The organism is Bacillus marasmi (genome assembly GCF_902168435.1).
GTDB lineage: Bacteria > Bacillota > Bacilli > Bacillales > Cytobacillaceae > Bacillus_BU > Bacillus_BU marasmi.
Genome location: NZ_LR656170.1, coordinates 1 through 57,671 on the forward strand (window position 1 = coordinate 1; position 57,671 = coordinate 57,671).

At 39.9% G+C, this 57,671-nt stretch carries 55 protein-coding genes, 1 pseudogene and 2 riboswitches (1 of these 58 running past the window's edge); of the genes and pseudogenes, 18 read left to right on the forward strand and 38 right to left on the reverse strand.

The window, feature by feature from the left end:
- Window positions 1–353: 353 nt before the first annotated feature.
- Window positions 354–1,121, reverse strand: coding sequence for a TIGR01457 family HAD-type hydrolase (locus FXW34_RS10585; RefSeq protein ID WP_147533965.1), 768 nt, complete (start codon window positions 1,119–1,121; stop codon window positions 354–356).
- 119 nt (window positions 1,122–1,240) lie between these two features.
- Window positions 1,241–1,678, reverse strand: coding sequence for a DUF86 domain-containing protein (locus FXW34_RS10590; RefSeq protein WP_147533966.1), 438 nt, complete (start codon window positions 1,676–1,678; stop codon window positions 1,241–1,243).
- 118 nt (window positions 1,679–1,796) lie between these two features.
- Here FXW34_RS10590 and FXW34_RS10595 point away from each other — a divergent pair, with 118 nt between their 5' ends.
- On the forward strand, window positions 1,797–2,063 hold the full coding sequence (locus tag FXW34_RS10595; RefSeq protein WP_147533967.1) for a DUF3055 domain-containing protein: 267 nt from the start codon (window positions 1,797–1,799) through the stop codon (window positions 2,061–2,063).
- 86 nt (window positions 2,064–2,149) lie between these two features.
- On the opposite strand, the gene FXW34_RS10600 is transcribed toward FXW34_RS10595, so the two are convergent.
- Entirely contained in the window at window positions 2,150–2,425 is a 276-nt protein-coding gene (locus FXW34_RS10600; protein WP_147533968.1) for a YutD family protein, read from the reverse strand.
- Window positions 2,426–2,562: 137 nt separating this feature from the next.
- Here FXW34_RS10600 and FXW34_RS10605 point away from each other — a divergent pair, with 137 nt between their 5' ends.
- Complete coding sequence (locus FXW34_RS10605) at window positions 2,563–3,174, forward strand: YhcN/YlaJ family sporulation lipoprotein (RefSeq protein WP_147533969.1); 612 nt, start codon at window positions 2,563–2,565, stop codon at window positions 3,172–3,174.
- 300 nt (window positions 3,175–3,474) lie between these two features.
- Here FXW34_RS10605 and lipA read toward each other — a convergent pair.
- Window positions 3,475–4,410 (reverse strand): annotated as a pseudogene (gene lipA / locus FXW34_RS10610) (lipoyl synthase); the annotation flags it as partial.
- Between the two features lie 246 nt (window positions 4,411–4,656).
- Between lipA and FXW34_RS10615 the strand changes: the two are divergent.
- The gene (locus FXW34_RS10615; protein ID WP_425457427.1) at window positions 4,657–5,610 is read left to right on the forward strand and encodes a M23 family metallopeptidase; all 954 of its coding nucleotides are present in this window, start codon (window positions 4,657–4,659) and stop codon (window positions 5,608–5,610) included.
- Between the two features lie 37 nt (window positions 5,611–5,647).
- Here FXW34_RS10615 and yunB read toward each other — a convergent pair whose 3' ends face one another.
- From yunB to FXW34_RS10720, 21 genes are all read right to left on the reverse strand, one after another.
- The gene (gene yunB, locus FXW34_RS10620) at window positions 5,648–6,394 is read right to left on the reverse strand and encodes a sporulation protein YunB (RefSeq protein ID WP_147533971.1); all 747 of its coding nucleotides are present in this window, start codon (window positions 6,392–6,394) and stop codon (window positions 5,648–5,650) included.
- A gap of 104 nt (window positions 6,395–6,498) precedes the next feature.
- A complete protein-coding gene (locus tag FXW34_RS10625) occupies window positions 6,499–6,801 on the reverse strand; it encodes a YunC family protein (protein ID WP_147533972.1) in 303 nt (100 codons plus the stop codon).
- 75 nt (window positions 6,802–6,876) lie between these two features.
- On the reverse strand, window positions 6,877–8,238 hold the full coding sequence (locus tag FXW34_RS10630; protein WP_147533973.1) for a bifunctional metallophosphatase/5'-nucleotidase: 1,362 nt from the start codon (window positions 8,236–8,238) through the stop codon (window positions 6,877–6,879).
- 474 nt (window positions 8,239–8,712) lie between these two features.
- On the reverse strand, window positions 8,713–9,552 hold the full coding sequence (locus FXW34_RS10635) for a DUF72 domain-containing protein (RefSeq protein ID WP_147533974.1): 840 nt from the start codon (window positions 9,550–9,552) through the stop codon (window positions 8,713–8,715).
- Window positions 9,553–9,937: 385 nt separating this feature from the next.
- Window positions 9,938–11,335, reverse strand: coding sequence for a Fe-S cluster assembly protein SufB (gene sufB / locus FXW34_RS10640; protein WP_147533975.1), 1,398 nt, complete (start codon window positions 11,333–11,335; stop codon window positions 9,938–9,940).
- Between the two features lie 228 nt (window positions 11,336–11,563).
- Entirely contained in the window at window positions 11,564–12,007 is a 444-nt protein-coding gene (gene sufU / locus FXW34_RS10645; RefSeq protein WP_147533976.1) for a Fe-S cluster assembly sulfur transfer protein SufU, read from the reverse strand.
- Entirely contained in the window at window positions 11,997–13,226 is a 1,230-nt protein-coding gene (locus FXW34_RS10650; RefSeq protein WP_147533977.1) for a cysteine desulfurase, read from the reverse strand. Before FXW34_RS10650 ends, sufU begins: the two co-directional genes overlap by 11 nt.
- Window positions 13,226–14,536, reverse strand: coding sequence for a Fe-S cluster assembly protein SufD (gene sufD, locus FXW34_RS10655; protein WP_147533978.1), 1,311 nt, complete (start codon window positions 14,534–14,536; stop codon window positions 13,226–13,228). The genes FXW34_RS10650 and sufD overlap by 1 nt, the downstream gene beginning before the upstream one ends.
- Window positions 14,537–14,553: 17 nt before the next feature.
- Window positions 14,554–15,339 (reverse strand): Fe-S cluster assembly ATPase SufC, encoded by a 786-nt coding sequence (gene sufC, locus FXW34_RS10660; RefSeq protein WP_147533979.1) that lies wholly within the window; start codon window positions 15,337–15,339, stop codon window positions 14,554–14,556.
- Between the two features lie 537 nt (window positions 15,340–15,876).
- Window positions 15,877–16,713 (reverse strand): MetQ/NlpA family ABC transporter substrate-binding protein, encoded by an 837-nt coding sequence (locus tag FXW34_RS10665; RefSeq protein WP_147533980.1) that lies wholly within the window; start codon window positions 16,711–16,713, stop codon window positions 15,877–15,879.
- A gap of 15 nt (window positions 16,714–16,728) precedes the next feature.
- On the reverse strand, window positions 16,729–17,400 hold the full coding sequence (locus FXW34_RS10670; RefSeq protein WP_147533981.1) for a methionine ABC transporter permease: 672 nt from the start codon (window positions 17,398–17,400) through the stop codon (window positions 16,729–16,731).
- Window positions 17,393–18,418, reverse strand: coding sequence for a methionine ABC transporter ATP-binding protein (locus FXW34_RS10675; RefSeq protein ID WP_147533982.1), 1,026 nt, complete (start codon window positions 18,416–18,418; stop codon window positions 17,393–17,395). The genes FXW34_RS10670 and FXW34_RS10675 overlap by 8 nt, the downstream gene beginning before the upstream one ends.
- A gap of 150 nt (window positions 18,419–18,568) precedes the next feature.
- Window positions 18,569–18,684, reverse strand: a riboswitch (SAM riboswitch).
- Between the two features lie 145 nt (window positions 18,685–18,829).
- Window positions 18,830–20,134 (reverse strand): O-acetylhomoserine aminocarboxypropyltransferase/cysteine synthase family protein, encoded by a 1,305-nt coding sequence (locus FXW34_RS10680; RefSeq protein ID WP_147533983.1) that lies wholly within the window; start codon window positions 20,132–20,134, stop codon window positions 18,830–18,832.
- A 119-nt stretch (window positions 20,135–20,253) separates the two neighbouring features.
- A riboswitch (SAM riboswitch) is annotated at window positions 20,254–20,357 on the reverse strand.
- A gap of 91 nt (window positions 20,358–20,448) precedes the next feature.
- Window positions 20,449–20,799, reverse strand: a complete 351-nt coding sequence (locus tag FXW34_RS10685; protein WP_147533984.1) for an SCP2 sterol-binding domain-containing protein — start codon at window positions 20,797–20,799, stop codon at window positions 20,449–20,451.
- A gap of 25 nt (window positions 20,800–20,824) precedes the next feature.
- The gene (locus tag FXW34_RS10690) at window positions 20,825–21,139 is read right to left on the reverse strand and encodes a thioredoxin family protein (RefSeq protein WP_147533985.1); all 315 of its coding nucleotides are present in this window, start codon (window positions 21,137–21,139) and stop codon (window positions 20,825–20,827) included.
- 9 nt (window positions 21,140–21,148) lie between these two features.
- Window positions 21,149–21,502 (reverse strand): toprim domain-containing protein, encoded by a 354-nt coding sequence (locus tag FXW34_RS10695; protein ID WP_147533986.1) that lies wholly within the window; start codon window positions 21,500–21,502, stop codon window positions 21,149–21,151.
- Between the two features lie 264 nt (window positions 21,503–21,766).
- Window positions 21,767–22,150: a glycine cleavage system protein GcvH gene (gcvH, locus tag FXW34_RS10700; protein ID WP_147533987.1), complete on the reverse strand. Its 384-nt coding sequence runs from the start codon at window positions 22,148–22,150 to the stop codon at window positions 21,767–21,769.
- A 27-nt stretch (window positions 22,151–22,177) separates the two neighbouring features.
- Window positions 22,178–22,534, reverse strand: coding sequence for an arsenate reductase family protein (locus tag FXW34_RS10705; RefSeq protein WP_147533988.1), 357 nt, complete (start codon window positions 22,532–22,534; stop codon window positions 22,178–22,180).
- A gap of 349 nt (window positions 22,535–22,883) precedes the next feature.
- Window positions 22,884–24,614 carry an acyl-CoA dehydrogenase family protein gene (locus FXW34_RS10710; protein ID WP_425457428.1) on the reverse strand — a complete coding sequence of 577 codons (1,731 nt, stop codon included), beginning with the start codon at window positions 24,612–24,614 and terminating at the stop codon, window positions 22,884–22,886.
- Between the two features lie 815 nt (window positions 24,615–25,429).
- Window positions 25,430–26,605: an acetyl-CoA C-acetyltransferase gene (locus FXW34_RS10715; RefSeq protein WP_147533990.1), complete on the reverse strand. Its 1,176-nt coding sequence runs from the start codon at window positions 26,603–26,605 to the stop codon at window positions 25,430–25,432.
- A gap of 63 nt (window positions 26,606–26,668) precedes the next feature.
- Window positions 26,669–29,056, reverse strand: a complete 2,388-nt coding sequence (locus tag FXW34_RS10720) for a 3-hydroxyacyl-CoA dehydrogenase/enoyl-CoA hydratase family protein (protein WP_147533991.1) — start codon at window positions 29,054–29,056, stop codon at window positions 26,669–26,671.
- Between the two features lie 223 nt (window positions 29,057–29,279).
- Between FXW34_RS10720 and FXW34_RS10725 the strand changes: the two genes are divergently transcribed.
- Window positions 29,280–29,411, forward strand: coding sequence for a YuzL family protein (locus FXW34_RS10725; RefSeq protein ID WP_147533992.1), 132 nt, complete (start codon window positions 29,280–29,282; stop codon window positions 29,409–29,411).
- A gap of 196 nt (window positions 29,412–29,607) precedes the next feature.
- On the opposite strand, the gene FXW34_RS10730 is transcribed toward FXW34_RS10725, so the two are convergent.
- Complete coding sequence (locus FXW34_RS10730) at window positions 29,608–30,525, reverse strand: proline dehydrogenase family protein (protein WP_147533993.1); 918 nt, start codon at window positions 30,523–30,525, stop codon at window positions 29,608–29,610.
- Between the two features lie 130 nt (window positions 30,526–30,655).
- On the opposite strand from FXW34_RS10730, the gene FXW34_RS10735 reads away from it, so the two are divergent.
- The 3 genes from FXW34_RS10735 to FXW34_RS10745 are packed head-to-tail and all read left to right on the forward strand — an operon-like array spanning window position 30,656 to window position 34,322.
- Window positions 30,656–32,137 carry a spore germination protein gene (locus tag FXW34_RS10735; protein WP_187118910.1) on the forward strand — a complete coding sequence of 494 codons (1,482 nt, stop codon included), beginning with the start codon at window positions 30,656–30,658 and terminating at the stop codon, window positions 32,135–32,137.
- 36 nt (window positions 32,138–32,173) lie between these two features.
- Window positions 32,174–33,268 carry a GerAB/ArcD/ProY family transporter gene (locus FXW34_RS10740; protein ID WP_147533994.1) on the forward strand — a complete coding sequence of 365 codons (1,095 nt, stop codon included), beginning with the start codon at window positions 32,174–32,176 and terminating at the stop codon, window positions 33,266–33,268.
- Window positions 33,258–34,322, forward strand: a complete 1,065-nt coding sequence (locus tag FXW34_RS10745) for a Ger(x)C family spore germination protein (protein ID WP_147533995.1) — start codon at window positions 33,258–33,260, stop codon at window positions 34,320–34,322. Before FXW34_RS10740 ends, FXW34_RS10745 begins: the two co-directional genes overlap by 11 nt.
- Window positions 34,323–34,693: 371 nt before the next feature.
- Here FXW34_RS10745 and FXW34_RS10750 read toward each other — a convergent pair whose 3' ends face one another.
- Window positions 34,694–35,860, reverse strand: coding sequence for an FtsW/RodA/SpoVE family cell cycle protein (locus FXW34_RS10750; RefSeq protein WP_147533996.1), 1,167 nt, complete (start codon window positions 35,858–35,860; stop codon window positions 34,694–34,696).
- A gap of 269 nt (window positions 35,861–36,129) precedes the next feature.
- Here FXW34_RS10750 and FXW34_RS10755 point away from each other — a divergent pair, with 269 nt between their 5' ends.
- From FXW34_RS10755 to FXW34_RS10770, 4 genes are read left to right on the forward strand one after another with little or no spacing between them, the layout of a single operon-like run.
- Window positions 36,130–37,056 carry a helix-turn-helix transcriptional regulator gene (locus tag FXW34_RS10755; RefSeq protein ID WP_147533997.1) on the forward strand — a complete coding sequence of 309 codons (927 nt, stop codon included), beginning with the start codon at window positions 36,130–36,132 and terminating at the stop codon, window positions 37,054–37,056.
- A 23-nt stretch (window positions 37,057–37,079) separates the two neighbouring features.
- Entirely contained in the window at window positions 37,080–37,955 is an 876-nt protein-coding gene (locus tag FXW34_RS10760; RefSeq protein ID WP_147533998.1) for an ABC transporter substrate-binding protein, read from the forward strand.
- Window positions 37,956–38,009: 54 nt separating this feature from the next.
- Window positions 38,010–38,708 (forward strand): ABC transporter permease, encoded by a 699-nt coding sequence (locus FXW34_RS10765; RefSeq protein ID WP_147533999.1) that lies wholly within the window; start codon window positions 38,010–38,012, stop codon window positions 38,706–38,708.
- Window positions 38,705–39,448 (forward strand): ABC transporter ATP-binding protein, encoded by a 744-nt coding sequence (locus FXW34_RS10770; RefSeq protein ID WP_147534000.1) that lies wholly within the window; start codon window positions 38,705–38,707, stop codon window positions 39,446–39,448. The genes FXW34_RS10765 and FXW34_RS10770 overlap by 4 nt, the downstream gene beginning before the upstream one ends.
- Here the strand turns inward: FXW34_RS10770 and FXW34_RS10775 are convergent.
- Window positions 39,445–40,107, reverse strand: coding sequence for an NAD-dependent epimerase/dehydratase family protein (locus FXW34_RS10775; protein WP_147534001.1), 663 nt, complete (start codon window positions 40,105–40,107; stop codon window positions 39,445–39,447). The two genes, FXW34_RS10770 and FXW34_RS10775, sit on opposite strands and share 4 nt — an antisense overlap.
- Window positions 40,108–40,251: 144 nt before the next feature.
- Between FXW34_RS10775 and FXW34_RS22900 the strand changes: the two genes are divergently transcribed.
- The gene (locus FXW34_RS22900; RefSeq protein ID WP_187118911.1) at window positions 40,252–40,392 is read left to right on the forward strand and encodes a hypothetical protein; all 141 of its coding nucleotides are present in this window, start codon (window positions 40,252–40,254) and stop codon (window positions 40,390–40,392) included.
- Between the two features lie 89 nt (window positions 40,393–40,481).
- Here the strand turns inward: FXW34_RS22900 and FXW34_RS10780 are convergent, their stop codons facing one another.
- Complete coding sequence (locus FXW34_RS10780) at window positions 40,482–41,684, reverse strand: membrane-associated sensor domain-containing protein (protein ID WP_147534002.1); 1,203 nt, start codon at window positions 41,682–41,684, stop codon at window positions 40,482–40,484.
- Between the two features lie 245 nt (window positions 41,685–41,929).
- Between FXW34_RS10780 and FXW34_RS10785 the strand changes: the two genes are divergently transcribed.
- On the forward strand, window positions 41,930–42,592 hold the full coding sequence (locus FXW34_RS10785) for an FMN-dependent NADH-azoreductase (protein ID WP_147534003.1): 663 nt from the start codon (window positions 41,930–41,932) through the stop codon (window positions 42,590–42,592).
- A 688-nt stretch (window positions 42,593–43,280) separates the two neighbouring features.
- Here FXW34_RS10785 and FXW34_RS10790 read toward each other — a convergent pair.
- Complete coding sequence (locus FXW34_RS10790) at window positions 43,281–44,285, reverse strand: Gfo/Idh/MocA family protein (protein ID WP_147534004.1); 1,005 nt, start codon at window positions 44,283–44,285, stop codon at window positions 43,281–43,283.
- A 33-nt stretch (window positions 44,286–44,318) separates the two neighbouring features.
- The gene (locus FXW34_RS10795) at window positions 44,319–44,999 is read right to left on the reverse strand and encodes a serine/threonine protein kinase (RefSeq protein WP_147534005.1); all 681 of its coding nucleotides are present in this window, start codon (window positions 44,997–44,999) and stop codon (window positions 44,319–44,321) included.
- Window positions 45,000–45,296: 297 nt separating this feature from the next.
- On the opposite strand from FXW34_RS10795, the gene FXW34_RS10800 reads away from it, so the two are divergent.
- From FXW34_RS10800 to FXW34_RS10810, 3 genes are all read left to right on the forward strand, one after another.
- A complete protein-coding gene (locus FXW34_RS10800; RefSeq protein WP_147534006.1) occupies window positions 45,297–46,178 on the forward strand; it encodes a cation diffusion facilitator family transporter in 882 nt (293 codons plus the stop codon).
- Window positions 46,179–46,180: 2 nt separating this feature from the next.
- Window positions 46,181–46,651: a hypothetical protein gene (locus FXW34_RS10805; protein ID WP_147534007.1), complete on the forward strand. Its 471-nt coding sequence runs from the start codon at window positions 46,181–46,183 to the stop codon at window positions 46,649–46,651.
- Between the two features lie 197 nt (window positions 46,652–46,848).
- Complete coding sequence (locus FXW34_RS10810; RefSeq protein ID WP_147534008.1) at window positions 46,849–47,643, forward strand: TIGR00266 family protein; 795 nt, start codon at window positions 46,849–46,851, stop codon at window positions 47,641–47,643.
- A gap of 221 nt (window positions 47,644–47,864) precedes the next feature.
- On the opposite strand, the gene FXW34_RS10815 is transcribed toward FXW34_RS10810, so the two are convergent.
- The 3 genes from FXW34_RS10815 to FXW34_RS10825 all read right to left on the reverse strand — a co-directional run bounded on the left by FXW34_RS10815 (window position 47,865) and on the right by FXW34_RS10825 (window position 51,710).
- Window positions 47,865–49,064 carry an alanyl-tRNA editing protein gene (locus FXW34_RS10815; RefSeq protein WP_147534009.1) on the reverse strand — a complete coding sequence of 400 codons (1,200 nt, stop codon included), beginning with the start codon at window positions 49,062–49,064 and terminating at the stop codon, window positions 47,865–47,867.
- 567 nt (window positions 49,065–49,631) lie between these two features.
- Complete coding sequence (locus FXW34_RS10820; protein ID WP_147534010.1) at window positions 49,632–50,567, reverse strand: manganese-dependent inorganic pyrophosphatase; 936 nt, start codon at window positions 50,565–50,567, stop codon at window positions 49,632–49,634.
- A 117-nt stretch (window positions 50,568–50,684) separates the two neighbouring features.
- Complete coding sequence (locus FXW34_RS10825; RefSeq protein WP_187118927.1) at window positions 50,685–51,710, reverse strand: ThiF family adenylyltransferase; 1,026 nt, start codon at window positions 51,708–51,710, stop codon at window positions 50,685–50,687.
- Window positions 51,711–51,867: 157 nt separating this feature from the next.
- On the opposite strand from FXW34_RS10825, the gene FXW34_RS10830 reads away from it, so the two are divergent.
- A complete protein-coding gene (locus FXW34_RS10830; protein ID WP_147534012.1) occupies window positions 51,868–53,703 on the forward strand; it encodes an aldehyde ferredoxin oxidoreductase family protein in 1,836 nt (611 codons plus the stop codon).
- Window positions 53,704–54,274: 571 nt separating this feature from the next.
- Window positions 54,275–55,243, forward strand: coding sequence for a nuclease-related domain-containing protein (locus tag FXW34_RS10835; RefSeq protein WP_147534013.1), 969 nt, complete (start codon window positions 54,275–54,277; stop codon window positions 55,241–55,243).
- An 81-nt stretch (window positions 55,244–55,324) separates the two neighbouring features.
- Here FXW34_RS10835 and FXW34_RS10840 read toward each other — a convergent pair whose 3' ends face one another.
- The 4 genes from FXW34_RS10840 to gabT all read right to left on the reverse strand — a co-directional run.
- Complete coding sequence (locus FXW34_RS10840; RefSeq protein WP_147534014.1) at window positions 55,325–55,609, reverse strand: MoaD-like domain-containing protein; 285 nt, start codon at window positions 55,607–55,609, stop codon at window positions 55,325–55,327.
- 39 nt (window positions 55,610–55,648) lie between these two features.
- On the reverse strand, window positions 55,649–55,921 hold the full coding sequence (locus FXW34_RS10845; protein WP_147534015.1) for a ubiquitin-like small modifier protein 1: 273 nt from the start codon (window positions 55,919–55,921) through the stop codon (window positions 55,649–55,651).
- 123 nt (window positions 55,922–56,044) lie between these two features.
- Window positions 56,045–57,469: an NAD-dependent succinate-semialdehyde dehydrogenase gene (locus FXW34_RS10850; protein ID WP_147534181.1), complete on the reverse strand. Its 1,425-nt coding sequence runs from the start codon at window positions 57,467–57,469 to the stop codon at window positions 56,045–56,047.
- Window positions 57,470–57,534: 65 nt separating this feature from the next.
- Window positions 57,535–57,671, reverse strand: partial view of a 4-aminobutyrate--2-oxoglutarate transaminase gene (gabT, locus tag FXW34_RS10855; protein WP_147534016.1) — the end only. 1,222 nt of this gene lie beyond the right edge of the window; only the last 137 of its 1,359 coding nucleotides appear in the window; the start codon falls outside the window, past its right edge; it ends in the stop codon at window positions 57,535–57,537.

Sequence of the window (57,671 nt, forward strand, 5' to 3'; positions counted from 1 at the left end):
CTAAATTTATAGTAATATTGATTTGGGTCATCATCATAACCTCCGTATTAGTTTTCTTGGTCGAAAACATTGTAACACGGGTCATGATGATGACCTTTCCTTTTTACACAATTATATGGACATAATCACGTAGCGCTTGTCTATGTGACCGTTTTTCAGGTTGAAGGCCTCGTTTGGGCACGTATAGCTTGTCTACGTGACCGTTTTTCAGGTTTGGGGCTTCTTTTGGGCACGTAGCGCCTGTCTATGTGACCTTTTTCCATTTTAGGGCTTTGTTTGGGCACATAAAGACTGCCTACGTGACCGTTTTTCGATTACAAAGCTTCGTTTGGGCACATAGAGCTATCCAATCGCTAAATATCAACCCACTCCGCTAACGAATCAATCACATAAGTTGGCTGCACACGATAGCCTCTTAAATGCTCCTTTGTGGTGACACCGGTATGAACTAACAAAGTATCTAGCCCAGCATTAATGCCGGCCATGATATCGGTATTATAATTATCGCCAACCATTAACGTTTCTTCCTTACTTGTTCCTAGCACCTGTAATGCCTGCTCCATAATGATCGATTCAGGTTTACCGATAAAAATCGGCTTGGTTTCGGTTGAAACTGATATTACTGACGTGATTGCGCCATTTCCAGGCATAAACCCTCTTTCCGTTGGCAGTGCAATATCACCGTTCGTCGACACGAATTTCGCACCATTACGAACTGCTAAGCAAGCAACGGTTAGCTTTTCATAATTAATGTCTCGGTCTATCCCAATCACCACATAATCAGCGTCCTCTTCGGCATGCTGAAATCCCTTCTCCTCTAAAGCAACACGAATTCCTTCTTCACCGATTATGTAGATGGATGCATCGTGCTTCTGCTCATAAATGTAGTTGGCGGTTGCTTGACTGGTAGTAAAGACCTGTTCATTTGTAACTGGAATATCGAAGGCTGCTAGCTTCTCTGCTACCTGCGCCGGTGTTCGCGATGAATTATTCGTGACAAACAGATAGGGCAGCCCTTTATCATGAAGTTTTTTAACAAAATCAACGGCCTCGATTATACGCTCAGTTCCGCGATACATCGTTCCATCTAAATCGATTAAATAGCCTCGGTATTTACTCATTGTACTCACTCCTAGTTGTAGCATATCCAATTTCGAAGGATTAGCATGATTTGAAACAAACTATTTCTTTATGTAAAAAACTAATGCTTCCAGTATAAGGAAGCATTAGTCTGTTTACATTAATTTTTAAAGGCAGATACTGGACCAAGCTCATTTTGCAGATAGCTGCGTACTAATGGAGCAAACTCTTTAAGTAACGTTAGGTTTTCTGTAAAATCTGCTTGCACTTGCTCGTGATTAATTTCTGTATAGTTTTGAACTAAAATTTTACGATAAGGAATCACTCTTTTTAGCGCTAAGCTCACTTCTTCAGTTACAACCTTTTCGTCCGTTAAAATATCAATGATATCTTCGTAGCTTCCTGGATCGCGCATAATAAAGCCATCGATGATATCATTGCCGACATCAAGGATCGCCTCAATCATAATATGAGGGATTCTTTCCAACGCAGCTTTTTCAATTGGAGTCGTCCATGACGTTGTTTGTTCAAATAGTTCAATTTGCTTTTCTAAATACGTTAAAATGATTTCAATTTTTTCTCTGTCCACAAAATACATCAGACCTCATCCTTCCAAGTTTGATTCTGAAATGCAATATAATTTAATTTTTCGTAAAATCTGATAAGATAAGCATATGTATGAAAAAATATTCTGCCGTAATTCCTAGGAGGTCAATATGACACAACGTTATTTTTTATATGATGAAAAAGAAGATACAAAAACTCGCTTCGTTAGCTTTGTAGGGGAAACGCAAAGATTTGACCTAGCGATTATTCAATCAAGCCGATTCTATGGCAAGCAATTGGTACTTAACCTGCAGGGCAGTCGCTTTGCAATCATTGGTCCAGATGACCTCGAAGAAGAAGGTTATCTAGAATATGCCTACCAGCTCTCAGAAGAAGAAGCAGCTGAACTTAGAGGCTTCTTACAAGAGACGCTTTAATACCAAAAAGTTAAGCTGAATCATTTTTGTAATTTCCTTAACAGTCAAAAAATAACGGGGTCAGATTTAGTATATCTGACCTTTTGTTATTTTTTAACTTTCTTCATGACAAAATACGCACAACCAAAATTACAGTATTCGTATAAATACTCTGTTAACGTGCTGATTTTTGTATCGAAGGTTGCTTTTTGGTTTTGATCATCAAAAAAACCTTTTAGCCTAAGCTGGCCATAGCCCCAGTCACCGACAATATAATCATATTTATTTAAAATATCGCTATACCTTCCTCGAAATGCTTCTTCGTTAAAACCTTCGCGTTCGTTCTCGATTACTTCATAACAAACATTGTTAATGCAAATCATTTATTGATCCACCTCTCTTTCATAGGAAATGATATCCCTTACAAAACAGCCTTATTTAAATTATAACTGATTCCCCATCAATTACTAAGTGAAAATAGCAGTTTCTTGGTCATTCTAATCATGAGGGGGTGGATTGAATGATAAAGAACCTTGCATTTGCTGGATTTTTTACACTTTTTGCCTTGACTGCCTGCGCCAATAATAATGCTAACGAGCTTGGGGCACGGGACATATACAAGGAAGATGGAAATACGATAAACGTTAACAATCAACGTGCTGAATTATATAACGAAGGAAATGGAAAAAAGAGCTTGCGTAGAAAGAGCGAGGATTTCGGCTATGTAAGACATCAGCGAAATCCAGTTATGGGGACAAATTCAGCCGGCGATCATTATGCTGCTGTCGACAGAGAACAATTGGCAAAAATCATCAGTCAGTTTGAAACCGATGTTCCAAATGTGAATGATGTTTCAACGCTTGTGACAGATGATGAAGTCATTGTTGTATATGAAACGGATTCAAAGGACCGTACCCTTACCGCTGATCAAGTTAAAAAAACGGCCGCTTCCGTCGTACCACGCTGGTTTGAGGTCTATGTGACCGATAATACGAAATTGAGGCAAGATGTCGAAAATTTTGCTACGCTCGATGCTGATAGTAAAAACATCAACACTTTATTGAGCGGTTTAATTGAGAGAGTAAAATCCTCAACTCAAGGGTACTCAAAAAGTATTGAAGCGACCGAGTAAGAAAAGCGGAAGGCGCCCGCTTATCGGCGACAAGCATAAGGCGAGCAGGCCGAAAGGTTGGTCTTTACCTTTTGGACTGATTGACTTATGACCTCGAGCCGATGGCGCCTGAAGCTAGACAGCAGAAAAGCGGAAGGCGCCCGCTTTTCGGCGACAAGCATAAGGCGAGCAGGCCGAAAGGTTGGTCTTTACCTTTTGGACTGATTGACTTATGACCTCGAGCCGATGGCGCCTGAAGCTAGACACTAAATTAATTTCAGTCCTAAAAGAGTTCAGCAAACCATAGCTGAACTCTTTTCATTAATTTGCTTCTTTTTCGTCTTTTGCGATATCCCCAAGTCGCTGTTTTTCTCTTGAGGCAGCACCGACTTGTTCGTCAGCATGATAGGAAGACCGGACTAGCGGACCCGCCTCACAATGGCTAAAGCCCTTCTCCAAGGCAACTTCCCTTAACTCTGCGAACTCCTCAGGGCTATAATATTTTTCAACATATAAATGCTTTTTAGAAGGCTGTAAATATTGGCCAATTGTTAAAATATCTACATCTTGGGCACGTAAATCATCCATCGCTTCAATTATTTCCTCGGTTGTTTCACCGACCCCAATCATGATGCTCGATTTTGTCGGAATATTCGGTTGCAGCTCCTTTGCTCGCTTTAAAAGCTCGAGCGAACGCTCATAGGTCGCTTTAGAACGGACTCTTGGGGTAAGGCGTCTGACCGTTTCAATGTTATGGTTCAGAATATCCGGTTTTGCCTCCATAATGATCTCTATATTTTCTCTCATTCCGCCCATATCAGATGGTAATACTTCAATTGTCGTAAATGGATTTTTGCGACGAATCGCGCGAATCGTTTCTGCGAACACGGCCGCACCGCCATCATTTAGGTCATCACGAGCAACTGCGGTCACTACAACATGCTTTAAGTTCATAAGCTGAACCGAATCAGCGACGCGCTCTGGCTCTTGCCAATCTAATTCTGTTGGAACACCTGTTTTAACTGCACAGAAACGACAAGCCCTAGTACAAATATCTCCAAGGATCATGAAGGTTGCTGTTCGGCGCACTGCCCAGCACTCATGAATATTTGGACATTTTGCCTCCTCACAAACAGTATGCAGGCTTTTTTGTCTCATCATTTTTTTCAACCCGATATAGCTTTCATTTGTATTAAGCTTTATTTTTAACCAATCCGGTTTACGTTTTATTTCTTCTCTGTTGCGCATGCCTTCACACCTTTCATGATGCTTACATTTGTCACTTTATCATATTGGAAAAAGGAGAACAAGCATCGCCACTCTCTATTACCATTTATTGATATAAATGATTTTTTCATCAAAATCACACAATATATATGTCAACAAGAAAAGCGGAAGCGACTTGTTTTGAGACACAGGCACTAGACAGGCAAATCAGATTTTGAAGAAAGGAGGATTCTTGTGCGGCTCAGTCTTATATTCATATTGCTCATCACCTGTTTAATTTTTCCAGAAAACATTACAAAGGCAGCCAATCAGCCAACTCCTGATCTTTATGCACGGAGAATGGAATTATATAAAAAAGTTGAAGCAGCCACGAATATTCCATGGTATTATCTTGCAGCAATCGATCAGTATGAACGAAATGTTCGGTTAGCACGCAGGGATATACCAAAAGCTGAAGGTGTCACCGGAATCTACTTCAAGCCGGAGATATGGGCAGGATTAACAAACCCAAATATGAATGACGATAACCCTACCTCTATCATTTTCTTTGATGGAATCGGCTATGACGGCAACGGTGACGGTAAGGCAAACATTTTAGATGATGAAGATGTTTTATTCGCATTTGCCAATTATTTATTATCCTATGGAATTGATCAAGAAAACTTAAAAATTGGCTTGTGGGAATATTATCATCGCGACAAATCTGTAAGCATCATTATGGGTAAAGCGCAGCTGTATCAGCATTTTAACCGACTTGCTTTAGAAGACCATGCCTTTCCGCTACCGCTTCGATCCAATTATAGCTATCGGAGCACTTGGGGAGATGCACGCGGTTGGGGCGGACGGAGAATTCACGAAGGAACAGATATTTTCGCCGGGTATGGCGTTCCGGTTCGGGCAACCTCGTACGGTATTATCGAAATGAAGGGTTGGAATAAATTTGGAGGCTGGCGCATTGGCATTCGTGACATTAACAACAACTATCATTATTTTGCCCATTTAAGCGGGTTTGCGAAGGACTTGAAGGTTGGTCAAATCGTCGAGCCGGGCATGGTTATTGGTGGAGTTGGTAGCTCTGGCTACGGGCCACCAGGTACGTCAGGTAAATTTCCTCCTCATCTTCATTATGGAATGTATAAAGATAACGGTATTACGGAATGGTCGTATGACCCTCATCCACATTTACGGTTATGGGAGCGTCAGGAACGCCAGAAAACTAGAAACAGGTAACAGGACTCCACCCGAGTTTGGAGTCCCGTTTTTTTGATTATTTTTTTGGCAATGAAAGTGCAGGTGATGAGCTTCCCCCATTGTTGTAATACTGTGGAACATTGCCTTTCATAATAAACATGCCGACTGGAATGTCCTCTGAAATGGTCGTAACCTTAGTGGCAAATGGAATAATAATTTGAACATTGACGGTTAGGTGGACATACACTTGAACATAAGCATTGTTAATTCCAAAATCCTTGATGCTGGTTTTCACATCAGACCGCACATCCCCAATCGCTGTAAAGCGAATCGGAATTTTCGGACCGAGATTTCCGAGCAAGGCATTGTTTGTGGCTTGACCAAGTGGTACGTAGTAGACAATGCCATCTACACCTTTATTCTTTTTTTCAAACTCCACATCGGTTAGTAATTCAAGTTCCGACAAATCCCCACTTTCAGCAACCTTCAAGTTTTTTTGGATGAGATGGGTCGTCTCTGCCTTGACCCGATTCACAATCTCGGCATTTAACTTTGTCATACCCTCTTGGTCTGGAACTGGTTCAATGATGTTTTCTATATCCATTTCATTAGCAATTTTTTTGTTGATGGCATTACTAATCACAAGGGTCGCAATTTTTCTAGTTTGTGATTCTGCATAGCTTATTAAGGTCGGCTTAAGACCTTCATTAACGAGCCATAACCCCATTGCGGTAGAAAAAGAAAAGAAGACAATCGTAAGTAAAAAGACATATCGCAAAGGCAGCGGACCTCTGCGCAGGAGCCGAGTGCGATATTTACGCAAAATAAATCCCTCCTTACAAGCTATATTTATGCAAGCAAGGAGGGATGTAGCGCAAAAAATAACGATTTTGTATGAAAATCCTAAGGATAAGCTTTTGTGTTTGATTAAACCATTTTTAACATTGCATCGCGGCCAATCATTCCTGGTGTAATCCCTAAGCTAGCAGCCTCATGTGTAACTGATTCGAGCGGAGCATTTAACAATTGATCTAATGTCTTCACACCAACTGCACGTCCGGCAATAATCTTCCTGTCTGCTAATTTTTCATTAAGCAAACCCACATCTAATGCCCCGCACATAATATATCCTTTATCACTGGAAACTACCAGCAACGTTGTCTTGGGAAGTTTTACTGAAACACCAACAAAGGTATGTCCCTCAATTTCAATCGGTAACAGCTCTATCAATTTTTCACACTCCTTCCTCCCATATCCTATGTATGTTGATGAAGGAGCGTGTATACATTTTTATTTTTATAAAAATCAATAAGATTTAAGCTTCCATTCAAGTAAATCACGTAAAAATTCTGGTAAAAAGTATTCTTTCGTTTTCGAACGGAAAATCTCCGGAAAGAAACGTCCGAACGTAAACATATCAGGAATTGCAACCTTATATTGCTTTGTTGAATTAATTTCCTCACCATTTATAAAAATTTCTACACTTTGCTGATCACGTTTGAATGTGATTCTACTGTATATAAATGTTCCCATGATTACTCCACGGAAACCTAAGCCCCTCACTTGCAAATGCGGCCATTGTTCATCCCTTGTATGGAGGAGGACTTCCTTCAATTCTTTTCCTTGAAGGAGTACCGTTGCCGGATTAATTGGATGTGGGCAAATATCTAACAAATCAAATCTGGTAATCGGCCCCTGTTTTAATCCATCGAGCAACAATCCAGCATTTAAAAAGGCACAATCCGCCTCACACCACTCCCTAAGGGCGTCACATAATAAGCTTGGTAGCGGTGATTCCTTAAAGTTATCGGCCTTAATTTCAGTTTGGAGCTCGACTACATTTTCCTGAAGCAGCAGCTTACCCTCATCGAAGTATTCAGCGACTAGCTTTTCTTCAGCATCTACGGCTGGTAAATCATTCGTATCATACAGGAGGGCCTTTTGTTTTTGGATTGTATGATTTTCTAACTCAAGGATAACATGGCCGACAAATTGTCCATATTTTCCGGCAGCACAGACGAGACTGTTATTTATCTCTTTACCTTCATGGAAAACGTGATGAGTGTGAGCACCTAATATCACGTCAATTTCCGGGAAATCCCTAGCAATCGCTTCATCATCATTAATCCCCATATGTGATAGCAATACGAGAATATCGGTCTGATTCTTCAGCTCATCTACCTGTTTTCTTAACTCTATGATTGGGTCGGTGAGCTTCCAGCCGAGCAATTGATAGAGGTGCTCGTAGAATACGGTAATGCCGATAAGGCCGACGCGGGTCCCTTTATTCGTTGTCACAATCGTATGCGGCTTAGCCCATTGTGGTCGTCTGCCATCCTCGTAATACAGATTCGCCGCTAGTACTGGGAATTGCGCTTCTGTGTACATATCGTCTAATGCTTCAAATGGAAACGTAATTCCTTCGTTATTTCCAATTGTAATCGCTGTATATTCAGCTTTGTTTAAAAGATCGACGTTCCCTTTACCCAACGTTCCGTCTGAATATGGGTGGAAACGGTCGACATGATCACCAATGTCGAGGAGCAGAACATTGTCGCCCGCCTCTGTATGCCATTTTTTCCGTTCTTGTAATAACGAATGGATGCGTGGCCAGTGATCAAAATGGCTATGTAAATCATTTGTATGGTAAATATGGATGACTTCCAAAACTAATCATTCCTTTGTTGTTAGCGTTTGTTTCTATATGTACTTCCAAGGGCTTGTTATGAGACACTTCCCCGATTTCCAAGCTGTGCTTTGGCACATAGAGACCTTCTATGCGACACTTCTTTGGCTTTTTTACTTCGTTTTGGCTCATAGAAACGTTCTATGCGACACTTCTTTGGCTTTTTTACATCGTTTTGGCTCATAGAGACCTTCTATGCGACACTTCTTTGGCTTTTTTTCTTCGTTTTGGCTCATAGAGACCTTCTATGAGACACTTCTTTAGCTTTTTTTACTTCGTTTTGGTTCATAGAGACCTTCTATGAGACACTCCTTTGGCTTTTTTTCTTCGTTTTGGCTCATAGAGACTTTCTATGCGACACTTCTTTGGCTTTTTTACTTCGTTTTGGTTCATAGAGTCACTTTTCAAATTTCAATTTAAAGATTATTTTATCAAGTTTGCCGAGATCTTTTTTATTAAAATAAATCCAATTGACGCGGTGCTAGGTCGTCGTATTCAATCCCCAGGAGGTCAATCATTTCCTTGGCGTTGTCTGCTGCGTCACCACCAGAATTATTATTAAATACCGCATAGACATTGTCACATTGCTTGTTCAGTTCCTTTAAATTCTCTGCCCATTGCTCAAGTTCCTGCTTATTATAGCGATAAAGATAGCGGACCTCGCGCCAATCCTGCCCCTTCACCTTATTCCAGCCATGCACATTGCGCCCATGGAAGCGGACTAGGACGTTCTCATTGTTCAGTGTATCTAAAATGGTCGGAATCGACGAAAGCCCTGCTTGAGGCTCATCACAGATGCTGTGAATCCATCCTTCTTTTTTCATAAAATCAAGCGTCTTCTGTGTCATTTCTGGAGTGAACCAGGACTGGTGGCGAAACTCTAGAGCACAAGGTGTTTCGCCCATTTGCTCTTTGCACCAGCGTAAATAGGTTACATTTTCCCGCTTGCAATCAAACCACGGTGGAAATTGGAACAAAACCATCGCTAGTTTATGTTCGTAGGGTTCTAGTGATTGAATGAAAGCTTGAAACATTTCTGTTTTATTTTTAAAAGGAATCGGCCCTCGCATGTGGCCAGTCATCCCCTGATAGGCTTTAACGATAAATTTAAATGTTTCCGGGGTATCATTGAACCATTTAGTCGCGTTTTGTTTTGGCTGGATTGCATAAAAGGAGGAATCGACCTCAACGGTAGGAAAATAGCCAGCATATTCACGCAGCTTCTCTCGTGCCGGCAAATTCGGCGTATATAAGCTGTCATGATCGCCCCAGCCCGTTAATCCGATTGAAATCATTTTATGCACCTCCTAATGTTCATGATAGCATACGGAGTTGATGGAACAACAATATTAAGTTTTTTAAGGGAAGTCGAGGAATCGGCTATTAAAGGGTCAGTTTTTATGATAACTTATTTGGCGATTTTCTGATTTATTTGCCGAATTCGAGATTTATTTGCCATTTTCACGATTTATTTGCCAAATTCGAGATTTACTTGCCATTTTCACGATTTATTTGCCAAATTCGAGATTTACTTGCCATTTTCACGATTTATTTGCCAAATTCGAGATTTACTTGCCATTTTCACGATTTACTTGCCAAATTCGAGATTTATTTGCCAAATTGAATTCTCAACACAAAAAATCCGCTCACCCATCTAGGTAAGCGGACTTCAAATAAATTTTAACCGATAGAACCTTCCATCTCGAACTTGATCAATCTATTCATCTCAACTGCGTATTCCATTGGAAGTTCTTTCGTGAATGGCTCGATGAAGCCCATTACGATCATTTCAGTTGCTTCCTGCTCGGAGATACCGCGGCTCATTAGATAGAATAATTGTTCTTCAGATACTTTTGAAACCTTTGCTTCATGCTCAAGTGAGATGTTGTCATTTAAGATTTCATTGTATGGAATCGTATCTGATGTTGATTGATTGTCCATAATCAATGTGTCACACTCGATATTTGCACGTGCGCCATCAGCTTTACGGCCGAAGTGAACGATACCACGGTACGTTACTTTACCGCCGTGCTTCGAGATTGATTTTGACACGATAGTTGAAGAAGTGTTTGGTGCTAAGTGAATCATTTTTGCACCTGCGTCTTGGTGCTGACCTTTACCAGCAATTGCGATGGAAAGTGTCATACCACGAGCGCCTTCTCCTTTTAAAATAACAGCTGGGTATTTCATCGTTAATTTAGAACCGATGTTACCATCAATCCATTCCATTGTTGCATTTTCTTCACAAACGGAACGCTTCGTAACAAGGTTAAAGACATTGTTTGCCCAGTTTTGGATTGTTGTATAGCGGCAATATGCACCTTTTTTAATGATGATTTCTACAACCGCACTATGAAGTGAGTTCGTTGTATAAACCGGTGCTGTACAGCCCTCAACGTAGTGAACATGCGCATCTTCATCAACGATGATTAATGTACGCTCGAATTGACCCATGTTTTCAGAGTTAATTCGGAAGTAAGCTTGTAACGGTGTGTCAACCTTAACGCCAGGTGGAACGTAAATGAATGAACCACCAGACCAAACTGCAGAGTTTAATGCTGCGAATTTGTTATCAGTTGGTGGGATGACCTTTGCCCAGTGCTCACGGAAAATATCTTCATTTTCGCGAAGTGCAGAATCTGTATCCTTAAATACGATTCCAAGTGCTTCAAGGTCTTCCTTCATATTGTGGTAAACAACCTCTGATTCGTACTGTGCCGATACACCGGCTAAGTATTTCTGCTCTGCTTCTGGAATACCAAGCTTATCAAAGGTTTGTTTAATTTCCTCAGGAACCTCATCCCAAGATTTTTCTGAACGCTCAGAAGGCTTAACATAATAAGTAATTTCGTCAAAATTTAACGAAGCTAGGTCACCGCCCCATTGCGGCATTGGCATATTATAAAAATGCTCTAATGACTTTAAACGGAAGTCAAGCATCCACTGAGGTTCGCCTTTCATTTTTGAAATTTCCTCAACAATTTCACGGGTTAAACCGCGTTTTGATCGGAAAATGGAAACGTCTTTATCAGCGAAGCCATATTTGTAATCGCCGATTTCAGGCATTTGTTTTGCCATGTCGAATTCCTCCATTTCTATTGCAGTCACCCTTGAGGGAATCATGCTTTTTGCTCGTAAAACGTTGATTTCCGCTCCAGGCACGAGCGGTCGCGGGCGGTGCAGGGAGCCTCCTCGGCACTTTGCGCCTACGGGGTCTACCTATGCCCTTTACTCCCGCAGGAGTCTTCGTGCCTTCCGCTCCATCAACTTGGTTACAGATAATTCATCTATTATTTATAAAGACAGTTATTCTTCTTTTTTATCGTCTTCGAGGCCTTTTTCCATTGCCTTCCATGCGAGAGTAGCACATTTAATTCGAGCTGGGAATTTGCATACACCTTGTAATGCTTCGATATCACCTAAGTCTAGGCTCTCATCATATTCTTTACCCTGCATAATGTTCGAGAACGCATGAGAAATCTCAATTGCGTCATTAATACTTTTCCCCTTAATCGCTTGGGTCATCATTGAAGCTGATGACATTGAAATCGAACAGCCTTCTCCCTCAAATTTCGCATCGACAACGATACCATTTTCTACCTTCATCGTTAAGCGAATGCGGTCACCACAGGTTGGGTTATTCATGTTTACCGTTAAACTTCCATCCTCTAAAACCCCTTTATTACGAGGGTTTTTGTAGTGATCCATGATAACTTGACGATAAAGGGTATCTAAATTATTAAAAGACATCGCTAAAATACTCCTTTGTTTTCATAAGCCCTGTTACAAGCTTATCAATTTCCTCTTCCGTATTATATAAGTAGAAGCTGGCACGAGCAGTCGCAGATGCCTTTAACCATTTCATTAAAGGTTGAGCACAATGATGTCCTGCCCGAACCGCAATTCCTTCAGCATCGAGAACTGTTGCGACATCATGCGGATGGACATCATCTAAATTGAAGGTAACCACACCTGCACGCTGTGATAAATCCTTCGGACCATAAATAGTCATTCCGTCTATGGTCGACATTCTTTCCATCGCATATGCTGTTAGTTTATGTTCATGCTCAAGTATTTGTTCAAGGCCTATTTCCTGAAGAAAGTCGATTGCTGCACCTAAACCAATTGCCCCAGCAATGATTGGTGTGCCGCCTTCAAATTTCCAAGGAAGCTCCTTCCAGGTTGAATCATAGAGATCAACAAAATCGATCATTTCCCCACCGAACTCGATTGGCTCCATTTTATCCAGCAATTCTTTCTTTCCGTATAAAACACCGATGCCTGTAGGACCGCACATTTTATGACCGGAGAATGCTAGGAAGTCACAGTCTAAATCTTGAACATCAACTTTCATATGTGGAATGCTTTGTGCACCATCGACTACCATAATTGCGCCATTTTCATGGGCAATTTTAGCAATTTCCTTAATTGGATTGATCGTACCAAGCACGTTAGAAACCTGCATAACTGAAACGATTTTCGTATTTGGAGTAATCGTAGCACGAACATCCTCCAATGAAAGCGTTCCGTCTTCCTGAAGCGGGAAATATTTTAATGTTGCACCAGTTTGCTTAGCGACCTGCTGCCAAGGGATGATATTGCTGTGGTGCTCCATCATTGTGATTACAATCTCATCGCCTTCTTTAAGGTTGGCACCACCATAGCTTCGCGCTACAGTGTTTAATGATGTCGTTGTTCCACGAGTAAAGATGATTTCCTGCATAGATTTTGCATTGATAAACTTACGAACCTTCTCACGAGCTCCTTCATATCCATCAGTAGCTCTTGTTCCTAATGTGTGAACGCCTCGATGAACATTGGAATTATATTCACGATAATATCGGTTGACTTCCTCAATTACACTAACAGGCTTTTGAGAGGTAGCCGCGCTGTCAAGGTAGACGAGCGGGCTGCCATTTACATCCTGATGTAAAATCGGAAACAATTTTCGGATCTCTTGAATGTTCATTATTTTACTTTCCTTTCAATCACTTCAACGAGCTGTTTCTTAACTCCTTCAATTGGTAGTTCGTTCACCACAGGTGCTAAGAAACCGTGAATGATTAGGCGTTCTGCCTCTTTTTTCGGAATTCCGCGGCTCATAATGTAATACAATTGAACTGGATCAACACGGCCAACAGATGCAGCGTGCCCAGCCATTACATCGTCTTCATCGATTAATAGAATTGGGTTAGCATCACCACGGGCCTTATCGCTTAACATCAACACGCGAGATTCTTGCTCAGCATTTGATTTAGACGCTCCATGTTCAATTTTACCAATACCATTAAAGATGGAAGAAGCGCCATCCTTCATAACACCGTGCTTTAGAATATGACCAGTTGTGTGTTTACCAAAGTGTACAATACTTGTTGTGAAGTTTTGTGTTTGTTCACCACGTCCAACGACAACCGTTTTTGATTCGCTATTTGAACCGTCACCAATTAGGTTAGTTGTATTTTCAGAAATTGTATTTCCATCGTTCATTAAACCTAATGCCCAGTCAATTTGTGCATCTTTTCCGGCTACGCCACGACGGTTTACGTATGTTGTAACACCTGCTGCAAGCGTGTCAACTGCACCGTATTGAACTTTCGCATTGCCACCAGCAATTACTTCAGTCACAAGATTGAAGATGCCTGCTGCTTGGTCAACTGTAGAGATGTAGTTCTCAACGTATGTTACAGCACTGTTCTCTTCCGCCACTACAAGTACATGGTTGAATAGATTTGTTTCAACATCATCGTGTAGGAATACCGCTTGGATTGGCTGAGATACTTCAACATTTTTCGGAACATAAAGGAAAATTCCGCCATTTAAGTATGCCGCATGAACAGCAGTTAAACGGTGTTCATCCACTTTCACTCCGTTTTTCATTAGGTAACGCTGAAGCAAATCACCGTGCTCACGTGCTGCAGTAAAGATATCTGTAAAAATAACGCCCGCATCCTGCAATTCCTTAGATAGAGAAAGGTATGCTGGACGGTTATTGCGTTGAATATATAAATTGTTTGTGCTTGAATCAAGTTCGATTAGTGCCTTTACATCTTCAGGTAAATCGTTTAATGAAGCAAAGTCATCGCTTTTAACGATATGCTTTGAAAAATCAGTAAAGTTCCACTTGTCAATTTTAGTTTTATCAGGTTTTGGCATTGGTAAAGCTTGCGCCTCAGTCAATGCTTGTAAACGAAACTCGGTTAACCAAGCTGGTTCGTTCATTTCTGTTGAAAAAGAACGAATGTAGTCCTGGTCAAAAGGTAATTTTATTTCAGTTGTCATGTTTATCCCCCCAACGCTTACGCTTCTTGCTCAACTGTTTCGTCTTCAATTCCTAGCTCTTGCTTGATCCAGTCGTATCCTTCTGCTTCTAAGCGTTGTGCTAATTCAGCCCCACCGGATTTCACGACACGGCCTTGCATCATCACGTGAACGAAGTCAGGAGTAATATAGTTTAACAGGCGTTGATAGTGAGTAATCACTAAACAGCCGAAGTTTTCACCGCGCATTTTGTTAATACCCTTTGATACAACCTTTAGAGCGTCAATATCTAATCCTGAATCGATTTCATCAAGGATTGCAATTTTCGGTTGAATCATCATTAATTGAAGAATCTCATTACGCTTTTTCTCACCGCCTGAGAAACCTTCATTTAAGTAACGCTGTGCCATGTTTGGATCCATTTCAAGGAATTCCATCTGTTTATCCATTTCGCGGATAAATTTCATTAGTGTAATTTCGTTACCTTCTTCACGACGAGCGTTAACTGCTGAACGTAAAAAGTCTGCATTTGTTACTCCGTTAATCTCACTTGGGTACTGCATAGCGAGAAAAAGACCAGCACGTGCACGTTCGTCAACTTCCATTTCTAGAACGTTTTGACCGTCTAATTCAATAGTACCTTGAGTTACTTCATATTTAGGGTGACCCATAATAGCTGAAGATAAAGTTGACTTCCCAGTACCGTTCGGACCCATGATAGCGTGGAATTCTCCGCCTTTAATCTCTAGATTTACACCTTTTAAAATTTCTTTCCCATCGATTGAAACATGAAGATCTTTAATTGTTAAAGTTGATCCTGCCATTTATAAATACCTCCATCACTGTATATCCTTCAGCTATAATAGCTGGATATTATTCATTCTCAATTTATTCTCATTACAATCTTATAACAAATTAAATTTGTAAGCAACATTTAAAGATTGATAATTCCTTCCTTTATAAAGAACAATGCAATCTACATTTCGATAATAATGAATATTTTTTCCTTATTACCTCTTTTCATGTATGAAGTCTTTATTAATAGGAATTCTTTTAGATTTTACTTAAATGCTTTTAATATATTTTTGTTGATTTCCGCTCCAAGTACTTCATGCGCATTGGTAAACAGAAAAAAAGCTGACCCTTTTGATGCAAGTCAAGCTGCGGGTTCTTCTATTATTATAAAAAATTCTAGGTATTGTTCCTTGTTTTAAATCAAGTTAGAAAAAAATATCGAAAAATGTCTTAAATGACTCCTTAATATTATACTATTCTTTTCACACAAAACAATACAGGCATCTCCAAGATGCCTGCATGTTTTATACAAAAAAGTAATTGGGGATTACTTCTTAGTTAATAGATTATTTTACAGATAATACTGCGCCCTCGTATTTATCTTGGATGAATTTTTGGATTTCTTCAGACTTTAGTACTTCGACAAGTGTTTTTAACTCTTCATTATTTTTATCAGCAGAGTTCACAACAACAAGGTTCGCTGGAACCACATCTTTACCTTCTTGGCCGATTAAAGTGTTTTTGATATCGATATCGCCTTCAAGTGCATAGTTTAAGTTGATGACAACCGCATCACCTTCACCAGCTTCAAATGATGAAGCTAATAGTTTTGCTTCGATTAATGTTGAGAAATCAAGTTTCTTCGGATTTTCAACGATATCCTCAACGCGAGCATTAGCACCCACGCCTTCTTTAAGCTTAATTAAACCTGCTTTTTCAAAAATCGGTAAGATACGACCGTGATCACTTAAAGAATTGCTCATAATGATTTTCGCGCCAGTTGGTAGCTCCTTTAAGCTCTTATATTCTTTAGAATAGATTCCAATTGGCTCTTGGTGGATTTCACCAATGCTGACAAAATCAAAATCAGGATTGTCTTCTAATTGAAGTTCTAGGTAACCAGGTGTTTGGAAGTAGTTCGCATCCAATTCTTTATCATGTAGTGCAACGTTTGGAAGAATATAGTCTTGGAACACTTCCACTTTAAGTTCAATTCCTTTTTCTTTTAACAATGGCTTTGCAGCATCAAGAACTTCAGCATGGGGAACTGCAGATGCACCGACAACAAGTGTTTTATCGTCATTCTTCGTCTCCTTTTCAGTTGACTTCTCGTCAGCACCGCCGCAAGCCGCAAGTACTAAAGCTAAAATTGCAATGGTAATAAAGCTTAATAATTTTTTCATTTTGTTCTCCTCCTGTTAGCGTTTGTCTGTTTTCTTTGTAAAATAATCTCCAATAAATTGGATGATAAAAACTAAAATCAATATCGCAACTGTTGCAACAAAGGTAACCTCGGTTCGGTTGCGCTGGAATCCTTCTAGATATGCGAAGTGCCCAAGCCCACCTGCTCCAATTACTCCAGCCATCGCCGTAAAGCTGACTAATGAAATGGCAGTTACGGTTATTCCGGAAATTAGCGCTGGAAAGCTTTCAGGAATTAACACTTTAAAAATAATTTGGCTGTGAGTCGCTCCCATTGATTGTGCGGCTTCAATGACACCTTTATCGATTTCACGTAAAGCAATCTCGACCATGCGAGCATAAAATGGTGCAGCTCCGATAATCAAGGCTGGAAGCGCAGCATTAGCACCCAGCATCGTTCCAACTAATACTTTCGTGAATGGAATCAGTAAAACAATTAATATAATGAAGGGAATAGATCGAAATACGTTTACAAACCCAGCAATAACAATATTGATCGCCCTGTTTTGCCATATATTACCTTTGTCAGTTAAGAATAATAGCAGACCTAATAATAGTCCTAGAATGAATGTTGCAAGTACAGAAATAGCGGTCATATATATGGTTTCCTGGGTAGCAATCCATAATTGATCCCACTTTACGGTTTCAAATAATCCCTGTTCAGCCATTTCTGATCACCTCCACACCAATTTGCTGGGAGTGTAGGAAATCAGTAGCCTTATCAATTTCTTGTTTGTCTCCGTCGAGGTGAAGAAATAATGTTCCATAGGCTCCTGTTTGTGTTTGCGAAATTTTCCCTTGCAAAATCGAAACAGTTACCTCAAATTTCCGAATGAGATCGGCAATAACTGGTTGCTCTGCAGCCTCACCAACAAAGGATAATTGCACAACTTGTCCATGTGGGTAACGAGCCAATATAGAATCAATTGTTTCCTTCGTTTCCTCCGGTTCAGTCACCTGTTGAACAAATCGTTTCGTAATTGGCTGCTCCGGCTTTTTAAATACATTTAGAACATTGCCAAGCTCAACAATTTTCCCATTTTCCATCACTGCCACCCGATGGCATATTTTCCTAATCACATGCATTTCATGGGTGATTAGAACAATCGTTAAGCCGAGTCGTTTATTGATATCTACTAATAGGTCAAGGATTGAATCGGTTGTTTGCGGATCCAAAGCCGAGGTTGCTTCGTCGCAAAGGAGAACCTTCGGGTTATTAGCAAGAGCCCTCGCAATTCCAACCCGCTGCTTTTGCCCACCGCTTAACTGGGATGGATAGCTGTCCTCTCTTCCCTCAAGACCAACTAGCTTCGTTAACTCATCCACTCGCTTTAACCGTACCGATTTTGGTACCCCGGCAATCTCAAGTGGAAAGGCGATGTTTTCTCGTACTGTTCTTGACCAAAGCAAGTTAAAGTGCTGGAAAATCATACTGATTTCCTGGCGAGCCTTGCGAAGCTCACCACCCTTAATTTTCGAGACTTCATTTCCGGCCACATTTATACTTCCATCTGAAGGAATTTCAAGTCCGTTCAGCATTCTAATTAAAGTACTTTTTCCAGCTCCGCTATAGCCAATGACACCAAAGATTTCTCCTTCTTTTACTTCCAAATTCACATCGTCAACAGCAGTGACAGGGCCGTTTTTTGAAGGATAGATCTTCTTTATACCTTTTATCGAAATCATTGGATCACCTCTTTTATTGTTCATAGCATTTGCTTTTTAGTTTTAAGAAATGCTGTGCATATAAAATTTAGCCAATCAACTATTATATTGAAATAAAAATACCTTTCTGCAAAATGAGCAGAAAGGTATAGTGGTAGTCTATCATCCTTCCTCTCATCTTCCAAAGCAAATGCTTTGTGTGAATTGGCACCTTTTCATTTGCAGCTGTTGCAAATGACGGTTGCCGGGTTTCATAGGGCACGTCCCTCCACCTCTCTTGATAAGAGCGTATATTTAATTCTAACAATCTTAATGTGTTTTCTTGGCTATGAAAGTGATTCTATCACGAAGTTAAAATATCTGTCAACTCAAAATTTTATATTAATATATTATATTGCGTTAATTTTGATTGAAGTCCTACGAAAATCAATCTTATCTTGAAGTTAAACCAGTAGCTTTTTCAATTGCTTGCTCTAGATCATCAATTAAATCTTCAGCATTCTCAATACCGATAGATAAACGGATTAAATCCTCAGACACACCTGCAGCAGCTAAACCTTCCTCATCAAGCTGTTGGTGAGTCGTGCTTGCTGGATGAATGACAAGGCTCTTCGCATCACCAACATTGGCAACATGCGTCCAAAGTTCAAGCTCATTAATAAACTTCGAGCCAGCTTCACGGCCACCCTCGATACCAAAAACAACAACTGAACTAGCGCCTTTTGGCAAGTACTTATCAGCAAGCTCCTTATCTGGGTGTCCATCTTTTCCAGGATAAAGAATCCATTTCACACCTGGATGGGCATCCAAATATTCGATAATCGTTTTTGTATTGGCGATATGTTCTTTCATACGTACATGTAAAGTTTCTAGTCCTAAAGCTAATTGGAACGCATTTTGCGGACTGATAGCAGGTCCCATGTCTCTTAATAATTGAACACGTGCTTTAATAATAAACGCAGCTGGACCAACTGCATCACTGTACACAATGCCGTTGTAGCTTGGGTCTGGTGTTGTAAATTGCGGGAATTTGCCATTTGTCCAATCAAATTTACCGCCATCGACAATAATTCCACCTAATGTTGTACCATTTCCGCCAATCCATTTTGTCGCAGAATGAATCACGATATCTGCACCGTATTCAATCGGTTTTAATAAGTATGGAGTTGCAAATGTGTTATCAACGATTAACGGAACTCCTGCTTCATGAGCAATATCTGCCACTTTTTCAATATCAAGGACGCGCAAGCTAGGGTTACCAATTGTTTCAGCAAAAACGGCTTTCGTTTTATCAGTAATCGCTGCACGGAAATTCTCTGGATCTTCCACATTAACAAATTTCACATTAATTCCGTAACGCGGAAGTGTATTCGCGAATAAATTGTAGGTACCGCCATAAAGTGCCGATGCCGCAACAATTTCGTCACCAGCTTGGGCAATATTTAGGATAGCAGTAGTAATCGCAGACATACCACTAGCAAGTGCTAGCGCACCAATTCCACCTTCTAAAAGAGTTACACGCTCTTCAAATACCGTTACGGTAGGGTTATGTATACGTGTATAAATATAGCCTGACTCAGCTAATGCAAATAAATTAGCAGCATGCTCAGTATTGTTAAACTGGTAAGCGTTGCTCATGTAGATTGGAACCGCCCGCGCTCCTGTCACAGGGTCTGGTGAAAGTCCACCATGCACGCTTAATGTTTCAAAACGATAATTCTTTTTCTTTTCAGTCATTGTCGTCTCTCCTTTGATCTTATAATTAATAAAAGCGCAAGCGCCTTGGCGCTGAAGCTAGTCACTAATCAAAAAGCCCTCTTCTTAATAAGAAGAGGGCTGATAAGCTAATTCATCTCTCCTTATCTATCAGAGCTCGATACTCTGCTGGAATTAGCACCGTGTATGTAAAACCGGTTGCCGGGCGTCGTAGGGCCAGTCCCTCTGCCTCTCTTGATAAGAAACTACTATTCACTTTTAATTAAAAGTAATAGTATCATAGGAAAATAATTCTCGTCAATAGAACGGATTTGTTTTTCTGATTATTATCTATATTATGCACATTGTTCATCCGGTTTTGCTAAGAAAAGGATTGCTTCTAGGAGTAGCGTCGCCCGGAGCGAACCAGAAATCGTCAGCAGCTGCTGGGTCTGGGCCTCACGCAATTTAATCTTTCCATATAGTAGCTCTAGTGCCGAGTTATAGGAGGTTGAAATAGTAACAGTGTCTGAACCCTCATTTATTGAATTTAATTGTTGTGGGGCATGAGCAACCTCATTTTCAATACTGAGAAAATACACCCCTTTTTCTGTATCAATACAAACCTGCAAAGGAGCATGGCGGACTAAACTGTGAAGATGACTCTTTTGATTAAAGCTCACGATAAACGGCTCAAATATACTCACCAGAACATACACCTCACCCTTTAACTTATCCGGAATTCATCACCTGATTAATTTTTTCATATAAAAATGGGACTGATTGAAACGCATATATTTTATGTTTTACAATGCCCTCCTTAAAAATCAGTAAGCAAGGAACACTTTCAATTAATAGTTCTTCTGCAAGAGCGCGATTGAAGTTTACATTCATTTTGACCAAATGGATATTTGGCATCAACTCTTCGATCACAGTTAGCATTTTCGAGGCCACTGCGCAAGTACCACACATTGGTGTATAAGCATAAACTAGTCCATTATATTGGTGCAAATCTAATAGGATTTCTACATGGGTTTCGTTATTCATTGGTGCGATTCAACTTCTTTCTAGATACTGAGTAAATACGTCGATATTCGCCTGCAGCAGAATGGTTGCTAAATGGTGCACTGGTGCAGTGGCAACCTCCCGATACGATTTATCAATATAGAGATGAAGGGCTTCAGGAAATTCGCGCTTAAACTGCTTGCGCAATTTCTCGCCGGCCTCATCTGCATCAACCAAAATATAAACATCTTTATCAAAGATGGAATCAATCAATTCCTCTAGGCGATGGTTTCCAATCGTGCCGTTTGTGCAAATAATTTCGATTGGCTCTTTGATAATTCCTTTGACTTTCTTTTTATCGGAAGTTCCTTCAACAATGATCACTTTATCGCTGAGTTCTCTCACATTTATCACCTGAAGTTGTATGGATTTATCTTAGATTATTCAATATTCAATAAGTTGGTGTTGTATTCCTTCTATCGCTTAAATATTATTATTTTTAGCAAAAATCAGGATAATATTTGACCGTTGAATGGGCTCAAGGCTCTCTAGGCTTTCTAAGCTCTCCAGGCGCTCTAGGCTTTCTAAGCTTTCTAAGCTCTCCAGGCGCTCTAGGCAACATAGTCCCTAAATGTACAAAAAAGCACCTTGTAAACAAGGCGCTCAAATTTAGTCTTCTTTTGTCATTTCTTCGTATTGTTCAGGGGTCATTAATTTGTCAACTTCACCTAAATCTGTTGGATTGACGACGATCATCCATGCTTTTTCGTATGGTGATTCATTGACAAATTCAGGGCTGTCGCTTAATTCCTCGTTGATTTCGACAACCGTGCCGCTTATTGGCGCATACAATTCCGACACAGTTTTCACAGATTCAACGCTACCAAATGGTTGACCTGCTTCGACTTTATCTCCTGGCTCTGGGAGTTCCACAAACACAATATCCCCTAACTCGGATTGTGCAAACTCGGTGATGCCAACCTTCACCTTGTCTCCTTCAACTTTAACCCACTCATGATCTTGTGAATAACGCAAATCCTTTGGAATACTCATTAGCTGTTACCTCCACTATTATTGTAGTTAACTCCAGGTTTGTGCAAATTCCTCTTCTTTAAAGCCCACAGTAACCTTCGAACCATCAGTAACAATTGGTCGTTTTATCAGCATGCCATCAGAAGCTAGTAATTCTAATAATTCAGCTTCGCTAGCTTGTCCAATTTTATCTTTGAGACCAAGTTCTCGGTATTTTTGACCGCTCGTGTTAAAGAATTTCTTTAGTTCTAAACCGCTTTGTTGATAATACTCTGCCAGTTGTTCTTTTGACGGAGGGTTTTCAACGATATGTATTTCTTCATAGGCGATATTGTGGTCATCGAACCACTTTTTCGCTTTTCTACATGTCCCGCATTTTGGGTACCAATAAAATTGCAATGCCATACTTTCACCTCCATGCTATTTTACCCATTCTTTATTGTAATACATGAAAAAGAAAAAAACCCAATTTGGATTTCTTTATTTTAAAACAATTCGACTTTGGTGGGGAAAATCCTTCAACTTTTTTGGGTTGCTCTGTTCTGTTTGGCGAGGTTTTTAGGATATGTTTCTGTTGGATTGTAAATATCCATTGCATTGTCTTTATTACGATTTTATACGGACACTTCGCTTTGTTTTTTCATCAAAACTGTCCGTATGACTGACTCATACGGACACTTCGCTTTGTTTTTTCACTAAAACTGTCCGTTAAAACAACTCACAAAGATTAGTTATTCATAATAAATCCTTAGAATTACACAAAGTATTTCTCGACCTCAATGAGCTTGTTTGCAGCCTCGCGTTTTTTGGCGATGACATTGATTGGTGTGTGACGGGTGAATTTACGCAATGCTGATAACAGCATCCGCAGGGAATCGCCTTCTTCAATCGCCAAAAGCGTTTCCTTCGCATCCTGCTCGATTTTATTAAAGGCTTCCTGACAGAAAATTTGCGTATATAAGAGCTTTTGCTGATTTTTCGCAATCCCACTTCGCTCAAGCGCTTTTTCCGTCCGCAACACGACTGATTCCATCGCATAAGCACTAGAAATGATATCAGCGATATTTGCTAAGATTTCTTGTTCGGATTCCAAGCCTTTGCCGAATTTTTGCGCTGCAAGCCCCACTGCAAGCAAGCCTATTTTCTTTGCATTTCCAGTCAAATATTTTTCTTGAGCAAGCACTTCATCATCAGGCTCGACCGGTAGCATCATCATGAGTTCCTCTTGAAGCGCCTGAGCTTTTTGGAATAATGGTAGCTCACCCTTTAATGCCTTGCGCACAAAAGTACCAGGTACCAATAAGCGATTAATTTCATTTGTTCCTTCAAAAATTCGATTGATTCTGGAATCGCGGTAAGCCCGTTCAATTTCGTATTCCTGCATAAAGCCATAGCCACCATGAATTTGCACGCCTTCATCAACAACGTAATCAAGCACTTCAGACGCAAAAAATTTATTTAGTGAGCACTCGATAGCGTACTCTGCAATCGCCCCAGCCACAATTTTTGGATCATTCAATTGCTCCTCTGTTAATTGCCCCATTCGTTCCTCATACAAACCAACTGTCCGATAAACAGAGCTTTCGGCTGCATAAAGCTTCGATGCCATTGTTGCCAGCTTTTCTTTCGTCAAATTAAATTGAGAAATTGGCGTATTAAATTGCTTGCGGACATTTGCATATTTTACAGCGACCTCAAAAGCACGCTTCGAACTGCCAACTACACCAACCCCGAGTTTATAGCGACCGATATTTAAAATATTAAAAGCGATCACATGACCACGGCCGGCATCACCAAGCAGGTTTTCCTTCGGAACAGGCACATCCTCTAAAATGAGCGTCCGTGTTGAAGAGCTTTTAATTCCCATCTTTTTTTCTTCAGTACCGGTCGAAACACCCGGATAATCACGTTCAACAATAAATGCCGAGAAATGGTTGCCATCAATTTTGGCGTATACGATAAATACGTCCGCAAAACCAGCATTGGTAATCCATTGCTTTTCCCCATTTAAGATAAAATGACTCCCAGCCTCGTTTAACTTGGCTGTTGTTTTCGCACCAAGCGCATCTGAGCCTGAACCAGGTTCCGTAAGCGCATACGCTGCGAGCAGCTCACCAGAAGCAAGCTTCGGCAAATACTTTTGCTTCTGTTGTTCATTGCCAAACAGCACAATTGGGAGCGAACCTATCCCGACGTGTGCACCATGTGACAATGAAAAACCGCCTGATCGGGCCATTTTTTCGGTAATCAATGCTGAACTAATTTTATCTAAACCAAGACCGCCATATTGCTCCGGTACATCGGCAGCTAGCAGCCCCAATTCCCCTGCTTCCTTCAGTAAACGGACCGTCCGATTGAATTCATGATTTTCCAAAAAATCAACCTGTGGAAGGACTTCGTTCACAACGAAATCCTCCGTTGTCTTAGCAATCATTATTTGCTCTTCAGAAAAATCCTCAGGTGTTGTGATTCGCTCATAGCTCATATCCTCGAGTAAAAAGCTTCCACCTTTAATCAACCGTTCAGTTTGTTTTGACAATATCCTTCCCCCTTTATCGAAAAACGTATTCGGCTTGTTCAGGGATTTATGCCCCCTAGCATCTGAAGCTAGATTGCCATCAACTCTTAATGTCAAAATCGGGATTTTATCGCCGAATTCCTAATTTAATCGCCAAAATCAAGATTTCATCGCCGAATTCCAGATTTCATCGCCAAAATCGAGATTTAATCGCCGAATTCCAGATTTAATCGCCAAAATCGAGATTTCATCGCCGATTTCCAGATTTAATCGCCAAAATTGAGATTTAATCGCCGAATTCCAGATTTAATCGCCAAAATTGAGATTTAATCGCGGAATTCCAGATTTAATCGCCAAAATCAGGATTTCATCGCCGAATTCCAGATTTAATCGCCAAAATCAAGATTTCATCGCCGAAGTCCTAATTTAATCGCCAAAATCAAGATTTCATCGCCGAATTCCTAATTTAATCGCCAAAATCAAGATTTCATCGCCGATTTCCAGATTTCATCCCCAAAATCAAGATTTCATCGCCGAATTCCTAATTTAATCGCCAAAATCGAGATTTCATCGCCGATTTCCAGATTTAATCGCCAAAATCGAGATTTCATCGCCGATTTCCAGATTTAATCGCCAAAATCAAGATTTCATCGCCGAATTCCTAATTTAATCGCCAAAATTGAGATTTAATCGCCGAATTCCAGATTTAATCGCCAAAATTGAGATTTAATCGCCGAATTCCAGATTTAATCGCCAAAATCAAGATTTACTTTCGAAATGACTTAAACCAATTCAAATACCCCCGCAGCTCCCATTCCGCCGCCAATGCACATCGTCACAATGCCAAATTGCACGTTGCGTCGTTTCATTTCGTGAATTAAAGATAGTGTGAGCTTTGTACCTGTGCAGCCAAGCGGATGTCCAAGCGCAATGGCACCGCCATTTACATTGACCTTATTTTCATCCAGACCTAGTTCTCTGATAATCGCCACTGATTGCGAGGCAAATGCCTCATTTAATTCAATGAGCCCTATATCCTCTAGTTCCAGTCCAGCCAGTTTTAGAGCCTTAGGAATCGCAACAATTGGACCGATTCCCATTATTTCAGGCGGCACTCCTCCTACCGCAAAAGCGCGAAACTTAGCCAGCGGCTTCAGGCCTAATTTATTTGCTTTTTCACGATCCATGACTAGAACGGCTGCTGCCCCATCGCTTGTTTGTGATGCATTTCCTGCTGTGACACTACCTTTAATCGAAAAAGCAGGGCGGAGCTTCGCCAACGTTTCCATATTCGTACCAGGTCGGACACCTTCGTCCTGACTGAAAACGATTGATTTTTCCTCCAATTGATGATTTGCATTAACCGTACGAATCAACACGTCAACAGGAACAATTTCATCAACAAACTTTCCTGCAGCTATCGCCTGTGCAGCCTTCTGATGACTTCTGACCGCAAAGGCATCCTGATCCTCACGACTAATGTGATATTTGTGAGCAACCTGCTCCGCGGTATGGCCCATGCTCATATAGTATTGTGGTGCTGTTTCAGCAAGTTTGGCATTCGGACGAACGACGTGTCCCATCATGGGCACTAGGCTCATTGACTCAACGCCACCTGCAATAATCGTATCGGCATTTCCAAGCATTATCCGCTCGGCCGCGAATGCAATCGACTGTAAACCCGATGAACAATAGCGATTAATCGTAATGGCTGGAACAGTGACAGGCAAACCTGCTAAAGCACCGATATTTCGCGCGACATTCATGCCCTGCTCTGCTTCAGGCATAGCACAGCCGATGATTAAATCATCGATATTTCCTTCATAATGACCCGCTCGCCGCAATGTTTCTTTTACGACGAGTGCACCTAAATCATCCGGCCGGGTATGGGCAAGCGTTCCTTTCTTTGCTCTGCCGACCGGAGTCCTTGCACCACTAACAATAACAGCCTCTCTCACAAACTCCCCTCGCTTTCTTTCCTTTTTTATAAAAATAAAGCTTGTTTCCTAATCTCTATTTTTCTAGTTGCGTAATGGTTTGCCTTTGATAAGCATGTGTTGCATCCGCGCTTGTGATTTTGGTTCAGTAATTAGGCTCATAAAGGCTTCTCTTTCAATATCTAATAGGTACTGTTCATCGACTTCCGTGCCGTATGGGACCTTTCCGCCACTAATACAGTAGGCCAGTTTCTTCGCGATTTTTAAGTCGTGTTCTGAAATGTAACCGGATTGGTACATCGATTGTGCCCCGAGTAACAGGGTTGCGTACCCGGTCTCACCGACAACAGGATTTTTTTTACGAACTGGAGGACGGTAGCCTTTTTGCGCTAACTCGAGCACCTTTTGCTTCGCATCGTAAAGTAAATGATCGCTATTAAAGCTAATTCCATCATGTTCAGATAAGAAAAAGTTCTCTCGTGCCTCCTCTGCAGATGTCGAGACCTTCGCTAGGGCGATTTTTTCAAAAACAAGATTGGCAACCTTTTGCAAATCAATTTCAACACCGTCAGGAAGCGCGTTTAAATGTTTGATATAGAGTTCTTTATTGCCTCCACCACCTGGAATCAGACCAACACCCGTTTCCACAAGGCCGATATACGTTTCCAATGAAGCTTGGAGCGCTGCTGCCGGCAAGCAAACCTCCGCACCACCGCCGAGGGTCATTCCAAATGGAGCTGCCACAACAGGTTTTTGGCAATATTTAATTTTCATCATGGCTGACTGAAAGTTTCGCACCATCCACTCTAATTCAAATAAGTTATCATCCTGTGCTTCCATTAAAATCATCGCGAGATTGGCACCAACGGAAAAATTCTTGCCTTGATTGCCAATGACAAGACCTTTATAGTTCACTTCAACTTCATCAATCGCGTGATTAATCATTTGGATAATATCCGGCCCAATCGCATTGTTTGGTGAATGGAATTCAAGCAGGGCTACCCCATCACCAAGATCCAAAAGATGTGCACCAGAATTTTTCTTAATAACTTTATCTGCTGTTTTTTTCAACGTGCTAAGCTTAATCTCTTTTGCACTCACCTGAGTCGGCTTATAATCTCCAAGATGATAATAGAATGGCTGTCCTTCCTCTTCTTTGTAAAATGAGAGCTGTCCACTGCTCACCATTTGGTTCACCCAGTCAGGAACAGCGATGTCTTCGGTTTTCATTTTTTCGATTGATGCTTCAACTCCGAGCGCATCCCACAGTTCAAATGGACCATACTCCCAGCCAAAGCCCCATTTCATCGCCTCATCAATGGCGATAATGTCATCAGCAATTTCACCAACCAGACTAGCGGAATATGCTAGAACTGGTGCAATACTGCTCCATAAAAAGCTCCCCGCGCGATCATTAGCATACACAAGCGCTTTCATTTTGTTTGTGAAGCCTTTTTCCTGCTTGCTCATTTCTAGCGAAGGTGCTGATAACTTTTTTGTCGGTTGATATTCCAATGTATTTGGATTCAGTTCAAGAATTTCTTTACCTTTTTTCAAGTAAAAGCCTTGACCCGTTTTACTACCATGCCAGCCCTTCTCAAGCATTTTCTTCATAAAGTTTGGAAGCTCAAAAACTTGCTTTTCCTTGCCGTCAACTTGGCTGTATATATTGGTCACGACATGGATATACGTATCCAATCCGACAACATCCAACGTTCGGAAGGTAGCACTTTTCGGTCGGCCAATTAGCTGACCGGTCACGGAATCCACCTCTCCTACACTGAAACCCGCTTTCAGCATTTCTTGTAAGGTAATTTGTAAGCCGTACGTACCAATCCTGTTAGCAATAAAATTGGGAGTATCCTTGGCGATGACGACTCCCTTGCCTAGAGCATCTTCGGCAAACTGTTTTACAAAGGCAAGAATGCTAGGATCGGTATACTTCGTTGGTATTACCTCTAGCAATTTCAAATATCGGGGAGGATTGAAGAAATGGGTGCCGAGAAAATGTGTTTTAAAGTCAGATGACCTCCCCTCAGCCATCGCTTCAATTGAGATTCCTGATGTATTGGAGCTTACGATGCTACCTGGTTTTCGATGTTGATCAACCACGGTGAAAATTTGTTTCTTAACTTCCAAATTCTCAACAACTACTTCGATAATCCAATCGACTTCTCTAAGGCGTTCTACGTCATCTTCTAAATTCCCAGCTTCAAGATAGTCGATTTTTTTCTTCGACGCTAACGGAGCAGGTTTTTGTTTGAGCAATTTTTCGATTGCCTGTGTGCTGTAGCGGTTCCGAACCACTCGGTCCTGTAGTGATAATCCCTTGGCCTGTTCTGCTTCCGTCAGTTGTTTCGGAACGATATCTAAAAGCAGTGTAGGAATCCCGATATTGGCCAAATGAGCGGCAATTCCCGAACCCATTACTCCAGAACCTAGAACAGCCGCTTTACTAATTCGTTGGGTCAACGCAATACCTCCTTTATAAGCAGTGGAATGAATGAGTATTCATTCACATTTTTATTTTACATAAAAGTATTCCATTCCCGGCTTTCGCTCATCGTAACGGAAGTAATACTTCAATTTGTCCTTATACCATATATATTTTGATGCTTCAGCCAATATTCCATGGATAAAATCACTCAATTGTTTGGCATTAATGGGGCATACTCATAATGGAGGTGAGCAAATCGTGGCAAAACACAAGAAAAATCCTTCTAAAGCTGCTGTAAGCGCCGCAAGTGTGAAAGGAAACGCCGGTCCTGGTGGAGAAAACACAGATATCGATAAAGTGAACAGCCAAAATAGCCAATTTAAGAGATAAGCTCAAAAGCGGAAGCGGCTTGACCAGGAGCGGCAGGCTTAAGACAAATCACGCAAGCGACGTTAGTCTCTGGAGGGATTTGGCTTAGACCATCGCTCCTAGCCACTTTCGCTAGACAAACTTGTGACCCCGAGCCCCTAGGCGCTGAAGCTAGACGGGTAAAACGTTGTAAAAAGTGTCAGACCCCTGTTTCACATTAACGCCGAAACATCCCTTTCATGACAAAAGCAACATTAGCAGGGCGTTCAGCGAGCCGACGCATGAAATAGCCATACCAATCGGCGCCAAACGGAACATAAACACGCATCGTGTAGCCCTCGTTAACAAGTTCCAACTGTTTCTCCGGACGAATACCGTACAGCATTTGAAATTCAAATTGATCATGGGGAATTTTGTGCGCTTGAACCATTCGTTTTGTATATTCAATGATTGCATCATCATGGGTGGCAATTGCCGTAAAATACCCATTTAATAGGTGCTGCTTAATTAGTTTTTTATAATTGATATCAACATCACTTTTGTTTGGAAAGGCTACCTCAGGTGGTTCCTTGTATGCTCCCTTCACCAACCGTAAATTTGATTGATAATGAATTAACTCTCCGACATCTCTTTCTGAACGATACAAATAGGCTTGAATAACTGTCCCTAACCCATTGAATTCCTTTCTTAATTCCTTATAAATATCCAATGTTTTTTGGCAGCGTTTGAAATCCTCCATATCAATTGTGACGAAGATATTGTTATGCTCAGCTACCAAAAGAATCATTCGTAAGTTCTCAAGGACTATTTCCTCAGAAATATCCAACCCCAATGAAGTTAATTTTAATGATACTTGCGAATTGAGGTTTGCATTAGCAATTGCCTCTATCGTTTCACAGATTTTTTTAGCTCTGAGATTTGCTTCCACTTCATTGTCCACAAACTCTCCCAAATAATCTAAAGTTACGACAAGGTCTTGATCATTTAACAGCTTTATCACGTCCATCGCAGCATTGATGGTCTCTCCGGCTACGAATCGCGAAGCCCCCATATTCAGTCCATATCTTTTGGCGAGCGTTGTTAAGGCTTTATTTTTCGATAAAAAAAGAAAAACATCACGAAGCACCTGCTTCATATTGACTCCTCCCCATTACCGTAAGGACATCCTCCCTATTAATTCATTTTATGGCTCCATTTACTAGGTCATTCATAACATTTCCTGAAATGGAAATAATACAAAAAAGGCATAGCATAAGGTGATGAATATGAAAAATTGGTTTACAAAAAAAACAAGTCTACGTAATGAATTGGAAAAAAATTTCGAGGCATCGAACGATTATAAAAAAGTGAAGTATGTAAATCAGAAAACGAAGCTTCCATTCCAGTTAACTTTTTTTTCCACTTTAGTAGATGTTAAAATCCTACAGACCAGTGTGCTGCCTTATTTATTGGAAAACGCACTAAATTCTCTTAGTGATTTGGATTCAATTTTACCAATTGGAATTGTGGAAATTTCCAAAGATATAAACGTAATCGAGGAAAAATTATTAACCGGTAATATCATGCTTACTTTAGATGGAAATGAAAAAGAATTTGCATTTATTTTTGCACCGAAGGAAATCGTCAGGAGCATCTCCACTCCTGAGGTAGAATTCAGTGTGTTAGGGCCTAAGGAATCGTTTGTGGAATCGCTGGGTCAAAATCTAAATTTAATTCGCAAACGCATCCCCATCAAAGAATTAATTATTGAACCACTAACCGTGGGGAAACTTTCAAAAACAAAAGTTGCTGTTATTTATATTGATGGAATTGCCAACAAAGAAAATGTTAATACCATCACTCAAAGAATAAAGGATTTAGAATTCGATTTAATCACTGATAGTTCCTATATCGTTCAATTAATTTCTGATAATGGAAATTCCCCCTTCCCGCAGTTGTTGGATACCGAGCGGCCGGACCGTGTTGCCGCAATCCTTGCAGAGGGGAAGATTGCGGTTGCTGTCGATGGTTCTCCCCAGGTGCTGATTGCGCCAACCACCTTGATTGAATTTTTCAGTTCCTTTGAGGATTACTTTCTAAATTGGATACTGGCATCGTTTTTTCGGTTAATCCGATTGTTTGCAGTCGCATTTTCAATCTTAATTACACCAATTTATGTAGCAACCTTGAATTATCATTATGAGTTAATCCCTAAAGACCTTTTGATTACACTCGTAACATCAAGGCGACTCATTCCATTGCCGCCAATTCTCGAGGCATTATTTTTAGAGCTTACAATTGAATTACTACGAGAGGCCGGAGCCCGCCTACCAACAAAGGTTGGCCAAACAATCGGTATCGTGGGCGGTATTGTAATAGGGACTGCATCTGTTGAAGCTGGATTAACGAGTAATGTTTTACTCATCATTGTCGCTTTAGCTGCACTCGCTTCCTTTACAACACCTGTGTATAAGATGGGCAATGCCATAAGGCTATTGCGCTTCCCATTTTTAATTTTTGCCGAGCTTTGGGGATTATTAGGAATCGTCTTTTGCTTCTGCCTTCTCTTAACCCATTTGCTAAGATTAACATCTCTAGGTCGGCCTTTTTTAGAACCAAGCTTTCCACCGAGAATCTCAGATATGCGAGATGCGTATGTTCGTTTACCCTTCAGCAAACTAGCGTTAAGACCAAGTTTTTTACAAACCAAGAATACAAAACGATTTAACAAGAAAAAAGCTTCTGAAAGAAAAGACATTGATGAATGAGTACATTTAAAGCTGTATTGAAAGAGGGGTTATCGCTTGGCGCAACCAATCGCTGAAAATTCTAAAATATCTCCTTTTCTCGTCTATTATTTAATCATTAGCATGCAAATAGGCATTGGTATACTAGGCTATCAACGGATGATTGCCAAGGATGCAGGCTATGACTCCTGGATTGCCGTGTTAGTCACAGGTTTGTTCATTCATATTATTCTGTGGATGATGTACAAAATTCTCGAAACAGTTGATGGTGATATGGTTAAAGTCCATCAGTATATTATGGGAGAAAAAATTGGGAAGCTTTTCAGCAGTATTTTCATTTTCTATTTTTGTCTATATTCAATTACCGTTTTAAGATCGTTTGTCGAGGTTATCCAAGTTTGGATGTTCCCTGATATAAGTGTATTTTGGTTTTCATTCGCATTTTATGGACTATGTATTTATATCATTTTTGGTGGCTTTCGAACCGTTACTGGAATTGCCTTTTTTGGAACAGTTTTACCTATCTATCTCATATTTATTTTCGGGTATGCCTTGCCTTATGCTGATATAAGCAATATCCAACCGATAATGGATCATTCAATCAAGGAACTATTGAAGGCCTGTTTTCACATGTCACTAACCTATACCGGATATGAAACATTGCTATTTGTATATCCATTTCTTAAAAATCCTCAAAAATCAAAAAAGTGGGCGCATTTTTCTGTTTTAACAACGACAATTATATATACGGGACTTGCTTTGATTACCTTTTCCTATTTTGCTGAAAAACAGCTCCAGGAGACGATATGGCCTACATTGAATATATGGAAAATTGTTGAAATGCCTTTTGTGGAGCGATTTGAATACATCGGAATTGCTAATTGGAATTTAATCGTATTGCCAAACGTTTGTATATCATTATGGATTGCCAGCCGTTTGATGAAGCAAATATTCAAGCTTAAACAGCGAAAAGGAATTATTATTGTCTCACTTGCCTGTTTGATAGGCTCAAGCATGATAACAACAAGGCTTGAAATTAACAATCTATCTAATATTTTTGGTTACTCGAGTTTTGCCATTAATATGTTCTATATCCCCTGCTTATTTATAGCGGTTATGATTGCTAAGAAGGTGAAGCAAAATGCCCAATAAATGGATATACCTTTGTATTCTTATCCTGACTTTAACTGGGTGTGTTGATAAGGAAATATTGGATGATGTAAGTCTCGAAAGCGGGATTGGCTTTGATTATCAGGGAGAAAGACAGATTTTAGGTACTTCGTTAGTACCAAGTTACCAGCCTGATAAATCAATCAAAAATGTAACACATCAAGCTGTTTCAGCAATGAATCGTGAGCTAATTATGGAAATACAGCGCCAGTCTGCTGATCCACTTGTTGCCGGTAGTATCGAAGTTGTATTGTTTGGTAAAACATTAGCTCAAAAGGGCATCATCGACCTTATTGATGCACTACAACGTGATTCAACCATCGGTGAGCGTATATACCTCGTCGTTGTCGATGGAAAAGCAAATGACTTGCTAAAACATGATTACGGTACGAGAGGAAATGCCACCTATATTTCCAATTTAATTATGCAAAATATTGAGGAGCGTGATTTACCAAAGAGTAATTTACATATGTTCATTTTTAATTTTTTTCAAGAAGGTAAGGATGGATTTTTACCGAGTGTAAGACGGATTGGCAAGGATAAGATGGAAATTAACGGTGTATGCCTTTTTAAAAATGACAAAGTAGTTGATTTTATTCCAGCTAGTAAAATGTTTTTTTTCAAGCTATTAACGGATGAATACAGTGAAGGTACATATAAGGTTGAATTAAATGGCGAGGAAGCGGCCGTGCGCAGCATTACATCAACACACCGCTTTGATCTAACCAAAAAAAAACCATGGGAAATAACGATTCATATCACTGTGAAAGGGCAAATTCGTGAATATTCCGGAGATAAGTTATCACCAAAAGCGATAAAACAAATTGAAAAAAATTTAGAGAAGAAGATTAATGCGGAATGCCTCAAATTAATACATCAATTTAAAAAGCAAGAAATTGATCCTATCGGACTTGGCAATTATGTAAAATCACAAACAAGGGGATTTGATACAAATAAATGGAAGCGTGAATATCAAAACCTTACAGTAAAATTTGAAACGAAAGTAGAAATTATAGATGCAGGAGTAATCGAGTAAAACTAAACTGAAGCGCCGTGCTCAGGGTCTGGGCATAAAAAAAGCATAAGTATTAAGCAAAAAAAATCGAACTACGCTGGGAGATTCTAACTTTGAATTTCCCAATAGTTCGATTTTTTTGTTCTTGAAAATAAGCGGAAGAATTCCGCTTATTTTGGGAAATGCCCATATTTCGTTAAGAATAAAGGGAGTTTTTCCGCTTATTTCATAAAAATCACTGGATATTGTCTTTTTGAGGGTAGTTAAGCGGAAATTCTCCTCTTATTTCAGCTCATTTAGCCCACCTTAGGTACAATAACGGGAAATTCTCCGCTTATTTATTCTCATACCTACATAAAAATCATTCAGTTTTAAGAGCGGACAATCTCTTTTTAATCGTTCGTTGAAAACATATATTTTTTGTAATGATAACGAATGGAGAAAATTAATCCTATCGCCAGCATATTACCCATCAGCGAGCTTCCGCCATAGCTGACAAACGGGAGCGGGATACCGGTGATTGGCAGTAAACCAATCGTCATGCCGATATTTTGAAAAACGTGAAAGGTAATCATGCTGATAACACCTACACAAATAAAAGTGTAAAAATCATTCTTTGTTTCCATACCGATTCTCGTAATATGATAAATCAGTAAAAAGAATAGACTCACTAGGACGCTTGCTCCAACAAAGCCAAACTGTTCACCAACAATACTGAAGATGAAGTCTGTTTGCCCCTCTGGCAAGTAAACTTCACCTCTACCGTAGCCTTTTCCAACCGTCTCACCGGAACCAATTGCTAATAACGATTGCGTTAATTGATATCCGTGCGAATCCTGAAAATTATATGGATCAAGCCAGGAGTAAATACGGTTAAATTGATATTGTTCAACTCCAAGCGTTTTTTCAAGTAATTCCGGTTTAGCCATCACGAGATAAATAACGCTTGAAACCAAGGCAATTCCAGAAGTAAAAATTGGTACTAAGAGTTTCCAGCTGATCCCGGAAATAAACAACATCCCAAGCATAATTGCGATAAATACAAGCGATGTCCCCAAGTCTTCTTTGATGACAAGAATTAACGGAGCAAATGTAACTAGTCCAATTTTGCACAGTAACCACAAATCCGTTTGAATCGTTTTATGTTGATTTTTTTGATGATGCTCGATAATTACTCTGGCCAATGCCAAAATTAGAAACACTTTTACGAATTCTGAAGGCTGTATCGTCCCTAAACCAAATGGTAGCTTATACCAGTTTTTTGATCCATTTATAACTGGAGCAATGCTAGTTGGCGCAACGATTAAAAAGCCCTGTACAACTAAGCCAAAACCGTATAAATACCATGATATTTTCTTAAGCTGATCGGAGTCGAGCGTAATTACCCCGGCAATAATGACGGAGCCGACTATATACCAAAATATTTGTTTAAATAAAAAATTCCCTTCATATTGACCTTGTGCACTATAAATCGCAACACAACTGGACAAAAATAATAAGAACAATATTAAAACAAGACCGTAATCAAGTCTTGGTGCATTTTTCGGATTGGAAGACATGTTTATACCCCTACTTTGATTAAACAATTTCTAAACCATTCTTTCATTATATTTTTTCTAAGCCAAAATCACAACACGGAAAATATTTTCTATATAATAGACGGGGAATGATAAGTTTCGTTTCACATAATTTATTTTAATTTCACTAAATAAAAACAAACAAAACTTAACGAAATTAAACAAAACTTAATGATTCGTGACAAAAATCATACAAATTAAGTTATTTAAGCTATATACTAAAAAATGTGGATGAGCTAGGAGGATTCAAGGTGAACGAGCAAACCTATACACCGGATGAAATCGCAACGATCTTTAAAATTTCCAAGCATACTGTCTATGAACTGATTAAGAGAGGTGAATTACGGGCATTTAAGGTTGGCAATAAAATGCGGATTGAACAAGAGGAAGTAAATCGCTTCAAGGAAAGCATGACAGCAATCCCGAAGCATGAAAAGGCAAATCCTCAACCTAGTCAAGCTCACCTGCAACATACCATCAAAATTACTGGTAGTCATGATTTTGTGATTGAACACTTGCTTAAAATTGTAAGAAAGAATCTGACTTCAATTTCATTACAACCAGCTTTTATCGGTAGTTTAGAAGGTTTGATGACACTTTACCATGGTGATTCAGATGTTGCGGCGATTCACTTATTAGATCCTGCATCACAAACCTATAATATCCCGTTTATTAAGCAGCTTTTTATTCATGAACCCATTACAGTTTTACGGTTGGCTGCAAGGGAACAGGGCTTTATCGTGAAAAAGGAGAACCCAAAACAAATCCGTGATTTTAAAGATTTGCTACGTAAAGACGTAACATTTATTAATCGTCAAAAAGGATCTGGAACAAGATTCATTTTCGACCATTATTTATCCCAACATGACATTACTCCGAGCGATGTTAACGGATATGACAAAGAAGAATGGACCCATCTTGCTGCTGCATCAGGTATTAGTCGTAGTGCAGGAGACGTAGCATTTGGAATCAGTACGGCCGCTAGCCAGCTCGGATTAGATTTTATTCCGGTCACAAAGGAACAATTTGACCTCGTTTTCCGTTGGAACGCTCAAAACAAAGATGCTCTTCAGGCATTAATTGCTCTCATCCAATCTCCTGATTTTATCGACAGCACAAAAGAGTTGGAAGGATATGATTTTAAAGAGCTTGGCACAATCATTTACGGCACACAATAACCATAACAGGAGGCTTTTACTACATGAAGTTAAGATTTTTACAATTAACTAGCATCGCATTTTTATTAATGTTTGTTCTTTTCGGTTGCGGAACAACAGACGACACTAAAAAAGAATCGAATGAAGGAATGAAAACAGAAGAAAAAGCAGAACCGAAAGATATGATTTTAGCAACAACAACAAGTACGCAGGATAGCGGTTTACTTGATGCATTACTTCCTGTATTTGAAGAAGATGCAAATGTAAATGTGAAAACAATCGCGGTTGGAACTGGTCAAGCTTTAGAAATGGGTACAAAGGGTGAAGCAGATGCCCTACTTACCCACGCCCCAAAATCAGAACAAGCTCTTGTTGATAGTGGCGATGCCATCAATTACAAACGCGTTATGTATAATGATTTTATCGTTGTAGGACCAAAGAATGATCCAGCTGGAGTTAAAGGCTTAGATACATTGGCTGCATTCAAGAAGATTTTCGACTCAAAAGCTATCTTCATCTCACGTGGTGACGATTCTGGTACACATAAAAAAGAATTAGAAATTTGGAAAGCTGCAGGTGTTGATCCAGCTGCACTTGATTCATATGTTTCAGCAGGACAAGGAATGGGACCAACTCTTCAAATCGGTGCTGAAAAAGGCGGATATGTACTTACAGACCGCGCAACCTTCCTAGCTCAACAGAAAAACCTTGGTGATACTGTTATAATAGTAGAAGGCGATAAAGATTTATTAAACATTTACCACGTAATGCAAGTTAACCCAGAAAAGCATGACAAAGTTAACAGCGATAGTGCTGAAGCTTTTGTAGAATTTATGGTAAGTGAAAAAGCACAAAAAATCATTGCAGAATTTGGTGTGAAAGAATACGGTGAGCCTCTATTCTTCAAATATACAGAGTAAGCTGTTCTCCCAGGTTTCGCAAAATTTTTTAATTAAAAGGATGCGGACGAACACATGGATTTACTAATAGATGGTTTTACGAAAGCAATTGAAATGATTATGACTGGTGATAGCGAGATTTTCGCTATCACCTTGTTAACATTACGGGTTTGTTTTACTGCAATATTTTGGAGCATGCTGATTGGCATTCCATTTGGTGTATTAGTTGGACTCACCAATTTCCCGGGTAAAAGGCTGTTATTGGTGTTAATAAATATCGGGATGGGGCTTCCACCTGTTGTTGCTGGATTAACGATTACGATGCTATTGTGGCGTTCCGGACCACTTAGTGATTTAACCTTGCTTTATTCACCAACAGCAATCGTGTTAGCGCAATTCCTTGTGTCATTGCCGATTATTACCGGGTTAACCTCCACTGCGTTCCAGCAAATAGACCCTAAACTACGCCTCCAAATTAAAGCTTTAGGTGCGACTAAAGCTCAAATGGTTTGGCTGCTGTTGAAGGAAACGAAAATCGCAATTTTTGCAGCGATTATGGCTGGACTTGGACGAGTATTAGCTGAGGTTGGTGCAGCGATGATGGTTGGAGGAAATATCCAAGGAGAAACTAGAATTTTGACAACATCGATTGTCATGGAAGTATCAAAAGGGAATTTTGATGTAGCCATCGCCCTATCCTTTATTTTAATGTCACTGGCATTCTTCATTACTTTTCTATTAACCTTCTTACAGCAAAGGACGAGATATTCATGAAGCCACTCCTCCACCTTCAAAACATAAAATATACTCGGAATGGGCAAACCATCCTCAATATTGATGACCTTAAGCTCATGCGCGGTCAAGTTGTCGGAATTATGGGGCCAAACGGGGCAGGCAAGAGCACCTTAGTCAAGTTGATGGCGTTATTGGAAACACCAAATTCAGGTTCAATCATCTATGATGGGGATGTGGTTTCTGTTCAATCGCTAACGCTAGCGCAAAGACGGAAATTTGCTGTTGCTTTTCAACAGTCTTTGCTGTTAAATACAACTGTTTTTCAAAATGTTGCGATTGGGTTGAAGCTCAGAAAAATGAAGAAAAGTATGATTGAGGAAAAGGTCAGCTACTGGCTTGAGAAATTTCATATTTCCCACCTAGCACATAAGCATGCGAAAAGCCTATCAGGTGGTGAAGCACAGCGTGTTAATTTAGCTAGAGCCTTTGTGTTGGAGCCAGAGGTATTATTTTTGGATGAGCCGTTCTCAGCGCTTGATTTTCCTACAAAAATAAAGCTATTAAAGGACCTTAAGCAAATATTGGAGACAACCAATACAACTACCGTATTTATCAGCCATGATATGCTAGAGGTAAAATATTTAACAACTGAACTGCTTATTATCATCAACGGACAGCTTGAACAAACGGGGTCAACAGAGGAAGTTACTTCTAACCCAAATCAAAATACTGCAGGTTTTTTAAATGAATGGACATTGCATGGTGTTGGCGGGGATTAGCTCCCCGCTATTTTACTAATCTCATCGGACAAATAAATGTTTACTCCTGAATTCCCAGATTGGGCCACCTTAAACATTGCCAAAGCTACTACACGTGCCTGAATTCCACGATATTTCCGGAACTCTCCTACCATAAATAAAGACAATATGGGCATCAGTACTGTCGCAAAAGCTTCACCAATCCGAAACTCACTTCGTTTACCTAATAACAGTGAGGGTCTAAATATTCCTAAGGTTTGAAAGCCAATCCCCTTTAAGGCAATTTCCATTAACCCTTTTATCCTCGAATAGAAAATACTAGATTTTGCATCAGCCCCCAATGAACTTATAACAAAATACTGCTTCGCACCAAGCGTCTTCCCTAAATTTGCAAGGGCAATTGGATAATCTACATCAATTCGCGTCATCGCCTCTTGCGTTTTCGCTTTTTTTATCGTCGTTCCTAAACAACAAAACACATCGTCGACAGTAGGCAAACCATTGGTTTCCGCTAATTCCTCAAAATCAACGATTCGCTCCTCAAGCTTAGTATTTGTAATGTTTAAGGGGCTTCTTACAACAGCAATAATGTGTTCATATTCCGATTTCTCTAATAATATTTTCAACAATTCACTGCCGACCAAGCCGCTAGCACCAGCAATCAATGCGGTCTTCCCCATCACAGATGCCTCCCTTCAAAAAACATTAACTAATTGTAGCATAACCTATTTTAAAATAATCGTTAAATTTAAATCGTGTCTTACATAACTAACTTTTTTGCTTGGCATACTATCCAAGAATCTTTAACAAAAGGAGTCAGACTGATGACAAAGAAATATAACAAAGGCAGTAAAAATCAAAACTCACCAAGACTGGGACAAACAGAATTTGCCAAGGAAATAACTAGCGGTGATAACAGCAAAGGTAATAAACGTAACAAAAGCCAAAATGATAAATCAGATTGACCGGTGAAAATTAGCCAATTCCCGAAATAAGCTTTGTAATATGAAAAAGGACTCATGAGCGCCATGAGTCCTTTGGTTTTTGAGTTATATTACATATGTAGTGAGTTATATTGGGTTATTTTTTTATCACATTCATCAACATTGGTAACATCAATGGCTGTTCCGAGCACTTGAACAATCTCATTATCCAGAAAAATCGGCTTCAGTTTAAAAATCACCCATTTATTTCTTACCGACAAACGAAAGCTGACAGGCGTTTCTTTTTCCCAGCAATGCTGATAATATGTATTGATTTTTTCAGCTTTGGCTGGAAAAATCTCATCCATTGTATATCCGATGACTTTATCCGGAGTGAACCCAAGCTCATCTAGTAATTCTCCATCGCAAGTTGTGTGCACAAAGCGATCGTCCTTTTTCGTAAAAGTAAAGAAAATCCCTTGATATTCATGGACAAGCTTCGCTACATCGATAGAATCTTTTTGATAAAGGTTACCCGATAAAGTCGCCTTTTCAATCGAAAAATAGAACCCTTTTAAAATAAAGAAGTAGCCCACCACTTTAAAAAGGTGTCCTGAGAAATTATCGATATCATACACACTTTGATAAATCGTAAAAATTAATTCTGATAAAAATAAAATTGTAAAGGCAAGCGCAAAATAAAGAAATTCCTGTTGCTTCCGTTCATTGTAGAACAAAAGCGCTACAATAATTGATACAATTCGTAAAAAACATACAATGTACTCCATTAAATTTTTAATAAAGGTCGTTCCTTCACCTTCAACAACTAATATTGGCAGACTTGTTTCGTATCGAAACACGATAAAGATGATAAACGTAATCACTGCGATACTTAGAGTCAACAACAGGTTTCGTGGATCCCGATTAAGAACTCGTTCTGGAAGTAAGAGCAGTAGAAGCATCGAAGCTGCCTCAATGGTTCTCGCAATTACCCAAAACCAGGTCGCTTTAGCAACAGAGCTTTCATTTATAAATACTGGCATTCCTTTAAACGTTAGCGTATGGACTAAATCAATCATTCCGATTGTAAAAAATACCAGTGAAATTAATAGTAATTTGCCCGACTTCGTTTGTTTATGCTTCTTCCAGCCGTACAGGAAAATAGAAAAGGAAATAGAAATCGCAAAAAACTCTAAAATCATATGGAAGCTTAAAAAATTTGCTGGATCATAAATAGAAGATATTTGAGGGCGAAAAACATAGATGGAAACTAGTATGAGAACGGAAAATACGATGTACAATAGAAATTTCCCTTCAGTTAGAGAAGGCTTCATTCATCCATCACCTACTTTTCTTCCTCTTTTTATTAGCTTAATTATAATCCCTTAATTTTCCTCTCCGTCCTGGTAAATTTAGCATATTTATGAATTTTAAGATTCGCTCAACCATTCTTTCATAATTAGGCATGTAAAGACACATAATATTCAAGAACTTCACGACTTGTTCATTACTCACCATTTCCTTTTTTTATATGATTATTGAGAGACAACTATATTTATTAAAGGATGGGTTGCTAACCATGGCAAGATTACTTTATATTACCGTTAATCCAAAAAAAGATATCGAAAAATCTAAAGGACGCCAAATCGGTGAGGTTTTTCTTCAATCATTCCGTGAAGCACAGCCAGATGTAGAAATCGTCAATTGGGATTTATACAGCATGGATTTACCAGTAATGGATGAAGATTTACTATATGCGCGCGCGAAGCTTTCTTTTATGGGATATAAAATGGAGGATTTATCTGAGAATGAGCGTTCACAGATTACAAAAATGTGGGCATTAGCAGATGAATTTATTACGTTCGACTATTATGTATTTGTTACTCCTATTTGGAATCTTGGGTCCCCAGCTATCTTAAAAGCATTCTTAGATTGCTTATTCGTAGCCGGCAAAACATTCACTTATACAAAAGAGGGCGCATTAGGTCTATTAACAGATAAAAAAGCACTCCACATCCAAACACGCGGTGGAATTTATTCTTCTGGCCGCATGGAAGCACTCGAGTTTGGTGATCGCGTCCTTACAGCAACACTTGGTTTCTTAGGAATGGACGTTCAGGAAACGGTTTATGCAGAAGGCTTGGATCACTTCCCGAAAGAGATTCCACAAATCATGGCTGCAGCAAAAGAAAAAGCAGCTGAAGCAGCACGTGCAATGGCAAAATTGCCTGTTAATAGCTAAAACTAATTATTTATGGCCACAAGCTCGAGTCTTGTGGCCATTTCTTTGACTTCTCCGATATCTTTTAGTCACTAGAGCTCGACTTGTGACCATTTCTTCGTCCTCTTCGATATGTTTTGGTCACTAGAGCTCGACTTGTGACCATTTCCTCGTCCTCTTCGATACGTTTTGGTCACAAGAACTCGACTTGTGACCATTTCCTCGTCCTTTGCGATACGTTTTGGTCACAAGAACTCGACTTGTGACCATTTCTTCGTCCTTTGCGATACGTTTTGGTCACAAGAACTCGACTTGTGACCATTTCTTCGTCCTTTGCGATATGTTTTGGTCACAAGAGCTCGACTTGTGACCATTTCCTCGTCCTCTTCGATACGTTTTGGTCACAAGAACTCGACTTGTGACCATTTCCTCGTCCTCTTCGATACGTTTTGGTCACAAGAACTCGACTTGTGACCATTTCCTCGACTTCCACGAAATATTTTGGTCACAAGAACTCGACTTGTGACCATTTCCTCGTCCTCTTCGATACGTTTTGGTCACAAGAACTCGACTTGTGACCATTTCTTCGTCCTCTTCGATACGTTTTGGTCACTAGAACTCGACTTGTGACCATTTCCTCGACTTCCACGAAATATTTTGGTCACAAAGGTAGATACAGAGGGTTAACTACTCGACTAATAACTGATGATTAAAGAGTCGTTACTGGATTTTCATCAGCAGGAAAAACGATGCCAATTTGTCTACGAGCTTCATCAAGTATTTCCATCACAATTAAAGAGTTTTCATGTGAGTTAATCTCTGACTCCATCTTTCCATTCTGAATTAACTCAATAAACTCTTTAGCTTCATAATACATTGTTTCACGTTCCTGTGGTTGAGTCAGATCCTCAGTATCCCCATTGCGAAATTGAATTTCGACTCGTTCAGGTGTATGTATTTTATCAATGATAATATTGCCATTTTCCCCTTGTATCTCGGCCGGCAAAGAAGAGTTACTTATTTTTGAAAACATTACGGTCGCATCCATATCTCGATATTTCAAGATGATGCTACCTTTCCCATCAACCCCAGAATCAAGCTTGAGACCTGTTGCATGAATCGATTCCGGCGCCCCAAACAGTACGACTAAAGGATATATACAGTAAATTCCTATATCCATCATTGCTCCGTTCGAGAACTCCGGCTTGAACGCATTCAATATATTCCCTTCCTTATAAGCATCGTAGCGTGAAGAATATTGGCAATAGCTTGCGAAGTAGCTCCGAATCGTACCGATTTTTCCAAGATTGGACTTAACGCTATGGAAATTCGGCGTAAATGTTGATTTTACAGCCTCCATTAATAAAACTTTATGTTGCTTTGCCACTGCTATCATTGCCTCAAGCTCAGCTTTATTTGACGCAATTGATTTTTCACAAAGCACATGCTTGCCATGCTGTAAAAGCTCAATCGCCTGGCGAGCATGAAATGCATTTGGGCTGGCAATATAAACCGCATCAAGTTTGTCACTCTTCGCCATTTCACGTATGTCAGAGAAGATCGTAATGTTAGACTTAAACTTTTCAGCAAAGCTTTGTGCGGTCTCCTCTGACCTTGAGTACACAGCAGTTAGCTCAAAGTCTGGATGTTTACTTCCTGCCTCAATAAAAGCTTCTGTTATCCAGTTTGTTCCGATAACCCCAAAACGAACCATAATGTTTCCTCCTAGTTGTTTTCAAATTGATTGTTACATTTTGGTTTCTTTGTTAATATAGCGATTTCCCCAATTTGTTTTGAAACGTTTAAATTTCCGATAACCTTTTCTTACGCTATCCAAGATGATAAAGGGAATTGGTGGATGTAATCGATAAAGCAGTGGTTTGTAAATCCAACGATATGCTTTTTTTAAGTCATCCCACTTACTGCAGTATCCTAATTTATAAAAATCAGAAATATCCACTACGTACCCTCTCCCCCCATACATCACGACATTTTTGCCATGAACATCATAAGGATTGAGCCCGACCGATTTTGCGTAGCGCAGTGCACCATCAATATCCCGGATGACTGATTCTGGAATTGGAATTCCTTTAATTACTGCATTAAATAATGTGATTCCACGTAGTCGTTTTAGTACAAGATAATTTTCTCCGTAAGCATAAAGCTTAGAAAAGGCTTCATGTTCGCCAATTTTATTGTATACCTCGATCTCCTGCTTTATTTCGTGAAGGTTTCTACCGTAAACTTTAACAACCCATTCTGGCTTACTTTTATGAAAAAATACAGCAGCGTAATTACCATTACCAAGTAATTTCCACGAATCGCTATCATTAATCACTTCAATCGGTTCAAATAAATCCTCCGCCTTTAAGGTAATATGCGGAAGTAGCTCTTCCTCGATCATCCTCATATAATCTTCCGTTTCCATCACTCCCTTTCATGGTAAAAAGCCTGTGCCTGTTACTGATGTTTTTTGTAATGAAATAGGGGAAAAAGACGATACTATACATTATCGACTTCATGCACCTTGTTAAATATGATTTATGCAAAAGGATTAGTACGTCACTTCTTGTCTAAGATTGTCGTTCGCGAAACTATTTTGGATTATGACAACTTTTTATTAAATGGTCAATTATTCTGCACTAATCCTACTTTTTTTCTCTAGACCTACACAGGCATCGTTTGTTAATGTTAAGTTGAAAAGTTCAAATCGGGGTGTCGAAAGATGGAAAGATCGCAAGAAATAAAGCAAGCTGAAACTGGTGCATGGCTCAGCATCATTGTTTACATATTACTATCCATTTTAAAACTAACAGTTGGCTATATTGGAAACTCAGAAGCATTGAGAGCTGATGGACTCAACAACTCTACTGATGTAATTGTCTCAATTGCGGTATTAATAGGTTTAAAAATATCTCGCAAGCCAGCTGATGAAAATCATCTTTATGGGCATTACCGAGCCGAATCCATCGCTACGTTAATTGCAGCCCTTATTATGACAGCTGTTGCTGTACAAATCATCATCAATGCAGTTAAATCATTTATTTCCTCCGAATACTCTCATCCAGACATGCTCACTTCCTGGACCGCACTCTTTGGTGCATTTGTGTTATTATTTGTTTATATTTACAATCGTAATTTGGCTAAAAGGCTAAATAGTTCATCGTTAATGGCCGCTGCTCAAGACAGTAAATCTGATGCGCTAGTGAGCATCGGGGCCTTTATTGGAATTATCGGAGCAAAAATGGGTGCACCTTGGCTAGACAGTTTAACTGCGTTAATTGTCGGTATCGTTATTATCAAAACTGCCTTATCAATTTTTCAAGAGGCATCGACTTTGCTTACAGATGGCTTTGATCAAAAACGACTAGCCTTATTCCGCCAGACGGTAGCGACCACCGAAGGCGTGATGGATGTAAAGGATATTAAAGCTCGAGAACACGGCAATAAAGTATATGTGGATACGACCATCCTGGTTAATCCTCACCTCAATGTCATCGAAAGTCATAAGATTACCGAGGATATTGAAAGAAAAATGATGCTTGAACATAAAAATACATACGTCCTGGTTCACATCGAACCATATGATATCAAGGAGCTGTCTTAATTATGTTATCTTTTGAAGAAAAATTAGCGATTATTGAATCATTCCCCGAGCTAACACGGAAAAATGTATCGCTCGGCCGGGTTAATTTTCAGTACGAAGAAAGTGTTACCGATAAGAAAAATGTTGTTTATCATCTCCATCCAAATGGAAACGGCTTTGTATATGCAGGCTGGGACAGCGATTACCCCACAGATGATAAAGGCTTAGTTAATATTCGTGATTTTTCTAAGGCCGAACTCCGTTCAATTATTCAGGAATCAATTCAATCATTAGCGCCAAGAACGGTTGCAGAAGAAGCCATTATTGGTGAAGCTTTTGAAGAACGTTGGATTGATGGGGATAATCATTCACTTATCCTCGTTGATGAAGACGGTATGTGGAATATATATGCTGGATTAAACCTCGATGAGTCCTTTGCTTCCTATCTCGAAGCGGAACAATATTTAATCGCTGAAGGATTCAAAAGACAATAATAGTTTTGAAATGATAAATAATTTTTGGAGGAACTGCTTTCTATTTATGAAGGCAGTTTTCTTATTTATTACCATTTTTTTCTATTTGTTTAATCTATTTCTTAGGAATTCTCCTAGTAATTCGATATAATAATAAATAGATATCATACATAATTTAATATAGTGGCACCAACGTCCAAATTGTAGGAGGGGTAAATATGAACAACCATGAAATTGATTACAAAATTTATGGCGATGACATGCAATTTGTTGAAGTGGAATTGGATCCTGAAGAAACGGTAATAGCAGAAGCAGGAAGCTTTATGATGATGGATGGCGACATTCAAATGGAAACCATTTTTGGCGATGGCTCTGGTAGAGATAGCGGCAGCGGCCTAATGGGCAAGCTGTTTAGTGCAGGTAAACGTCTCGTTACTGGTGAAAGCTTATTCATGACTGCGTTCACTAACAAAGGTTCTGGAAAAAAACATGTATCATTTGCCTCTCCATATCCAGGAAGTATTATTCCGATGGACTTGAGTGAGTTTAACGGGAAGATTGTCTGTCAAAAGGATGCCTTTTTAGCAGCAGCCAAAGGTGTTTCAGTCGGCATCGAGTTTCAAAAGAAAGTCGGTGTAGGCTTCTTCGGCGGTGAAGGTTTCATCATGCAAAAGCTCGAGGGCGATGGATTAGCCTTTGTTCATGCAGGTGGTACTATTCATAAGAAAGAGCTTGCTGCTGGTGAAATGCTCAAGGTTGATACTGGATGTTTAGTTGCTTTTACAAGCAATGTTAGTTATGATGTGGAATTTGTGAGCGGAATTAAAACGGCACTATTTGGCGGCGAAGGCCTATTCTTCGCTACATTAAGAGGTCCAGGTACTGTTTGGATTCAGTCACTTCCATTTAGCCGTCTTGCAAGCCGCGTCTTTGCAGCAGCCCCTCACAACGGCGGTTCAAAAGGCGAAGGCAGCATCGCCAAAGGCCTATTTGACGTATTTGGTGGGGATTGATCGAAAAGCGGAAGGCGCCCGCCTATCGGCGACAGGCACAAGACGAGCCGGCCGAAAGGTTGCTTTTTGACCTTTTGGACGGATTGGCTTGTGACCCCGAGCCGATGGCGCCTGGAGCTAGACAGATCGAAAAGCGGAAGCGGCCGTACAGCGTCCGTGTTATTACAGAAGGGTCAATCGATTTTTGATTGACCCTTTTTGCTTATTAAAATTGCGAAATTTTAGCACAAAAGTTTTAGAGCTCTATCCAATAACTCCTGGCCTAAAATTTTGGCCTCGCCCCCACCTTGCGCGAAGCTATCATTACCTCCACCCTTTCCATTAATTTGTGGAAGTAACTCTCCTATTAATTTTTTCATACTAATTGATACGTTGCCACCCCTTGCACAGACAAGCTGAAGCTTATCATCATTTTCAGAAACGAGGATTGCCACACAATTAGGTCCTTCCGCTGTGATGATGCGTCCGAGCTTTTGTAACTCTTGAATCGTACGATTCTGAAAAACGTTACTGATTACCGTTTGTTCATTTAACTGCGTTCCGCTTTGGAGTAACTCCATTGCCTCATATTTTAATAAAGCTTCTTTTGCTTCCTCTAATGCTTTGTCCTTTTCCTTTGCTGCTATTAAAAGCTTTTGGGTAGCGCTAACCATATCACCTTCTGGCGCATTAAGCAACGGACTCAAAGCCTTCAATACTTTTTGTTTTTGGCCGAGCTGTGTCAGAACGCGGTTCCCACAGACAAATTGGACACGAGTTTTCTTTTTCTGCCGCTCCCAGTCTAGTATTTTAAGACTACCTACTTGACTCGTTGTGCTAGGGTGCGTTCCACCGCAGCCGTTGTAATCATAATCAGGAATGATCACAAGGCGGATATCCTCTGTGACAGATAGCTGTTTACGGAGCGGGTAATTTGCTGCTTCTTCAGGCGATACCCAGGTTGGTTGAATCGGACGATTTTCCAAAATGATTTCATTGGCTCTTTCTTCCGCTTTACGTGCCTGTTCCTCTGTTAATTGCTCGGTTTCTAGGTCAATCGTCAGAACCTCGGTTCCAAGGTGAAAACTAATCGTTTGAAAATCAAGTAATTCCTCAAACGCAGCCGAGAGGATGTGTTGCCCGGCATGCTGCTGCATATGATCAAAGCGGCGCGACCAATCGATGACACCGCGTATTTCTGAATCCAGATTTTCAAATGGTGAATCTATGTAATGACGGATTTCTCCATCTATTTCTTCTACATTTGAAACATTGGTATCATTCAATGTTCCTGTATCATGTGGCTGACCGCCACCCGTTGGATAAAATGCTGTTTGGTCTAGAGTAACAAACCATTGGCCAGTTTCATCCTGAGCTTGTTTCGTTATTTTTGCCGAAAAAGACTTCATATAAGAATCTTCGTAATAGAGTTTATGTGTCATAGTGACATCTCCAAACATGATGTGATGTATTTACAATTCATTTGAACAAATTATTGAGTGGTGGTCAAGTTTGAGGAGAATTTGCTCTGTTTTTTATAAAAATAGAGCTATTTTTGGTCCATTTTCCTACTTTTCTATTAAAAAATTGTAACTTTTATTATAAAATTTATATTTTTTTGATTAAAATTATTAAATTGAGCAATTTCTTATAGTTTGAGTAAAATTATTTGCACGACTTAATAGCGATATGCACAGGAACATGTGGTTATGCTCTATTTGAAAAAATATATGATACAACTTTTTCGATATATGCACGACTTTTCAAATATATGCACAACTTTTGAAGGGGAACAAAAAATAATGCACACAAAATGTTGGATATGTTACAAAAAATGCATATATGCACACCAAACACCTTTTATGCACAACTAGGACCACGTTCACGATTTCACCTATGACCACAATCTCAAAAAAATCCACCACCACCAAAAACCAAAAATAGCAAATCAAAAAAGCCCGCTCATCCAGCGAAAGGTTGAGCGGGCTTAATCAAAATTTAAATGCAACTTAAGCTTTTTTTACGAAAGCGTCTGTTAACGGTGGTACGATTTGTTTTTTACGAGAAACAACACCTTTAAGGACGGCACTGTTATTTTCTAATTTTACACCGAATGCTTCTTCAACTACGCCCGCTTCTTGGCCAAGCGCAACTGCAACTGAATCGTTAGTTAAGATATCAGTTACAACGAATAGGAACAAATCAAGATTTTTATCAGCAATAACACTGTTAAGTGCGTCTTCTAATTGTGCTTGACGGCTCATTACATCGTTTGTATCAACTGCGTTTACTTGAGCAACTTCAACTTTCGCGTTACCCATTGTGAATTCTTTTGCATCAAGGCTGATTAATTCAGCGATAGATTTTTGGCTAAGGTCAGCACCTGCTTTTAGCATAGCTAAGCCGTATTCTTCCGCATTCACACCAGCGATTTCAGCTAGTTCCTTTGCAGCAGCCACATCTTGGTCTGTGCATGTTGGAGATTTGAATAATAATGAGTCAGAAATAATCGCAGAAAGCATTAATCCAGCAATATTTTTCTCAATCGCTACGCCGTTTTCTTTGTACATTTTGTTTAGGATTGTTGCAGTACAACCAACTGGCTCACAACGATAGTATAGCGGGTCAGAAGTTTCAAAGTTTGCAATACGGTGGTGGTCGATAACTTCAAGTACTTTCACTTGATCAATATCGTTTGCACTTTGTTGACGCTCATTGTGGTCAACAAGGATGACGTGTTTCACTTCAGCAGAAACTTGCTCTACTAAGCGTGGTGCTTCTGCACCAAACGTATCAAGCGCGTATTGTGTTTCGCCGTTTACAGAGCCTAAACGAATTGGCTCAACTTCAAAGCCTAATTTTGATTTCAAGTCTGCATAAGCGATCGCAGAACAGATTGTGTCAGTATCCGGATTTTTATGACCGAAAATAAAGATTTTTTCCATGATCTTTGCTCCTTATCCTTAGTTTACATATTGGTTATGTAGGTCCGTATACTATTGTAATAGATTTTGTCAAAATTACCAAAAAAATTTCATCGACAAACTTCTCTTTTTTATTAATTAACCGTTATACTTTGCATAATAATTTTTCGCCTGAACGGGGTCACTCAAGCCGTGAATTAACACACGTCCGTCTAAAAAGAACACCATCGTAATATCTTCATTTGGTGAAAACCGTAGCATATATGGGTTCATCTCCACTTTTCCGCTTTTCTTAAGGCGTTCGGCGGTTTCGCTAAAATCAAGCCTAATTTTTTGCCGAGGATTAATCTGGACAGTATCCCTACCACAAAGACTGGTGAAAACGATTTGCTTGTCTGAAGTTCGATCTAAAAATTCATATTCATGCTTTACACAGGCTGGACAATTGGGATCATGTCCTTCTGAAATATCCATCTGCAAAAATGAATTATACCAAATATCAAGCTGATCAAGATTTGGGTTCGTCTCCGCTCCAACTAGTAGTTTTAACGCTTCCATTGCCTCAAACGAACCGATAATATCGGTAATTGGGGACAAAACACCAATCGTATCACAAGTATCACCTAGGCCTTGTGGGACTTGAGGAAACAAACAGCGATAACACGGCGTCTTACCAGGAATAATTGTCGCAAACATTCCACGTGAACTAACCGCTCCTCCATACACCCACGGAATCCCATGCTTAATTGCAACATCATTTATTAAATAGCGCGTCAAGAAATTATCTGTACCATCGATAATTACATCGAAGCCCACCAATAATTCTTCAGCATTATCTAAATTCACATCAGAAAGAATAGGCTCAATTAATACCTCAGAATTAATTTTTTTTAGACGTTTTTCCGCAGCGATTACCTTTGGCAAATTCCGTGCGGCATCTTCCTCCGTATATAATATTTGTCGCTGTAGGTTCGAGTGCTCAACAATATCACGGTCGATGATTCGAACATGACCGACACCTGCTCGTACAAGGTGATTGGCAACCACCGTTCCTAACGCACCCATTCCAACGACGACTGCACGGCTTTGCAAAATTTTTGCTTGCCCTTCTTCACCGATTGGTTTAAATAACATTTGTCTGGAATATCTCTCTAAAGCCACAATCACCAACCTCCTTATGTTGTTCATTATAAATTATTATCGAAAAAAAATTTATAAATATTTTTAGAAGTCTGAAAAAAGGATTTTTTTAAAAAATAGCTAATTTAATAGAGGTAATACATTTTTTCACTATAGAAATGAAAGAGGTGTTTGTAAAACGATGAAGCTTGGCGGTTTTAAAAACAAAGAAGTTGTTGTTGATTTGACTAACGGTGAAATTACTTACAGAGAAATCAATGAAGATTTAGCCAGAAAATACATCGGTGGTCGCGGTCTTGGTGTTAAATATCTCCTCGATAACGGACCAGAGGTGGACCCTTTTTCCCCAGAAAATATGTTATGTATTATGACAGGTCCCGTAACAGGATCACGCTCCTCAATGAGTGGAAGACTTGCAATTGTGACGAAATCCCCCCTTACTGGAACGGTTACCGATTCTCACATGGGTGGTTGGACCGCAGCTCGTTTAAAATGGGCTGGTGTCGATAATATCATTATTAATGGTAAGAGTGATAAACCTGTTTACCTCTATATTGAAGATGGTAAAGCAGAAATTCGCGATGCTGCTTCGATTTGGGGCAAAGGTACGCGCGGAGCAATTGCCGAATTAAAAGACGTTCACGGTGCAGATGATCTCAGTGTCATGACGATTGGACAAGCGGGAGAAAATCGCGTCCTTTACTCCGGATTTATGAATGAGCATGACCGTGCTGCTGGTCGTGGCGGTACTGGTGCCGTTGCTGGCTCAAAACTACTGAAGGCCATCGTCATTAAAGCACCTCAAAAGGGTAATATGCCAGAGCCTTCTTTAAAAGATGATTATAATAAAGCTAATAAAAAAGCTGTAAAAGCCATCCTTGAAGGTGGGTTAACTGCACCAAACAAGGGCGGATTATCAGTATATGGAACAAATGTATTAACGAATTTAATTAATGAAGTCGGCGCACTGCCAACAAAAAACTCACAGCTAACGCATTGGGATGAAGCTGAAAAACACAGTGGTGAATATGTAAATAAGCATTTACTTGTTTCAAATAATACTTGTCACGCATGTCCAGTCGGCTGCAAAATCGAGGTTGAAGTTAAAGAAGGAAAATATAAAACTCGCGTTGAAAGTGTTGAGTTTGAATCAGCGTGGTCAGTCGGAGCAAACTGCTTACTAAGCGATGCTGAGGCAATTTCGTACATTATCGATTCCTGTAACGAATACGGCATTGATACAATTGAGATTGGACACGCCTTCTCTGTAACAATGGAAGCGTATGAAAAAGGAATTATCGATGAAAAGCTCGAGTGGGGCGATGCCGATGCGATGATTGCCTTAATTAAGAAAATTGCTTACCGCGAAGGCTTTGGAGCTATTCTTGCAGAAGGACCTGCTCGTGTAACTGCCTCATGGGGTGCACCTGAGCTATCAATGTCTGTTAAAGGTCAATCGATTCCAGCCTATGACCCACGCGGAATTCAAGGAATCGGTCTTGGCTATGCAACTAGTAACCGCGGTGCTTGTCACCTTCGCGGCTATACAATTGCTAGTGAAATCGCTGGGATTCCTGAGCCAGTCGACCGCCTAGAGGCGCATGGCAAAGGTGAATTGCTGAAAACATTCCAGGATTTGTTCTCTTTTACAGATTCATTGAATATGTGTAAATTCTCCACTTTCTCAGAAAGTCCAGAGCATTACGCAGAGCAATACAGCGCCATGTCAGGCGTAGAAGTAACCGCTGAAGAGGTCTTGAAGATTGGCGAACGTATTTATAATCTCGAACGCTACTATAATAATCTAGCTGGTTTCAATCGCCGCGAAGATGATTTCTTACCGAAGCGTTTTACCGAGGAGCCAGCCTCCGGGAACAGCACTGGCTATGTCAGCCGCATGGATATCATGCTCGATGAATACTATACAGCGCGTGGCTGGAAGGACGGCGTCGTCCCAGTTGAAAAACTAGTTGAGTTGGGAATCATTGATGCTGGTGAAGCGGTTGGAGAGAAATAAATCTGATTTGTGAGCTTTAATAAGAAAGAGCAAAGTATACAGTCTTTGCTCTTTCTTAATGTTTTTTAATATTGTAAAATAATAGATGTGGTGTATTTTTTCCGCTAGAGCATTGTAAGAGATTTGTTAGGGGCGAGCAAAAAGCTGATTTTTCGAGCAATAATTTACCTATTAGCACATATCTTAAAAAAGTTGAGCAAATAGAGAGTATTGTGAGCATATTTTAGTGACTCCTATTTGAAGTCGAGCATAAATTCCCCAAAGCCGAGCATAAAATTTGAAAAGCCGAGCATAAATCTTCGAAAGTCGAGCATATCCCTCCAAAAAATCAGCAAATATAAAAAACCTCCCGAGATTCTTTCAAAAAAACAACTTAAATTTTGTTATTTTTGATTTTTTTATTATGAACCGTTAAAGTTCACACTTTTTGTAGTCACTTTTCCATAGCCCCGAACTAATTCTTAGCAAAAAACATAATTTTCCCACGAAAGTTCACTACTTTGTCACATCCACCAAAAATCAGCAAGACGTACAGCCCATAACTATTTTCATAATAAAGGAGAAATGAACAATGTTTTTATGTGAGCGTCAAATCCCCATTGAAGTGCAAAAATGTGAAGCGTTACTCCGAAATATTTCTGCTAATCATCATCGAATACCTGAAATTCAAACACTCATCAGAAAAAAAATGTCAGGCTATTATGGTGAGAAATCCCTAGACTATCATCTAGGGTCACTAAACCAGGATTTTTATGACATTATTCCAGGAATAAGACTTTCAAATAGTGGGCGAAACTTTCAAATCGATACGCTTATATTAACAAACTACTTTATGTTGATAATCGAAATAAAGTACTTAAGAGGTGAATTAGAAATTGACTCTGCCAAAGGTCAATTAATTCAACATATCGACGGAAAAATCAATGTTTATGACGATCCCTTTGCCCAAGTAAACCAACAAAAGTTCCAGCTTATGAAATGGATGGAAAGCCAAAAGTTCCCACCAATTCCCATCGAAACCCTCGTCGTTCTCTCAAATAATAATGCCCTAATCAAAAAAGTGACCGGCTCTTCAAATAATTATTGGAGGCTTTGCCGCTGTATTAATGCTCATGAAAAAATTCTCCACTTTGAAAATATGTACAAAACCGAATACGTTTCATTCAAAACCAGAAGAAAACTTGGAAAAATACTACTTAAGCATAATACGCCACAACCATTTAATGTGCTATCGCGATTTAACATACCACCAAGTGACCTCTTACCAGGAATCCAATGCCCAAAATGTACATATAGTCCTATGATTTATACATACGGGAAATGGAATTGCCAATCTTGCGGTTATATTTCCAAAGATGCACATCACCAAAAAATAAATGATTATTTTCAACTTTTTGGACCAACAATTACTAATAGACAGTTTAGAGAACTAGTTTGTTTGAGTTCACGTCACCAAGCCACCCGCATCCTAAACTCCATGAATCTCCATCACCACGGCACCAATAAAGGTCGAGTTTATTCTCCTTTACCGGAAAAATAAAAATAGCCAAGGGCTCCCTAACTGCTGCCCTCGACTACCTATCAACCAAGATCCATAGTTTAAGCAAAACTCACAGCCTGCTCAGCCCCCGACTCTGGTCGTCTTTAATCTATATTTCTTAATTAAATCCGTAAGTACAGCTTCATTTTCAGCAACAAACCGAACCTTTATGGCATTCACCTTGAACACTGGAGTAAACACAAGCTCTGTTTCACTTAAAATCATACCCGACCAATCGTCACCTACAAAAACAACAGGAAACGCTTCAGCACCTTCGACTGGCTCACGAACACCACCGAGCTCTTCAAAATACAGCTTTAAATCGCTCAAATTAATCCCACGAAATTCTAAGTCTTGACTAATCATCAGTGGCCACCTGCAAGTTCAAAATAAAACGCATCATGCTTAACCACCTGCAACCGGAGGAAAGAGCGCAAACTGGTCCGTTTCCTTCACAACGCTTAACAAACCGTCACCATGGACAATATTTCGACCGTTCACATACACATGGACAAACGGCTTTAACGTTTTTTCTTCTGTAAATATTTCATCTTGCAACGCTGGAAACATTTCAATCATCATGTCTAGTATATCGATTACGCGCTCACCATTTGGCTTGACTTCTACTGTAACCCCGCCGCAAATCTCGCGGAGGTTCGCAAATACCTTTACTTGCACCCTCATCGCTCCTTTCGTTCTATTTTTATATTAAAATCAAAAAATTTAGTTGTCACTATTTTAATATTATTTTTAAAAATAAAAACATAGCCTCGTTCGCAAACTGAACGAGGCTAGAATTCACTAAAAATCTAGACCGATAGAAATATACTTCACTTCTAAAAACTCATCAATACCGTAATGGCCGCCTTCGCGTCCTAGACCGCTTTCTTTGTAACCACCGAATGGTGCTTGTGGGACAGATGGCAACGCGTCATTTAATCCGATAATGCCATATTCCAAGCCTTCGGTAATCCGGAATGAACGACTCAAATCATTGGTATAGACATATGCAGCTAAGCCGAATCGCGAATTATTAGCGCGAGCAATCACTTCTTCCTCTGTTTCAAAGGTGGCAATTGGGGCGAGCGGACCGAAAATTTCATCCTTCATGCACTCCATTTCGTCAGTCACGCCAGTTAATAATGTTGGTGGATAGAAATATCCCGAGCCTGCATCATCATGCAACAATCCGGTGTAACTGACCTTCCCACCTTTTTTCTGAACATCATCAACAAAGCCTTCAACCTTTGTTAAAGCGGACCCGTCAATTAAAGGACCGATATCGATTCCTTCATCCAAGCCGTTGCCGATCTTCAGCTTTGCCAATTCCTTTTGAAAAATCTCAACAAATTCCGAAGCGACATTTTGCTGCACATACACGCGGTTTGTACAAATGCAGGTTTGACCCGCATTACGGAATTTTGATTGTAGCAAACCAACAGCTGCCTTCTGTAAATCAGCATCATCCATTACAATAAACGGGGCATTGCCACCAAGTTCAAGTGAAATCTTCTTCACGTTTTCTGCTGCGCCTCTCATCAACGTTTTGCCCACTTCAGTTGAGCCGGTAAAGGTAATTTTAGTAACGCGAGGATCACTTAGCCACGCCTTGCCAATTTCAACTGATTTTCCAGTGATAACATTTAACACACCTTCGGGCATCCCGGCCTCATGTGCCAACTCTGCCAACTTCAGCGCCGTTAATGGAGTTTGACTAGCTGGTTTAACCACCGCCGTACACCCGGCTGCTAATGCCGGTGCCACCTTACGGGTAATCATTGCTGCAGGAAAATTCCATGGCGTGATGGCTGCAATGACACCTACCGGCTCCTTGCGAACGAGAATCCGTTTATTTGGTGCAGAGGCTGGAATGGTTTCGCCGTAGACACGCTTGCCTTCTTCTGCAAACCAGGAAATAAATCCATTCGCATAATTGACCTCACCGAGTGCTTCCTTAAGCGGTTTACCTTGCTCCATCGTCATGATTCTAGCTATCTCTTCTTTATTTTCATCAATTAAATAATGCCATTTCATTAAGATTTTGTAGCGCTCTTCAGCTGTGAGTTTTGACCAACTCTTAAACGAAGCAGAGGCTGCGTCTACTGCCTGTGTTGCCTCAATTGCTCCACCTGTAGGAACAGCTCCGATTACCTGTTGCGTAGCGGGATTTACGACCTCAGTCAGTTCATTGGACTCCTGCCCGCACCAAGCTCCATTTACATACATTGGATAAACTTTAATAGACCCCATTCTTCAACCTCCATCTCCATTCATAGCAAAAAAATCTAGTTCTAATTAGCTGATTCCTCTTGTGCAAATACTGTAGTGACTGCGTCCTCTAAAATAGCTAAGCCCTCATCAAGCTCAGCATCGGATATTGTGAGTGGCATTAAAATTCGTATCACATTGCTGTACAAGCCGGCACTTA

Excerpts from the sequence above, each read along its gene's own strand:
- FXW34_RS10635 (WP_147533974.1), bottom strand. The coding sequence starts at position 9,552 with ATGATTTCAATCGGATTAACGGGCTGGGGCGATCATGACAGCTTATAT.
- FXW34_RS10775 (WP_147534001.1), bottom strand. The coding sequence starts at position 40,107 with ATGGGGAAGACCGCATTGATTGCTGGTGCTAGCGGCTTGGTCGGCAGT.
- FXW34_RS10765 (WP_147533999.1), top strand. The coding sequence starts at position 38,010 with ATGGATTTACTAATAGATGGTTTTACGAAAGCAATTGAAATGATTATG.
- FXW34_RS10795 (WP_147534005.1), bottom strand. The coding sequence starts at position 44,999 with ATGGAAACGGAAGATTATATGAGGATGATCGAGGAAGAGCTACTTCCG.
- FXW34_RS10815 (WP_147534009.1), bottom strand. The coding sequence starts at position 49,064 with ATGACACATAAACTCTATTACGAAGATTCTTATATGAAGTCTTTTTCG.
- FXW34_RS10800 (WP_147534006.1), top strand. The coding sequence starts at position 45,297 with ATGGAAAGATCGCAAGAAATAAAGCAAGCTGAAACTGGTGCATGGCTC.
- sufU (WP_147533976.1), bottom strand. The coding sequence starts at position 12,007 with ATGTCTTTTAATAATTTAGATACCCTTTATCGTCAAGTTATCATGGAT.
- sufD (WP_147533978.1), bottom strand. The coding sequence starts at position 14,536 with ATGACAACTGAAATAAAATTACCTTTTGACCAGGACTACATTCGTTCT.
- sufB (WP_147533975.1), bottom strand. The coding sequence starts at position 11,335 with ATGGCAAAACAAATGCCTGAAATCGGCGATTACAAATATGGCTTCGCT.
- FXW34_RS10805 (WP_147534007.1), top strand. The coding sequence starts at position 46,181 with ATGTTATCTTTTGAAGAAAAATTAGCGATTATTGAATCATTCCCCGAG.
- FXW34_RS10735 (WP_187118910.1), top strand. The coding sequence starts at position 30,656 with ATGAAAAATTGGTTTACAAAAAAAACAAGTCTACGTAATGAATTGGAA.
- FXW34_RS10790 (WP_147534004.1), bottom strand. The coding sequence starts at position 44,285 with ATGGTTCGTTTTGGGGTTATCGGAACAAACTGGATAACAGAAGCTTTT.
- FXW34_RS10835 (WP_147534013.1), top strand. The coding sequence starts at position 54,275 with ATGTTTTTATGTGAGCGTCAAATCCCCATTGAAGTGCAAAAATGTGAA.
- FXW34_RS10690 (WP_147533985.1), bottom strand. The coding sequence starts at position 21,139 with ATGAATAACGAAACCCATGTAGAAATCCTATTAGATTTGCACCAATAT.
- FXW34_RS10650 (WP_147533977.1), bottom strand. The coding sequence starts at position 13,226 with ATGAACATTCAAGAGATCCGAAAATTGTTTCCGATTTTACATCAGGAT.
- FXW34_RS10590 (WP_147533966.1), bottom strand. The coding sequence starts at position 1,678 with ATGTATTTTGTGGACAGAGAAAAAATTGAAATCATTTTAACGTATTTA.
- FXW34_RS10745 (WP_147533995.1), top strand. The coding sequence starts at position 33,258 with ATGCCCAATAAATGGATATACCTTTGTATTCTTATCCTGACTTTAACT.
- gcvH (WP_147533987.1), bottom strand. The coding sequence starts at position 22,150 with ATGAGTATTCCAAAGGATTTGCGTTATTCACAAGATCATGAGTGGGTT.
- FXW34_RS22900 (WP_187118911.1), top strand. The coding sequence starts at position 40,252 with ATGACAAAGAAATATAACAAAGGCAGTAAAAATCAAAACTCACCAAGA.
- FXW34_RS10600 (WP_147533968.1), bottom strand. The coding sequence starts at position 2,425 with ATGATTTGCATTAACAATGTTTGTTATGAAGTAATCGAGAACGAACGC.
- FXW34_RS10605 (WP_147533969.1), top strand. The coding sequence starts at position 2,563 with ATGATAAAGAACCTTGCATTTGCTGGATTTTTTACACTTTTTGCCTTG.
- FXW34_RS10750 (WP_147533996.1), bottom strand. The coding sequence starts at position 35,860 with ATGTCTTCCAATCCGAAAAATGCACCAAGACTTGATTACGGTCTTGTT.
- sufC (WP_147533979.1), bottom strand. The coding sequence starts at position 15,339 with ATGGCAGGATCAACTTTAACAATTAAAGATCTTCATGTTTCAATCGAT.
- FXW34_RS10770 (WP_147534000.1), top strand. The coding sequence starts at position 38,705 with ATGAAGCCACTCCTCCACCTTCAAAACATAAAATATACTCGGAATGGG.
- FXW34_RS10760 (WP_147533998.1), top strand. The coding sequence starts at position 37,080 with ATGAAGTTAAGATTTTTACAATTAACTAGCATCGCATTTTTATTAATG.
- FXW34_RS10585 (WP_147533965.1), bottom strand. The coding sequence starts at position 1,121 with ATGAGTAAATACCGAGGCTATTTAATCGATTTAGATGGAACGATGTAT.
- FXW34_RS10730 (WP_147533993.1), bottom strand. The coding sequence starts at position 30,525 with ATGAAGCAGGTGCTTCGTGATGTTTTTCTTTTTTTATCGAAAAATAAA.
- FXW34_RS10785 (WP_147534003.1), top strand. The coding sequence starts at position 41,930 with ATGGCAAGATTACTTTATATTACCGTTAATCCAAAAAAAGATATCGAA.
- FXW34_RS10675 (WP_147533982.1), bottom strand. The coding sequence starts at position 18,418 with ATGATTTCGATAAAAGGTATAAAGAAGATCTATCCTTCAAAAAACGGC.
- FXW34_RS10780 (WP_147534002.1), bottom strand. The coding sequence starts at position 41,684 with ATGAAGCCTTCTCTAACTGAAGGGAAATTTCTATTGTACATCGTATTT.
- FXW34_RS10705 (WP_147533988.1), bottom strand. The coding sequence starts at position 22,534 with ATGGCATTGCAATTTTATTGGTACCCAAAATGCGGGACATGTAGAAAA.
- FXW34_RS10665 (WP_147533980.1), bottom strand. The coding sequence starts at position 16,713 with ATGAAAAAATTATTAAGCTTTATTACCATTGCAATTTTAGCTTTAGTA.
- FXW34_RS10810 (WP_147534008.1), top strand. The coding sequence starts at position 46,849 with ATGAACAACCATGAAATTGATTACAAAATTTATGGCGATGACATGCAA.
- FXW34_RS10680 (WP_147533983.1), bottom strand. The coding sequence starts at position 20,134 with ATGACTGAAAAGAAAAAGAATTATCGTTTTGAAACATTAAGCGTGCAT.
- FXW34_RS10840 (WP_147534014.1), bottom strand. The coding sequence starts at position 55,609 with ATGATTAGTCAAGACTTAGAATTTCGTGGGATTAATTTGAGCGATTTA.
- FXW34_RS10670 (WP_147533981.1), bottom strand. The coding sequence starts at position 17,400 with ATGGCTGAACAGGGATTATTTGAAACCGTAAAGTGGGATCAATTATGG.
- FXW34_RS10820 (WP_147534010.1), bottom strand. The coding sequence starts at position 50,567 with ATGGAAAAAATCTTTATTTTCGGTCATAAAAATCCGGATACTGACACA.
- FXW34_RS10710 (WP_425457428.1), bottom strand. The coding sequence starts at position 24,614 with ATGAGCTATGAGCGAATCACAACACCTGAGGATTTTTCTGAAGAGCAA.
- FXW34_RS10595 (WP_147533967.1), top strand. The coding sequence starts at position 1,797 with ATGACACAACGTTATTTTTTATATGATGAAAAAGAAGATACAAAAACT.
- FXW34_RS10850 (WP_147534181.1), bottom strand. The coding sequence starts at position 57,469 with ATGTATGTAAATGGAGCTTGGTGCGGGCAGGAGTCCAATGAACTGACT.
- FXW34_RS10830 (WP_147534012.1), top strand. The coding sequence starts at position 51,868 with ATGAAGCTTGGCGGTTTTAAAAACAAAGAAGTTGTTGTTGATTTGACT.